52 protein-coding genes, 3 tRNA genes and 1 pseudogene (1 of these 56 cut by a window edge) are annotated in these 55798 nt (G+C 75.0%); 33 read left to right on the top strand and 23 right to left on the bottom strand.

What is annotated here, in order from left to right:
• The 3 genes from Sya03_RS05700 to Sya03_RS05690 form a co-directional block, all read left to right on the top strand.
• Nucleotides 1–1430, top strand: the 3' portion of a protein-coding gene (locus tag Sya03_RS05700) for a S8 family serine peptidase (RefSeq protein WP_203937109.1). Its footprint begins 82 nt before the window's first position; the window shows 1430 of its 1512 coding nt (coding positions 83–1512); the start codon falls outside the window, past its left edge; its stop codon occupies nt 1428–1430.
• A gap of 37 nt (nt 1431–1467) precedes the next feature.
• Nucleotides 1468–2328 carry an SDR family NAD(P)-dependent oxidoreductase gene (locus Sya03_RS05695; protein WP_203937108.1) on the top strand — a complete coding sequence of 287 codons (861 nt, stop codon included), beginning with the start codon at nt 1468–1470 and terminating at the stop codon, nt 2326–2328.
• A gap of 215 nt (nt 2329–2543) precedes the next feature.
• Nucleotides 2544–4547, top strand: coding sequence for a GGDEF domain-containing protein (locus Sya03_RS05690; RefSeq protein ID WP_203937107.1), 2004 nt, complete (start codon nt 2544–2546; stop codon nt 4545–4547).
• A gap of 9 nt (nt 4548–4556) precedes the next feature.
• Here Sya03_RS05690 and Sya03_RS05685 read toward each other — a convergent pair whose 3' ends face one another.
• The 3 genes from Sya03_RS05685 to Sya03_RS05675 all read right to left on the bottom strand — a co-directional run bounded on the left by Sya03_RS05685 (nt 4557) and on the right by Sya03_RS05675 (nt 7997).
• Entirely contained in the window at nt 4557–6347 is a 1791-nt protein-coding gene (locus Sya03_RS05685) for a serine/threonine-protein kinase (RefSeq protein ID WP_239107138.1), read from the bottom strand.
• A 97-nt stretch (nt 6348–6444) separates the two neighbouring features.
• Nucleotides 6445–7677, bottom strand: a complete 1233-nt coding sequence (locus Sya03_RS05680; RefSeq protein ID WP_203937106.1) for an RNA polymerase sigma factor — start codon at nt 7675–7677, stop codon at nt 6445–6447.
• Nucleotides 7674–7997, bottom strand: a complete 324-nt coding sequence (locus Sya03_RS05675) for a YciI family protein (RefSeq protein ID WP_203937105.1) — start codon at nt 7995–7997, stop codon at nt 7674–7676. Before Sya03_RS05675 ends, Sya03_RS05680 begins: the two co-directional genes overlap by 4 nt.
• Before the next feature lie 171 nt (nt 7998–8168).
• Between Sya03_RS05675 and Sya03_RS05670 the strand changes: the two genes are divergently transcribed.
• Nucleotides 8169–9248: a M15 family metallopeptidase gene (locus tag Sya03_RS05670; RefSeq protein ID WP_203937104.1), complete on the top strand. Its 1080-nt coding sequence runs from the start codon at nt 8169–8171 to the stop codon at nt 9246–9248.
• 4 nt (nt 9249–9252) lie between these two features.
• On the opposite strand, the gene tsaA is transcribed toward Sya03_RS05670, so the two are convergent.
• Together tsaA and Sya03_RS05660 are read right to left on the bottom strand one after the other, a co-directional pair.
• Nucleotides 9253–9663, bottom strand: coding sequence for a tRNA (N6-threonylcarbamoyladenosine(37)-N6)-methyltransferase TrmO (gene tsaA / locus Sya03_RS05665; RefSeq protein WP_203937103.1), 411 nt, complete (start codon nt 9661–9663; stop codon nt 9253–9255).
• A 15-nt stretch (nt 9664–9678) separates the two neighbouring features.
• On the bottom strand, nt 9679–10473 hold the full coding sequence (locus tag Sya03_RS05660) for an alpha/beta hydrolase (RefSeq protein ID WP_203937102.1): 795 nt from the start codon (nt 10471–10473) through the stop codon (nt 9679–9681).
• A gap of 101 nt (nt 10474–10574) precedes the next feature.
• On the opposite strand from Sya03_RS05660, the gene Sya03_RS05655 reads away from it, so the two are divergent.
• Genes Sya03_RS05655 through Sya03_RS05640 form a run of 4 tightly spaced genes read left to right on the top strand, consistent with a single transcriptional unit; the run spans nt 10575 to nt 14770 of the window.
• Entirely contained in the window at nt 10575–11597 is a 1023-nt protein-coding gene (locus tag Sya03_RS05655) for a GlxA family transcriptional regulator (RefSeq protein ID WP_203937101.1), read from the top strand.
• A 26-nt stretch (nt 11598–11623) separates the two neighbouring features.
• Nucleotides 11624–12649 (top strand): tripartite tricarboxylate transporter substrate binding protein, encoded by a 1026-nt coding sequence (locus Sya03_RS05650; protein ID WP_203937100.1) that lies wholly within the window; start codon nt 11624–11626, stop codon nt 12647–12649.
• Nucleotides 12646–13254: a tripartite tricarboxylate transporter TctB family protein gene (locus Sya03_RS05645; RefSeq protein ID WP_203937099.1), complete on the top strand. Its 609-nt coding sequence runs from the start codon at nt 12646–12648 to the stop codon at nt 13252–13254. Before Sya03_RS05650 ends, Sya03_RS05645 begins: the two co-directional genes overlap by 4 nt.
• A gap of 1 nt (nt 13255) precedes the next feature.
• Nucleotides 13256–14770, top strand: a complete 1515-nt coding sequence (locus tag Sya03_RS05640) for a tripartite tricarboxylate transporter permease (protein WP_203937098.1) — start codon at nt 13256–13258, stop codon at nt 14768–14770.
• On the opposite strand, the gene Sya03_RS05635 is transcribed toward Sya03_RS05640, so the two are convergent.
• Together Sya03_RS05635 and Sya03_RS05630 are read right to left on the bottom strand one after the other, a co-directional pair.
• A complete protein-coding gene (locus Sya03_RS05635; RefSeq protein WP_203937097.1) occupies nt 14767–15240 on the bottom strand; it encodes a hypothetical protein in 474 nt (157 codons plus the stop codon). The genes Sya03_RS05640 and Sya03_RS05635 overlap by 4 nt on opposite strands.
• Nucleotides 15241–15320: 80 nt before the next feature.
• The gene (locus tag Sya03_RS05630; RefSeq protein WP_203937096.1) at nt 15321–15968 is read right to left on the bottom strand and encodes a GntR family transcriptional regulator; all 648 of its coding nucleotides are present in this window, start codon (nt 15966–15968) and stop codon (nt 15321–15323) included.
• A 76-nt stretch (nt 15969–16044) separates the two neighbouring features.
• Here Sya03_RS05630 and Sya03_RS05625 point away from each other — a divergent pair, with 76 nt between their 5' ends.
• Nucleotides 16045–17325, top strand: a complete 1281-nt coding sequence (locus Sya03_RS05625) for an MFS transporter (protein WP_203937095.1) — start codon at nt 16045–16047, stop codon at nt 17323–17325.
• A gap of 130 nt (nt 17326–17455) precedes the next feature.
• Nucleotides 17456–17869, top strand: coding sequence for a cupin domain-containing protein (locus Sya03_RS30780; RefSeq protein WP_308442130.1), 414 nt, complete (start codon nt 17456–17458; stop codon nt 17867–17869).
• Here Sya03_RS30780 and Sya03_RS05615 read toward each other — a convergent pair.
• Nucleotides 17866–18828, bottom strand: coding sequence for an alpha/beta hydrolase family protein (locus Sya03_RS05615; RefSeq protein WP_370872181.1), 963 nt, complete (start codon nt 18826–18828; stop codon nt 17866–17868). The genes Sya03_RS30780 and Sya03_RS05615 overlap by 4 nt on opposite strands.
• A gap of 105 nt (nt 18829–18933) precedes the next feature.
• Here Sya03_RS05615 and Sya03_RS05610 point away from each other — a divergent pair, with 105 nt between their 5' ends.
• Complete coding sequence (locus tag Sya03_RS05610) at nt 18934–19503, top strand: TetR/AcrR family transcriptional regulator (protein WP_203937093.1); 570 nt, start codon at nt 18934–18936, stop codon at nt 19501–19503.
• Between the two features lie 10 nt (nt 19504–19513).
• Here the strand turns inward: Sya03_RS05610 and Sya03_RS05605 are convergent, their stop codons facing one another.
• Entirely contained in the window at nt 19514–20431 is a 918-nt protein-coding gene (locus Sya03_RS05605) for an SDR family NAD(P)-dependent oxidoreductase (protein WP_203937092.1), read from the bottom strand.
• Between the two features lie 99 nt (nt 20432–20530).
• Between Sya03_RS05605 and Sya03_RS05600 the strand changes: the two genes are divergently transcribed.
• Nucleotides 20531–21202, top strand: a complete 672-nt coding sequence (locus Sya03_RS05600; RefSeq protein ID WP_239107137.1) for a TetR/AcrR family transcriptional regulator — start codon at nt 20531–20533, stop codon at nt 21200–21202.
• A gap of 7 nt (nt 21203–21209) precedes the next feature.
• Here the strand turns inward: Sya03_RS05600 and Sya03_RS05595 are convergent, their stop codons facing one another.
• Nucleotides 21210–21383, bottom strand: a complete 174-nt coding sequence (locus Sya03_RS05595) for a hypothetical protein (RefSeq protein ID WP_203937091.1) — start codon at nt 21381–21383, stop codon at nt 21210–21212.
• 82 nt (nt 21384–21465) lie between these two features.
• Complete coding sequence (locus Sya03_RS05590) at nt 21466–22839, bottom strand: hypothetical protein (protein ID WP_203937090.1); 1374 nt, start codon at nt 22837–22839, stop codon at nt 21466–21468.
• A 120-nt stretch (nt 22840–22959) separates the two neighbouring features.
• Between Sya03_RS05590 and Sya03_RS05585 the strand changes: the two genes are divergently transcribed.
• Together Sya03_RS05585 and Sya03_RS05580 are read left to right on the top strand one after the other, a co-directional pair.
• A complete protein-coding gene (locus Sya03_RS05585; RefSeq protein WP_203937089.1) occupies nt 22960–23607 on the top strand; it encodes a sensor histidine kinase in 648 nt (215 codons plus the stop codon).
• On the top strand, nt 23562–23933 hold the full coding sequence (locus Sya03_RS05580; RefSeq protein WP_203937220.1) for a sensor histidine kinase: 372 nt from the start codon (nt 23562–23564) through the stop codon (nt 23931–23933). Before Sya03_RS05585 ends, Sya03_RS05580 begins: the two co-directional genes overlap by 46 nt.
• A 25-nt stretch (nt 23934–23958) precedes the next feature.
• Here the strand turns inward: Sya03_RS05580 and Sya03_RS05575 are convergent, their stop codons facing one another.
• The gene (locus tag Sya03_RS05575) at nt 23959–25050 is read right to left on the bottom strand and encodes a DUF6461 domain-containing protein (protein WP_203937088.1); all 1092 of its coding nucleotides are present in this window, start codon (nt 25048–25050) and stop codon (nt 23959–23961) included.
• A 236-nt stretch (nt 25051–25286) separates the two neighbouring features.
• Here Sya03_RS05575 and Sya03_RS05570 point away from each other — a divergent pair, with 236 nt between their 5' ends.
• The 3 genes from Sya03_RS05570 to Sya03_RS05560 all read left to right on the top strand — a co-directional run bounded on the left by Sya03_RS05570 (nt 25287) and on the right by Sya03_RS05560 (nt 28946).
• Nucleotides 25287–25979, top strand: coding sequence for a response regulator (locus Sya03_RS05570; protein WP_203937087.1), 693 nt, complete (start codon nt 25287–25289; stop codon nt 25977–25979).
• Entirely contained in the window at nt 25976–27709 is a 1734-nt protein-coding gene (locus Sya03_RS05565; RefSeq protein WP_239107136.1) for a sensor histidine kinase, read from the top strand. Before Sya03_RS05570 ends, Sya03_RS05565 begins: the two co-directional genes overlap by 4 nt.
• 88 nt (nt 27710–27797) lie before the next feature.
• Nucleotides 27798–28946: an acyltransferase family protein gene (locus tag Sya03_RS05560; RefSeq protein ID WP_203937086.1), complete on the top strand. Its 1149-nt coding sequence runs from the start codon at nt 27798–27800 to the stop codon at nt 28944–28946.
• 109 nt (nt 28947–29055) lie between these two features.
• Here the strand turns inward: Sya03_RS05560 and Sya03_RS05555 are convergent.
• The 3 genes from Sya03_RS05555 to Sya03_RS05545 all read right to left on the bottom strand — a co-directional run bounded on the left by Sya03_RS05555 (nt 29056) and on the right by Sya03_RS05545 (nt 29324).
• Nucleotides 29056–29130, bottom strand: a tRNA-Val gene (locus Sya03_RS05555).
• Nucleotides 29131–29144: 14 nt separating this feature from the next.
• Nucleotides 29145–29215 (bottom strand) — tRNA-Cys (locus Sya03_RS05550).
• A 36-nt stretch (nt 29216–29251) separates the two neighbouring features.
• Nucleotides 29252–29324: transfer RNA gene (locus Sya03_RS05545), tRNA-Gly, on the bottom strand.
• 114 nt (nt 29325–29438) lie between these two features.
• Here Sya03_RS05545 and Sya03_RS05540 point away from each other — a divergent pair.
• Nucleotides 29439–30599, top strand: coding sequence for a GNAT family N-acetyltransferase (locus Sya03_RS05540; RefSeq protein ID WP_203937085.1), 1161 nt, complete (start codon nt 29439–29441; stop codon nt 30597–30599).
• Here the strand turns inward: Sya03_RS05540 and Sya03_RS05535 are convergent.
• The gene (locus Sya03_RS05535) at nt 30596–33685 is read right to left on the bottom strand and encodes an EAL domain-containing protein (RefSeq protein WP_203937084.1); all 3090 of its coding nucleotides are present in this window, start codon (nt 33683–33685) and stop codon (nt 30596–30598) included. The genes Sya03_RS05540 and Sya03_RS05535 overlap by 4 nt on opposite strands.
• Before the next feature lie 163 nt (nt 33686–33848).
• Between Sya03_RS05535 and Sya03_RS05530 the strand changes: the two genes are divergently transcribed.
• Together Sya03_RS05530 and Sya03_RS05525 are read left to right on the top strand one after the other, a co-directional pair.
• Nucleotides 33849–34472, top strand: a complete 624-nt coding sequence (locus tag Sya03_RS05530; RefSeq protein WP_203937083.1) for a class I SAM-dependent methyltransferase — start codon at nt 33849–33851, stop codon at nt 34470–34472.
• Nucleotides 34472–35620 (top strand): cytochrome P450, encoded by a 1149-nt coding sequence (locus tag Sya03_RS05525; protein ID WP_203937082.1) that lies wholly within the window; start codon nt 34472–34474, stop codon nt 35618–35620. Before Sya03_RS05530 ends, Sya03_RS05525 begins: the two co-directional genes overlap by 1 nt.
• On the opposite strand, the gene Sya03_RS05520 is transcribed toward Sya03_RS05525, so the two are convergent.
• The 3 genes from Sya03_RS05520 to Sya03_RS05510 form a co-directional block, all read right to left on the bottom strand.
• Nucleotides 35583–36332 carry an ROK family protein gene (locus Sya03_RS05520; protein ID WP_203937081.1) on the bottom strand — a complete coding sequence of 250 codons (750 nt, stop codon included), beginning with the start codon at nt 36330–36332 and terminating at the stop codon, nt 35583–35585. The two genes, Sya03_RS05525 and Sya03_RS05520, sit on opposite strands and share 38 nt — an antisense overlap.
• Before the next feature lie 19 nt (nt 36333–36351).
• A complete protein-coding gene (gene bioD / locus Sya03_RS05515) occupies nt 36352–37059 on the bottom strand; it encodes a dethiobiotin synthase (RefSeq protein ID WP_239107153.1) in 708 nt (235 codons plus the stop codon).
• A gap of 74 nt (nt 37060–37133) precedes the next feature.
• Nucleotides 37134–38318: an 8-amino-7-oxononanoate synthase gene (locus Sya03_RS05510; protein ID WP_203937079.1), complete on the bottom strand. Its 1185-nt coding sequence runs from the start codon at nt 38316–38318 to the stop codon at nt 37134–37136.
• On the opposite strand from Sya03_RS05510, the gene bioB reads away from it, so the two are divergent.
• A complete protein-coding gene (gene bioB / locus Sya03_RS05505) occupies nt 38317–39312 on the top strand; it encodes a biotin synthase BioB (RefSeq protein WP_203937078.1) in 996 nt (331 codons plus the stop codon). The two genes, Sya03_RS05510 and bioB, sit on opposite strands and share 2 nt — an antisense overlap.
• On the top strand, nt 39309–39506 hold the full coding sequence (gene bsaP, locus Sya03_RS05500) for a biotin synthase auxiliary protein BsaP (protein WP_306892188.1): 198 nt from the start codon (nt 39309–39311) through the stop codon (nt 39504–39506). Before bioB ends, bsaP begins: the two co-directional genes overlap by 4 nt.
• 49 nt (nt 39507–39555) lie before the next feature.
• Here the strand turns inward: bsaP and Sya03_RS05495 are convergent, their stop codons facing one another.
• Nucleotides 39556–39861: a hypothetical protein gene (locus tag Sya03_RS05495; protein ID WP_203937076.1), complete on the bottom strand. Its 306-nt coding sequence runs from the start codon at nt 39859–39861 to the stop codon at nt 39556–39558.
• Between the two features lie 203 nt (nt 39862–40064).
• Entirely contained in the window at nt 40065–40751 is a 687-nt protein-coding gene (locus tag Sya03_RS30775; RefSeq protein ID WP_239107134.1) for a hypothetical protein, read from the bottom strand.
• 75 nt (nt 40752–40826) lie between these two features.
• Between Sya03_RS30775 and Sya03_RS30770 the strand changes: the two genes are divergently transcribed.
• Nucleotides 40827–41336 (top strand): GNAT family N-acetyltransferase, encoded by a 510-nt coding sequence (locus tag Sya03_RS30770; RefSeq protein ID WP_239107152.1) that lies wholly within the window; start codon nt 40827–40829, stop codon nt 41334–41336.
• Here Sya03_RS30770 and Sya03_RS05485 read toward each other — a convergent pair.
• On the bottom strand, nt 41329–42378 hold the full coding sequence (locus tag Sya03_RS05485) for a GNAT family N-acetyltransferase (protein WP_203937074.1): 1050 nt from the start codon (nt 42376–42378) through the stop codon (nt 41329–41331). The two genes, Sya03_RS30770 and Sya03_RS05485, sit on opposite strands and share 8 nt — an antisense overlap.
• 81 nt (nt 42379–42459) lie before the next feature.
• Nucleotides 42460–43212, bottom strand: a complete 753-nt coding sequence (locus Sya03_RS05480; protein WP_203937073.1) for an ACT domain-containing protein — start codon at nt 43210–43212, stop codon at nt 42460–42462.
• 341 nt (nt 43213–43553) lie between these two features.
• Here Sya03_RS05480 and Sya03_RS05475 point away from each other — a divergent pair, with 341 nt between their 5' ends.
• The 10 genes and pseudogenes from Sya03_RS05475 to Sya03_RS05430 all read left to right on the top strand — a co-directional run.
• Nucleotides 43554–44285 (top strand): pyrimidine reductase family protein, encoded by a 732-nt coding sequence (locus Sya03_RS05475; RefSeq protein ID WP_203937072.1) that lies wholly within the window; start codon nt 43554–43556, stop codon nt 44283–44285.
• Nucleotides 44286–44385: 100 nt separating this feature from the next.
• Nucleotides 44386–46140, top strand: coding sequence for an ATP-binding protein (locus tag Sya03_RS05470; RefSeq protein WP_203937218.1), 1755 nt, complete (start codon nt 44386–44388; stop codon nt 46138–46140).
• Between the two features lie 9 nt (nt 46141–46149).
• Nucleotides 46150–47304 (top strand): exonuclease SbcCD subunit D, encoded by a 1155-nt coding sequence (locus Sya03_RS05465; RefSeq protein WP_203937071.1) that lies wholly within the window; start codon nt 46150–46152, stop codon nt 47302–47304.
• On the top strand, nt 47301–49787 hold the full coding sequence (locus Sya03_RS05460; protein ID WP_203937070.1) for an AAA family ATPase: 2487 nt from the start codon (nt 47301–47303) through the stop codon (nt 49785–49787). Before Sya03_RS05465 ends, Sya03_RS05460 begins: the two co-directional genes overlap by 4 nt.
• Complete coding sequence (locus Sya03_RS05455; protein ID WP_203937069.1) at nt 49784–50746, top strand: hypothetical protein; 963 nt, start codon at nt 49784–49786, stop codon at nt 50744–50746. Before Sya03_RS05460 ends, Sya03_RS05455 begins: the two co-directional genes overlap by 4 nt.
• Nucleotides 50747–51804: 1058 nt before the next feature.
• On the top strand, nt 51805–52437 hold the full coding sequence (locus Sya03_RS05450) for a sigma-70 family RNA polymerase sigma factor (RefSeq protein ID WP_239107133.1): 633 nt from the start codon (nt 51805–51807) through the stop codon (nt 52435–52437).
• Nucleotides 52434–53204 (top strand): anti-sigma factor family protein, encoded by a 771-nt coding sequence (locus Sya03_RS05445; RefSeq protein ID WP_203937067.1) that lies wholly within the window; start codon nt 52434–52436, stop codon nt 53202–53204. The genes Sya03_RS05450 and Sya03_RS05445 overlap by 4 nt, the downstream gene beginning before the upstream one ends.
• Before the next feature lie 260 nt (nt 53205–53464).
• On the top strand, nt 53465–54148 hold the full coding sequence (locus tag Sya03_RS05440; RefSeq protein WP_203937066.1) for a COG4315 family predicted lipoprotein: 684 nt from the start codon (nt 53465–53467) through the stop codon (nt 54146–54148).
• 286 nt (nt 54149–54434) lie between these two features.
• Complete coding sequence (locus Sya03_RS05435; RefSeq protein WP_203937065.1) at nt 54435–55205, top strand: DUF4142 domain-containing protein; 771 nt, start codon at nt 54435–54437, stop codon at nt 55203–55205.
• A 74-nt stretch (nt 55206–55279) separates the two neighbouring features.
• Nucleotides 55280–55798: pseudogene (locus Sya03_RS05430) on the top strand (Pecanex-like protein 1); the annotation flags it as partial.

Genomic DNA, 55798 nt, shown 5'->3' with positions numbered 1-55798 from the left:
CCGTCGCGGGCGCCACGGCGGCCGGCCCGGCGGCCGCGCCGGCCCGGACCCCGATGTCGCCGTTCTCGTCGGCGCAGTGGGCGTCCGGCACCGGAAACACCCTCGCCGACGTCGCCGCCACGATCGGCAGCAACCGCGCCGCCGCGGCCGGGCTGACCGGCAAGGGCGTCGGCATCGCCCTCATCGACACCGGCGTGGTGCCGGTGCCGGGCCTGCCCGCCGAGCAGGTCGTCAACGGGCCCGACCTGTCCATCGACTCGCAGGCCGACAGCCAGCGCTACCTCGACGCCTACGGCCACGGCACGCACCTGGCCGGCATCGTGGCCGGGCTCGCCCCCGGCGCCAAGCTCACCTCGATCAAGGTCGGCACCGCGAACGGCGCCGCCGACGTCTCCCAGGTCATCGCCGCCCTCGACTGGCTCGCCCAGCACCGCAACGACGACCCCGCCAACCCCATCAGGATCGTCTGCCTGGCGTACGGCACCGACGCGAACGCCAGCTGGGCCGACGACCCGCTGTTCCTGGCCGTCGAGAACGCCACGAAGGCCGGCATGCTCGTGATGGTCGCGGGCGGCAACAACGGCGCGGCGGCCGGCCGGCTGAACTCCCCCAGCCTCAACTACTCCGTGGTGACGGTCGGCTCGGCCGCCACCCACGGCACCGTCACCCAGGCCGACGACACCCTGTCCACCTTCACCTCCGTGGACCCCCTCGCCCCGCTCGACGTCGTCGCGCCCGGCGAGTCCATCGTGTCCCTGCGCAACCCGGGCTCCTACGTCGACACGACGAACCCGTCCGCCCGCGTCGGCGAGACGCACTTCCGCGGCAGCGGCAGCTCCCAGGCCACCGCCGTCGTCGCGGCCGGCGCCGCCCTGCTGCTGCAGAAGGCCCCGGCCACCACGCCGCGGTCGCTGAAGATCTGGCTGCAGAACTCCTCCACCCGCATGCGCGGCGACGCCGCCAAGTACACCGGCGGCGAGCTGAACATCGCGACGGCGCTGACGCTCAGCGTCCCGCGGGCCACCGCCGTCAAGCAGGCGTCCACCGGCCTCGGCTCCCTGCAGGCCGCCCGCGGCAGCATCCAGGTCCTCGACGACACCACCCCGCTGACCGGCGAACGCACCGTCTACGGCGCCCACGACGCCCGCGGCTGGGCCGCCGCCTCCAAGGCCGCCACGGCGTGGAAGGGCGGCCTGTGGATGGGCCACCGCGTCGCCGGCGACGGCTGGACGGGCACCTCGTGGGCGTCGAGGACGTGGGCCGGCGCCACCTGGCCGGGCACGAACTGGAGCAACCGCACCTGGGGCGACGGCGCCTGGTCGGGCCGCGCCTGGTCGGGCCGCGCCTGGTCCTCGACGACCTGGTCGAGCCGCTACTGGTCCTCGTCGACGTGGAAGGACAACGGCTGGTCCACCAGCGCCTGGCGCTGACCTCGGAGTGTCGTACCCCGCTGGCACGGTGGGCGCCATGACGCAGCAGCGGGTGGCAGTGGTGACCGGCGCGAGCCGGGGGGTCGGCAAGGGGATCGCCGTCGAGCTCGGCGCGGCCGGTCACGTGGTCTACGTGACCGGCCGGTCGACCGACGGGCGGGTGACGTACCCGAGCGTGGGCGGCACCGTCGAGGAGACGGCGCGGGCGGTCACGGCCGCCGGCGGGCGCGGCGTCGGCGTGGTGTGCGACCACACCGACGACGCGCAGGTGGCGGCGCTGTTCGACCGGGTGCGGCAGGAGAGCGGCGGGCTCGACGTGCTGGTGAACAACGTGTGGGGCGGCTACGCCGCGTACCACGAGGACCGCTACGCCGACATGTCCGGGCCGTTCTGGGAGCAGCCGCTGAGCGTGTGGGACGACATGTTCGCCGCGGGCGTGCGCGCCCACTACGCCGCCACCGTGCTGGCCGTGCCGCTGCTTCGCCCGGGGTCCCTCGTGGCCACCGTGTCGTTCTTCCCGGGGAGCTACCCCAGCGCCGACGACCAGGTGGCCTACAGCGTGGCGAAGGCGGCCGACGACCGGCTGGTCGCCGCCACCGCGGCGCAGCTGGAGCCGCGCGGCGTGACGGCGGTCGGGGTCTACCCGGGGCTGGTGCGCACCGAGGGCGTCATGCGCGCCGCCGACTACTTCGACCTGTCCAACTCGGAGTCGCCGCGGTTCGTGGGCCGGGCGGTGGCCGCGCTGGCCGCCGACCCGGACGTGGCCCGCCACCGCGGCCGGTGCCTCGTGGTGGCGGAGCTGGCGGAGCGGTACGGCTTCACCGACGTGGACGGCACCCGGGCGATGTCGGCCCGGGAGCACTTCGCGCAGCGGCCGCCGCTGCTGGACGGCGCCTGAGCCCGGGCGCGGCGGCATCGCCCGGACGGGAAGCGAAGCCTGCCCGGCCGTTCGGCGCTGCGGGGGCCCGTGGGGACGTACCGTGGCTGGTGAACGACTCCGCGATGACGTGCGAAACGCTCATGATCGCCCGTCTCAGGACGATTCTCCTCATCGGGAGACCGCCGGAGGGGTGACAGGTGATGGGCGTGTCGGGCGCGCAGGCGGTTCGGCCGGTGCCCCATGCCGCCGCCATCCGCACGGGCGGCCGGCAGGGGTTCGCCGGGCCGGGGCTGGCGATGGCCTACACGCTCGCCACCTGGGGCGGCCCGCACCGGCCGGCGATGCTGGCCGTGTCGGCGGCCGCCATGGCGGTCAGCGGGCTGCTGTGGTGGCGGGCGGACGCGGTGGCCCGGTCGCGCGCCCGCACCCCGCTGCGCTGGGCGGGCGCCCTGGCGAGCCTCGGCTGCCTGGCGGGCGTCACCCACCTCAGCGGCGGCGTCGCGGGCCCGCTCGGGGCGCTGCTGCCGGTCGCGCTCATCTTCTTCGCGCTGATCACCCCGCCCCGCGGTTTCCTCGTCATCGCGGCCACGGCGCTGGCCCTCTACTGGGCGGTCGCGCTGCTCGGCGAGCCGGTGTCGCTGGGCTACCCGCTGGTCTACACGCTGGCGTTCGGCGGCATGTCGTACCTGTGCCTCACGCACGCGGGCACCCTGGTGTCGCTGCGCCGCCGGCTCGCCACCATCTCCCGGGTCGACCCGCTCACCGGCTGCCTCAACCGGCGCGGCATCGAGGAGAGCCTCGGCGCCGGCCTCGACGAGGCGGCGCGGACGGGCCGGCCGCTGGCGGTGCTCGTCGCCGACCTAGACGGCTTCAAGGGCGTCAACGACACGTACGGCCACCAGGCCGGCGACGACCTGCTCGCCTGGACGGCCCGCACGGTGGCGGCCGTGGCGGGCGAGGGCGCCACGGTCGGCCGCACCGGCGGCGACGAGTTCGCCGTCGTCCTGCCGGACACCGACGGGCCGGCCGCCGCGGCCGTCGCCGGGCGGCTGCAGGAGGCGCTGGCGCCGGTGACGCCGGCCAGCGTCGGGTACGCCTGCCACCCGGCGGACGGCGCCGGCCTGGACGAGCTGATCCGGGCCGCCGACGCGCGCACGTACCACGACAAGGCCCGGCGGCGGTCCGTGCCGCCGACCGCGGAGGCCGTCGCCGTGGCGCGGGCGGCGGCGGGCCGGCGCCGCGCCGTGCGCGTGTCCCGCCACGAGCGCCGGCTGCGGTCGATCGCCGACATGGGCTGGATGGCCGCGACGAACTTCTCCATCGGGCTGCTGTACGTGGCGTTCTTCACCGCGGGCGCGCCGCACCGCGGGGCGCTCGCCGCGCTGAGCGCGCTGGGCTGCGCGTCCGGCCTCGCCCTGGTGGCGGCGGCGCCGCGGCTGAGCCGGTCGCGCGCCGCGCTGCGGGTGCTGATGGTCATCGCCGTCCTGCTGTTCCCGCTGGGCGCCGCGGTGGCCGTGCTGGACGGCGGCGCCGGCTCGCCGCTGGCGCTGGGCACCCTCACCCCGCTGCCGCTCATCGCCCTGGGCGCCCCCATCCGGGTGGCGGTGCCGGTCCTGACCGGCGTCGGCGGCCTCTACGTCGGCATCGCCGTCGTCGGCGGCGCCCCCAGCGGCTGGTACGTGGCGGCGAACCTGCTCGGCATGGCCGGCGCCGCGGCGGTCTGCGCCGCCCAGGGCCGGGCGGCGGCCCGGCAGCGCCGCCTGCTCACCCAGCTGTCCCGCACGGACGCCCTGACCGGCGCGGTCAACCGGCGCGGCTTCGAGGAGCGCTTCGAGGCCGAGCTGCGCGGCGGCGGCGCCGTCGCCCTGCTGCTGCTCGACCTCGACGGCTTCAAGCGGCTCAACGACAGCCTGGGCCACGCCGCGGGCGACGAGCTGCTGCGCTGGGTCGCCGCCACGCTCGCGGCGAACGTGCGCGGCTCCGACCTGGTCGGGCGTCTCGGCGGCGACGAGTTCGTCGTGCTGCTCACCGGCCACGCCGACCCCGCCGCGGCGGCGCACCGGCTGCGCGCCGCGCTGGCCGCCCGGACCGCCGTCAGCGTCGGCACCGCCGTCCGCGGCCTGCACGGTGCGGACTTCGACGCGCTGTACGCGCACGCCGACGCGGAGCTGTACGCGCAGAAGCCGGGCCGCACGGCGCCCCGGGAGGCCTCGGCCCCGTCGCTGACCCGCCCCTAGAGCGGCCCCTCACGGGGTGAGGGTGCGGACCTCGATGTCGTTGAACGTGGCGCCGTACGGCGGGGTGTCGTCGCCGGGCGCGCTGACCAGGCCGATCATGGGGCGGCCGCGGTCGATGTCGGCCTCGGGCAGCGGCGCCTCGGCGACCTGGACGTCGTCGTGGCCGAAGCGCACGACACCGTCGCGGACGACGACCTGCAGCCGCACGTCCTGGCCGACGGGCAGGGTGGCGGCGAGCGGCACGTCGCGCAGCACGTACGACACGGCGCCGTCGCGGTCGACGGCGATCCGGAAGGCGTCCTCGCAGGCGGTGAGCTGGTAGCTGCGCTCCTGGCTCCAGTACAGCCAGACGCCGAGGCAGGTGCCGGGCTGCTCGATGCGCGCCGTGACGGCGATGGTGTGGTCGCCGCTGAGCTGCTTCTCCGGCCCGGCGCAGGTGAAGAACCCGGGGGCGACCCGGTTGACCCGCAGGGCGCCGTCGGTGACGTCGCAGTTCGAGCCCTCCTCCCCGACGACGAAGGTGCCGGTCCACTGGCCGCGGGTGGTGAGCGCGTCGACGATGAACGGCTCGCCCGGGGGCAGGCTCATCCGCGGCGCGGGCGCCGCCGACGGCCCGGCCGTGGCGGACGGCCCGGGCGAGGCGGCGCTGCCGTCGAACACGCCCGCCGCGCGGACGCCGAGGAAGCCGGCGCCCAGCGCGGTCAGCACGCCGAGGACGGCCAGGACCGCGACCAGCGCGCGGCGGCCGCGCCCGGCCCGCCGCTGTGCGTGCCGCTGGACGTGCCGGCCGGGCACGGCGACGACGTGCGGCGTGATCTCGGTGTCCGCCGCGTCGTCGCCGGCGGGCAGGTGCGCCATGTGCTGGTGCACGCCGCTGGTGGCGGCCCCCTGCATCTGGGTGGCGGCCCGGCGCAGCGCCGGCTGCTGCTCGAGCGCCTCGACGAGCTGCGCGGAGCGCTGCGCGCCGCTGCCGATGAGCAGGTCGAGCAGGTCGCGGGCGGTGGGCCGCTCGGCGGGGTCGGTGACCAGCGACAGTTCGACGAGGTGCCGCAGCGGCCCGTCGAGGCCGCGCAGGTCGGGGGCCTGGGTGAGGATGCGGGCCGCGGTCGCGGCGGGCGAGTCGCCCTGGAACGGGGTGCGGCCGGTGCCGGCGAACGCGACGACGCAGCCCCAGGCGAAGATGTCGGCGGCCGGGGTGAGCGGGGTGCCCGGCTCGGTGGCGAACCGCTCGGGCGCCATGTACGCGACCGTGCCGACGAGCTGGCCGGTGCGGGTGTTCTGGCTGGTCGCCTCCAGGGCGCGGGCGATGCCGAAGTCGATCACCTTCGGGCTGCCGGGCGCGAGCAGCACGTTGCGGGGCTTGAGGTCGCGGTGGACGATGCCGGCGCCGTGGATCGCGGTCAGCGCCGTGGCCACCCCGATCGCGACCGCGTGCAGGTTCGCCACGGTCAGCGGGCCCTGCTCGTCGACCGCCTGCGCCAGCGACGGCCCGTCGACGTACTCGACGACGAGGTACGGCCGCGGCGCGTCCGTGTCGGCGTCGATCAGCTCGGCGGTGCAGAACGGCGGCACCTGCCGGGCCCGCTCGACCTCGGAGCGGAACCGGCGCCGGAACTCGTCGTCGCCGGCCAGGTCGGCGTGCACGACCTTCACGGCGACGCGCCGGCCGGCCTCGTCGCGGGCGAGGAACACCACGCCCATGCCGCCGGACCCCAGCCGCCCGAGCAGTTCGTAGCGGCCCAGGCGCGCCGGGTCGCCCTGCCGCAGCGGACCGCTGCGCGGGGTGGCGGGCTGAGACACCACTGCGCTCCCTTGCTGCCGGTACACCGCTCCCGATCAACGTACCCGCACGCGGCAGGCCGGCGGCCCGACTGTGCCCGGGCGTACCCCGGCCCGGCTACCCCAGCTGGTCGCGGCGGCGGGTCAGGTGGGCGATCTCGGCGGCGTTGCCCGCCAGCTCGACGGCCCGGTCGTACGCCGCGCGGGAGAGGTCGCTGCGCCCCAGTCGGCGCAGCAGGTCGGCGCGGGTCGCGTGGAAGGCGTGGTAACCGGACAGCGCGCCCGCCAGCCGGTCGACGGCGGCCAGGGCCACCTCGGGCCCGTCGAGCTCGGCGACGGCGACGGCCCGGTTCAGGGCGACGACGGGCGAGCGGTCCACGCGAACGAGCTGGTCGTACAGCGCCACGATCTGCGACCAGTCGGTGTCGCGGACGTCGCGGGCGGAGGTGTGCACGGCGTTGATCGCGGCGAGGATCTGGTAGCGGCCCGGCGGCACCCCGGTGGCCAGCCGCTCGCGCACCAGCCGGTGGCCCTCGGCGATCAGCGCCGCGTCCCAGGCGCCGCGGTCCTGCTGGTCGAGCGTGACCAGCTCGCCGGAGGCCGAGACCCGGGCGGCGCGGCGGGCCTCGGTGAGCAGCATCAGCGCCAGCAGCCCGGCCACCTCGCCGTCGTCCGGCAGCAGCGCCCGGACCAGCCGGGTGAGCCGGATCGCCTCGGCGGTCAGGTCGTGCCGGACGGGGTCGGCGCCGGGGCCGGTGGCCAGGTAGCCCTCGTTGAAGACGAGGAACAGGACCGCGAGCACGCCGGAGACGCGGGCCGGCAGGTCCGCCGCCGACGGCACCCGGTACGGGATGCCCGCCGTCCTGATCTTCGACTTGGCCCGGGTGATCCGCCGCCCCATGGCGGCCTCCTGCACGAGGAACGCCCGGGCGATCTCGGGCACGGTCAGCCCGCCGACCATGCGCAGCGTCAGCGCGACCCGGGCCTCCGGCGCGAGCGCCGGGTGGCAGCAGGTGAAGATCAGCCGGAGCCGCTCGTCGTCGATGACGCCGGGAGCCACGGGCGGGTCGTCGTCGTACACCAGCCGCGCCTCTCTGTGCTTGTCGTCGCGCCTGCTCTCGCGCCGGAGCCGGTCGATGGCCCGGCGGGTGGCGGTGGTGGTCAGCCAGCCGCCCGGGTTGGGCGGCACGCCGTCGGCCGGCCACCGTTCGACGGCGGTCGCGAACGCCTCGGCCGCAGCCTCCTCGGCGACGTCGAGGTCGCCGAAGCGGCGGGCCAGGGCGGCCACCACCCGCGCCCACTGTTCGCGGTGGGCGCGGATGATCGCCGCGCGGACGTCGTCGCCGGTCACCGGAACGGCCGCACCTCGACCTTGCGGTTGCACGCCCGGGAGCCGTCGGCGGCCAGGGCGAGCGCCACGTCCAGGTCGGCGGCCTCGACGATCCAGAAGCCCACGACGAACTCCTTCGTCTCGACGAACGGCCCGTCGGTGACCAGCGCGTCCGTCCCGCGGTTGTCGACGACGGTGGCCGAGTCGGGCCCGCCGAGCCCGCCGGCGAAGACCCAGTGGCCCTCGGCCTGCAGCCGGTCGTTGAACGCGTCGATGGCGGCCATCTCGTCCGCGGTGGCGAGGTCCGCGCTGTCGTTGACGACGGAGAACAGGTACTGCATCGCGGGTCATCTCCTGCCGGTCCGGAGGCGCCCTCGTGGCGGCCTCCCACCCTGCTACGAACGCCGGGGCCCCGATCCGACACCCCGCGCCGGAATCCTCTCAGGCCCGTCGCAACCAGGCTGCTCCCGGCAACGGCCTCCCCCGCACCCCGCGGCGTCGATTCTCGCCAGGTGACGAAGCGACAGGAACACCTGCCCGACCGCCATGTCCGTACCCTCGCCCGCCGCGCCGTCACCACGGCGCTCGTCGTCGCGGCGCTCGCGGTCACCGGAGCGACCGCCGGCGCGGCGCCCGCCCAGGCCGCCGTGCCGGTGGCCGCGCAGACCTGGTCCAGCTACATGTACCGCAGCCTGACCGTGGTCGCGACCGCCTACCAGCTGCGCCAGACCCTCGCCGTCCAGCAGACCAACCAGCGCACCCAGACCAACGCGCTGGCCGCGGCCCGGGCGGCGCAGGCCGCGGCCGAGCGGCAGCTGGCCGGCGCGACCGCCGCCTTCGACGCCGCCCGCCCGCCGCTGCTCGCCGCGCGGCAGAACCTGGCCGACGCCCGCCAGCGGCTCGCCGAGGTGCGGCCCCGCACGAAGGCCAACCTCACCCGCGCCCAGAACGCGGTGACCGCCGCCGAGAACCTGCACACCCTGCGGCAGACCCGGGCGGGGAAGGTGGCGACGGCCCTGACCGCCGCGCGGCGCGCCGCGGCCGCCGCCACCGCCGCGGCGAACACCGCCGCCACCACCGTCGGGGCCACGGCCGCCGCCGTGGTGGCGACGCAGCGGCGCATCGCGGCCCTGCAGACCCCCGCCCAGCTGGCCGCCCAGGCCGCCGCCGTCAGCCACTCCGTGGTGGCCTCGGTCCGGCCCGTCTTCACCACGGCCGACACCACCCTGGTGTACGGCACGACGGTGCACCGCAGCGTCGCGTACGCCTACAAGCGCATGGTCGACGACGCGGCCCGGGCCGGCATCCAGATCTCGGCGGGCGGCTTCCGCACCAAGCAGCGCCAGATCGAACTGCGCAGGATCAACGGCTGCCCCGACATCTGGACGGCCCCGGCCTCGTCGTGCCGCGTGCCGACCGCGATCCCGGGCCGCTCGCTGCACGAGATCGCCCTGGCCGTCGACGTCACCTCCGGCGGCCGGAGCCTCACCTCGACGAGCCCGGCCTTCAAGTGGCTGAAGCTCTACGCCCACCGGTACGGCTTCGTCAACCTGCCGTCGGAGCCCTGGCACTGGTCCATCACGGGCGGCTGAGCCGTCAGCGCTCGCCGCTCGGGCCCAGCACCGGCTTGACGTCGAGCACCGGGGTGCCGTCCACCGCCTCCAGCCCGTCCACCCGCACCCGACAGCCGTCGACGGCGAGCACGGTGACGCGGTGCAGGCCGATCGGGTTCGGCCGGTCCGGCGACCGGGTGCTGAACACGCCGGTCAGCGGCCGGGCCGGGTCGTCCCGCGGGCGCACCCGCAGGACGCCCCGGTCGGCCCGGTGCAGCCACGTGAGCACGAGGATCTCCGCGCCGGGCCGGAGATCGCCCAGCGCGTCGGCGTACCGGCCGTCGAAGACCAGCCACGCCGGCGGCGCACCCTCGTCGGCCTGCCGCGGCGCCGCGGCCGGGTCGTCCAGCGGGGACTCGACCCGGCCGACGACGGTGAGCTCGACATCCGGCATGCCGACGACGGTACGTCAGCGCGCGTGCGCGAGGGCCCAGTCGAGGGCCCGGTCCGCGACCTGCTCCCAGCCGGGCTCCGCGCAGGTCCAGTGCGACCGGCCGGGCAGCTCGACGTACTCGGTGACGGTGTTCTCCCCCTTGTAGTGCGCGGCGTTCGACCGGTTCACCGACGGCGGCATGATGTGGTCGGCGCCGCCGGCGATGAACAGCAGCGGCGCCCGGCCGGCGTTGCGGAAGTCGACCCAGGTCTCCTGCCTGCCGGGCGTGACGTTGGCCAGCAGGCCGTACGCCCACACCCAGCTCCCGGGCGCCGGGATGGCGTAGCGGTCGTACGCGGCGCGCGAGTCCTCCTCGGACAGCGTGTTCGTGAACGCGTAGTGCCACTGCTCGGGGGTGAACCCGGCGGCCCGGTGCCGCTTGGCCGGGTTGTTGAGGATCGGGAACAGCGACCTGATCTGCGAGGGCGGGTTGACCCGGATGCCCTCCGGCGGCGCGGAGTTGATGACGACGCCCGCCGCGCCGTGCCCGCGGTCGAGCAGCAGCTGGGTGAGCGTGCCGCCGAAGGAGTGGCCCATGATGATCGGCTTCTCCGGCAGCGCGGTGATGATCTTCTCGAGGTGGGCGACGGTCTCCGGCACGGTGACGGCCGCGATGGGCGACGGGTCGGCCCGCAGGGCCTCCACCTCGACCTCGAAGCCGGGATAGGCCGGGGTGATCACGGTGTGCCCGCGGGCCTCGTAGTACGGGACCCAGTGCTCCCAGCTGCGCGGGGTCACCCAGAGGCCGTGGACGAGAACGACGGTGCTCATGCGCGGTCCGTTTCCATGGCTCGAGCATCGACGCACACCGGTGCGGCGGCACTACGCTGAACGCCATACTTCCCACGAATCGGGTCACGGAGGTGGCGACGGTGCGGCGCCATCGGGTGGCGATGATCGTCCTGGGCGGGACCTTCGTGCTCGACCTGGCCGTGGCCGTGCAGGCGTTCGGCCGCCGGCCCTCCGTGTTCTCCAAGATCCGGCACGAGCCCGAGGCGCCGTACGAGGTGGGCGTCTGCGGCGACGCGCCCACGCCCACGTCGCTCGGCTTCACGATCGCCGACCTCAAGCCGATCGACTGGGCCGCCGGCGCCGACACCGTCGTCGTGCCGGGCCTCGAGGCGCCCTGGGCGCCGCAGAACCCGGCGGTGCTGGCCGCCGTCGCGCGGGCCGCCCAGGACGGCGCCCGGCTGGTGTCGCTGTGCGCCGGGGCGTTCGTGCTCGGCCAGGCCGGGGTGCTCGACGGCCGGCGGGTCACCACGCACTGGGCGCTCGCCGACGAGTTCCGCGCCGCGTTCCCGCGCGCGCACCTGCTGGAGCACGCCCTGTACGTCGACGACGGCCAGATCCTGTCGTCCGGCGGCATGCTGGCCTCCGCCGACCTGTGCCTGCACGTCCTGCGCCACGACCACGGCCAGTCCTACGCCAACGACGTGTCGCGGGTGCTCATCAGCCCGCCGCACCGCACCGGCGGCCAGGGCCAGTACGCCAAGGCGGCGCCCCGGCCGGCGTCGGGCCCGCTGGCGCCGGTGCTGGACTGGCTCACCGAGCACCTCGCCGAACCGCTCACCCTGCAGCGGGCGGCGGCGCAGGCGCACATGAGCCCGCGGACGCTGGAGCGGCGGTTCCGCGCCGAGACCGGCGACAGCCTGGCCGGCTGGATCGCCCGCCGCCGGGTGGAACGGGCCCGCGTCCTGCTGGAGGACTCGGAGCTGACCGTCACCCAGGTGGCCCACGCCGCCGGGTTCGGCTCGACCGAGGCGCTGCGCCGGCACTTCCTCACCCACACCGGCACGACCCCGCGGGCGTACCGCGACACGTTCCGCGGTGTTGCGGGGCCCACCGCCGACCGGAACACTGAACACGCCGAAAGGTCGCGCCGCATGCCCTGGTGACACTGTCGTTCAAGGGGTGGTCGTCTATGCAGCACCCGTCAGCTGTCCTGCGGCGCCGCCTCGGCCGCGCCGGACCGTTCGTCGCCGCGGCCCTGGTGACCGTCGTCCTCGTCGTCACGACGCTGACGTCCGCCGAGCCGCCGGGAGCCGCGAGCGCCCGGGAGTTGCTCAACGGGCGGCAGTTGCGGATCATGGCGCCGGCGTCGCCGGGCGGCGGCTGGGACCAGACGGCGCGGGAGATGCAGACCGCGCTGCGGGACCTGGTCGGGCGCACCGAGGTGTACAACGTGGGCGGCGCGGGCGGCACCGTGGGCCTGAGCCAGTACACGCGGCTGGCCGGCCAGCCCACCGAGCTGATGGTGATGGGCCTGGTCATGGTGGGCGCCATCGAGAGCAACGACTCCCCGGTGACGCTGACCGCGACCACCCCGCTCGCCCGGCTGACGACGGACTACGAGGTCATCGTCGTCGCGAAGGACTCGCCGGTGGCCACGATGGAGGACCTGGCCGCGCAGATGCGCCGCGACCTCGGCTCGGTGTCGATCGCGGGCGGCTCGGCGGGCGGCGTGGAGACCATCCTGGCCGGGCTGGTGGCGCGCGCGGTGGGCGGCGACCCGGCGAAGACGAACTACATCGCCCACTCCGGCGGCGGCGAGGCGCTCAGCACGGTGCTGTCCGGGCGGGCGACGGCGGCGGTGTCCGGGGTGTCGGAGCTGGCGCCGCAGATCCGGGCGGGCAACATCCGGGCGCTGGCGGTGTCCAGCCCGCAGCGGCTGCCCGCGCTGCCCGACGTGCCCACCCTGCGTGAGTCCGGGGTGGACGTGGAGCTGGAGAACTGGCGGGCGGTGGTGGCCCCGGCGGGCATCAGCGAGCAGGAGCGGCGCACGCTGCAGGACCTTGTCGTCCAGATGACCCGGTCGCAGGCGTGGGCGGAGACGCTGCAGCGCCGCGGCTGGCTGGACGCGACGCTGGCCGGCCCGGAGTTCGACGCGTTCGTGGCGGCCGAGCAGCGCCGCATCGCGCAGGTGCTGAATGAGATGGGGATCGGATGAGCGCTCGGGACGACGCTCCCGCTGACCCGCCGGCCGGCTCCGGCCTGCTGGAGCCCAACCCGCTCGCCCCGTCGATCCCGATGGTGGCCCACGCGACGCTGTCGCCGGAGGACGAGCACGCCCTGCCGGCGCACGGCGAGCACGACCGCAGCACGCTGCTGGCGTCGGCGGCGCTCGGCGCGGTGATGCTGGTCGGGGCGGTCGTCGTCCTCGTCGACGCCGCCTCGCTGCGGCCCAGCGACGAGGTCGTCGGTCCCGCCGCGGCCCCGACCGCCGCCGGGATCCTGCTGGGCGTGCTCGGGGCGCTGCTCGTCCTCCAGGCCGTCACCCGGCTGCGCTCGGCGACCGCCCGGCAGGCGCTGCCGCACCGGCGGCTGCTGCGGCTGGCCGCGATGGTCGCGCTGCTCGTCGCGTTCGCCCTGCTGCTGCCGTTCGCCGGGTACGTCGTCTCCTCCGCCCTGCTGTTCACCGGCGCCGCCCTGCTGCTCGGCGCGCCGCACCCGGTACGCACCGCCGCCTACGGCTGGACGCTGGCCGGCGTGGTGTTCCTCGTGTTCGACCGGCTCATCGGGCTGGCCCTGCCGGCCGGGCCGTGGGGGTTCTGACATGGAGCAGCTGCAGTCCCTGCTGCAGGGCTTCGGCGACGCGCTGACGCCCGCGAACCTGGTGTGGGCGTTCATCGGGGTCACCATCGGCACGGCGGTCGGGGTGCTGCCCGGCATCGGCCCCGCCCTGACCGTGGCGATGCTGCTGCCCACCACGTTCCGGCTGGAACCCGCCAGCGCGCTGATCATGTTCGCCGGCATCTACTACGGCGGCATGTACGGCGGCTCCACCACGTCCATCCTGCTCAACACGCCCGGCGAGACCGCGTCGATGATGTCGGCGCTGGAGGGCAACAAGATGGCCCGGTCCGGCCGGGCCGCGGCGGCGCTGGCCACGGCGGCGATCGGCAGCTTCGTCGCCGGGACGATCGGCACCCTCGGGCTGACGTTCGTCGCGCCGTTCGTGGCGGACTTCGCCCTCAACTTCGGCCCGCCGGAGTACGTGGCGCTCATGGCGGTCGCGTTCGTCACCGTCGCCGCCCTGCTCGGGCCGAACCTGGTCAAGGGCTTCGCCAGCCTCGCCATCGGGCTGACCGTGGGCCTGGTCGGCATCGACGCGCAGACCGGCCAGCCGCGGCTGTCGTTCGGGGTCCCCGCCATGCTCGACGGCATCGAGGTCGTCATCCTCGTCGTGGCGCTGTTCGCGCTCGGCGAGACGTTCGGCCACCTGCTGGCCGGCACCGGCCGCGCCACCGTGGAGCCCGTCCGCGGCCGGGCGGTGCTGTCGCGCGCCGACCTGCGCCGCTCGTGGCCGGCGTGGCTGCGCGGCACCGCGCTCGGGTTCCCGATCGGCAGCCTGCCGGCCGGCGGCGCCGACGTGCCCACGTTCCTCAGCTACAGCGTCGAACGCCGGCTGTCCAAGCACAAGGACGAGTTCGGCAAGGGGGCGATCGAGGGGCTCGCCGGGCCGGAGGCGGCGAACAACGCCGCCGCGGCGGGCGTGCTGGTGCCGCTGCTCACGATCGGCCTGCCCACCTCGGCCACGGCCGCGGTGATCCTCACCGCCTTCCAGTCGTACGGCCTGCAGCCCGGCCCGCAGCTGTTCAGCGAGTCGGGGCCGCTGGTCTGGACGCTGCTGGCCAGCCTGTACATCGGCAACCTCATGCTGCTGGTGCTGAACCTGCCGCTGGTGAAGATGTGGGCGCGGATGCTGACCATCCCCGCGTACAGCATCTACGCGGGCGTGCTGGTGTTCGCCACGCTCGGCACGTTCGCGGCCGGCGGCACGACCACCGACCTGCTGCTGCTCTACCTGCTCGGGCTGCTGGGCCTGCTCATGCGGCTGGCCGACGTCCCGGTCGCCCCGGCGGTCATCGCGATGATCCTCGGGCCGCTGGCCGAGCAGCAGCTGCGCCGCGCGCTGTCCATCTCGGAGGGCGACCCGTCGATCCTGCTCAGCGGCCCGATCAACATCGTGCTGTGGTCGGTCGTGGTGCTGGCCCTGTTCCTGCCGCCCACGCTGGCCGTGCTGCGCCGGCGCCGCCGCAGCGCCGCGCCCGCCGGGGCGGGCCGCTAGCGCGTCCGGCCGAGCCACCGCGGGGCGACGAGGGTGGCGAGCGGCCGGGCCAGCAGGGCGGCCCAGGCCACCGCCAGCAGCGCGGACCACAGCGGGTTGACCCACCCCGGCACCAGCTCGTGGGTGGTGCCGCCCGCCCACCGGCAGGTGCGGCGCAGCGGGAGGTGGCCGTAGTCGATGCCGGTCCACGAGCTGTCCGGCGGGCCGGGCCGCCCGGAGTAGAAGCCCGCCGCGGCGGCGCACATCTGGTCGGGGTCGAGGACGTAGAACCCGGAGAGGAACCCGATCGCGTACACGACGGCCGCGTAGCCGAGGGCGGTCAGGGCGACCCCGGCGAGCAGCCCCGGGCCCAGCAGCACGCCGGGCAGCGGCCTGCGGCGCCGGACCACCTGCCAGAGCACCCGCCCGGCGATCACCAGCGCCGGCGAGAGCAGGACGACGGCCGCGGCCGCGACGAGGGGGACATCCATGGCCGCCACGGTGGCGCATCCGGATCTCCGCGCTCAACGGTCTTCACCGCATCTGCACGATGCCTGCCCGGTTCCGCCTCCTACCAGGCCGTGGGCAGGCCGTGGCTGCGGGCCTGGTGGGCGTCGAGGGCCGCGGCGAAGGCCGCCCAGTCGCCCCGGGACGCGTGGTCGAGCAGCTCGCGGTGCTCGGCCGTGACGAGTTGCGGGTCGCCGGAGATGCGGCCGGCGCTGCGCAGGATGGACAGGAACTGCCGGTCCTGGAGGCGGTCGTAGATCGCCAGCATGGTGCCGTTGCCGGCCAGCTCGACGAAGGCGCGGTGGAACCGCATCGCCGCGACGGCGAACTCGTGCAGGTCGCCGCCCGCGAGCGCCGCATCCTGCCGGTCCAGGTTCTCGGCGAGCCGCGCGGCCAGCCCGGCGCGCTGGGCGGGGTCGGCGCGGCGGACGCCCGCGGACTCCAGGGCGTTGCGGGTCTCGGCCGACTCGCGCACCTCGTCCGCGGTCAGCTCGCGGACCAGCGCGCCCCGCTGCGCGTAGATGGTCACCCAGCCCTCGTCCTGCAGGCGGGTCAGCGCGGCCCGGACCGGGGTGCGGCTCATCGACAGGGTGGCGGCCAGCTCGTTCTCGCTGATCATGCTGCCGGTGGCGAGCTCGCCGCGCATGATGGCGGCCCGGATGCTGGCGTGGGCGCGCTCGGCGGCGCTCGCCGCGCGCTGGGTGTCGGTCACGCCGCCAATCCTACTGACATCCAACTGGGATACAACTAGGGTACGAGTGAGCGTCGCCGAGCAACCGGGAGTCGTCATGGCCGCCACCACCACACCCGCAGCGGAACAGCCCCTCACCGAGCAGGCCGTGCGCGCCCTGCACCGCCGCACGCTCACCGTGGTCGTCGTGTCCCAGGTCTTCGGCGGCGCGGGCCTGGCCGCCGGCGTCACCGTCGGCGCCCTGCTGGCGCAGGACATGCTCGGCGACGACAGCCTGGCCGGGCTGCCCGCCGCGCTGTTCACGCTCGGGTCGGCGCTGGCCGCGTTCGCCGTCGGCCGCCTCTCCCAGCGCGCCGGCCGCCGCGGCGGGCTCGCCGCCGGGTTCGCCGCCGGGGCCGCCGGCGCCGCCGGCATCGTCGTCGCCGCCGTCGCCGGCAGCCCGCTGCTGCTGTTCGTCTCGCTGGTCGTCTACGGGTCGGGCACCGCCACGAACCTCCAGGCCCGCTACGCCGGCACCGACCTGGCCCCGCCCGGCGGCCGCGCGACGGCCGTGTCGATCGCCATGGTCTCCACGACGGCCGGGGCGGTCGGCGGCCCGCTGTCCGTGGAACTGCTCGGCCGGTTCGCGACGGCCGCCGGCCTGCCCGCCCTCGCCGGCCCGTTCGCCCTGGCGGCCGTCGCGTACGGGCTCGCCGGCGCCGTCCTGTTCGCCTTCCTGCGCCCGGACCCGTACCTCGTCTCGCTGCGCCTGGCCCGGCAGGCCGCGCCGCCCGCGGACGCCCGCCCGGCCCCGGCCGTCCCCGCCGCGCGCCGCCGGACGCTGAACCCCGGCGTCGCCGTCGGCGCGACCGTCATGGTCCTCACCCAGGTCGCCATGGTGGCGATCATGACGATGACGCCGGTCCACATGCGCCACCACCAGCACAGCCTCGGCCAGGTCGGGCTGGTCATCAGCCTGCACATCGCCGCCATGTTCCTGCCCTCGCTGCTGACCGGGCGCCTGGTCGACCGCCTCGGCACCGCCCCGATGGCCGTCGCCGCCGCCGTCACCCTGCTGGCGGCCGGCGTGGTCGCCGCCGTGAGCCCCGGCGACTCGACGATCGGCCTGTCCCTCGCCCTGATCCTGCTCGGCCTCGGCTGGAACGTCGGCCTCATCAGCGGCACCGCCTACATCGTCGAGTCGACCGCCCCCGAGACCCGCGCCCGGACCCAGGGCAGCGTCGACGTGCTCATCGCGATCGCCGGCGCGGGCGGCGGCGCCGCGTCCGGCCTCATCGCAGACGCCGCCGGCTTCGCGACGCTGGCGCTGGGCGGCGGCATGCTGGCCCTGCTGCTGATCCCCGCCCTGGCCTGGCAGCGCACGACCCGGCCCGCGTGAATTCGGTGGCCCGCGGCCCGGGCGTGCGGTACCCACGTCGCATGACGACTTCGAACCGGGCGCGGCTGACCGTGGTGCAGCCGGGCGGCGGGCTCGCGGGTGAGCTCGGCGACATCGGCGTGCACTTCAACTGTGGGGCGAGGACACCGGCGGGGCGCTGGCCGTCGTCGAGCAGCCGTTCCCGGTCGGCGCGCTGGTCGCGCCCCACCGGCACACCCGGGAGGACGAGTACTCGATCGTCACCGAGGGTGAGGTCGGGTTCCGCTCGGACGACCGGGAGGTGGTGCTCGGCCCGGGCGGCTACATCGCCAAGCCGCGCGGCGAGCTGCACGCGATGTGGAACGCGGGCCCGACCCCCGCCCGGATCATCGAGATCATCAGCCCGGCCGGCTTCGAGCACTTCTTCCGCGAGGTGGCGGAGCTGATCGCGGCCGGCCCGGCGGCCGCCGGGGACGGCGGCGACCTGGTGGAGCGCTACGGGCTGGAGTTCGAGGAGCCGGACTGGCTGCCGGCGATCGTCGAACGGTACGGGCTGACCACCTAGGCCGGCCGCGGCTCCTTGCTCTCGATGCGCCCGAGCGGCTCCGGGCCGGCGCCCACGGTCGCGACCGCCGCCCGCCAGGACGCGTCGTCGCCGAGCAGCCGCGCCCGCAGGAAGGCGGCGGTGACGCGGCGGACCATGTCGGCCCGGCGCGGGTGCTCGTCGGTGGTCTCGCGCAGGTCGTAGCCGGCGATCCCGCCGAGGCCGTGCTCCGCCCCGAGGACGGTGAGCAGCGTCCCGGCCGGCGACAGCGTGTACGGGTCGACGGACCAGCCGGGCCCGGCCGTGGTCAGGTACGGGACGTCGTCGTTCTCGCCGGCCACCACGAGCGCCGGCGTCGTCATCGTCGAGAAGTCGGGCTCGCCGAGGAACGGGTGGTGCTCGGCCGCGTACGCGCTGAGGGCGTCGCCGCCGCGGCCCGGCGCGGCCATGACCACGCCGGCCGTGATGCGCGGGTCGCGCAGGTCGACGACCGAGCCGTCGGCGGGGTCGGTGAGCCGGGCGCCGAGCAGCAGGCAGGCGGTGTGGCCGCCCATCGAGTGCCCGACGACGGCGATCCTGTCCCGGTCGGCGCGCCCCGCCAGCAGCGGCACCGCGGCCTCGATCGCGTCGAGGTCGTCGATGATCTGCCGCATGTCGAGGGCGCGCCGGCGCCAGTACAGCGGCGCGTCCGGGTCGTCGGCGTCGCGCAGGCCCAGCATCGCGGAGTCCAGGAAGGTCGGCTGGACGACCACGAAGCCGTGCGCCGCGTAGTGGTCGGCGAGGGGCGCGTAGCCGTAGTACGACGACACGTAGTTCGACGGGCCGTGGCCGTGGGCGAGCAGGATGATCGGCAGCCGGTCGCCGGTGGCGGGCGCCGTCACGCGCACCGCCAGGTCGACCGCGCGGCCGGGGGACGGCAGCACCACGGGGACGAACGACAGCGTCGGCGGGGTGACCCCGGCCTCGTGCGGGGCGGGAATGGTCGCAGCGCTCACGACGGATCCTCTCGGGTGGTCTAGAGTCAAACGGAATGACGTTCCGAATATATGGAACGTTGTTCCGTTTAGCAACCCCGGGAGGACGCAGTGCCGACGCAGGGACCCGCCCGGCGCGCCGACGCGCAACGCAACCAGGACGCGGTGCTGGCGGCCGCCGCGGAGGTGTTCGCCACCACCGGCGTGAACGCACCGGTCCGCCAGATCGCCGACCGGGCCGGCCTGGGGGTCGGCACCCTCTACCGGCACTTCCCCACCCGGACCGACCTCGTGCTGGCCGTCTACCGGCACCAGGTCGAGGCGTGCGCCGACGCGGGCCCGGCCCTGCTGCGCGACCTCGGCTCCCCGGCCGCGGCGCTGCGCGAGTGGGTCGACCAGTTCGTCCGGTTCCTGGCGACCAAGCACGGCCTCGCCGACATGCTGCAGTCCGACGCGGCCGGCTACCACGCCCTGCACGCCTACTTCCTGGACCGGCTCGTCCCGGTGTGCGCGGACCTGCTCGCGGCCGCGGCGGCCGCCGGCGAGATCCGGCCGGCCGTCGAGGCGTACGAACTCATGCGGGGCATCGGCAATCTGTGTATCGGCGGCCGCGACGAGAACTACGACCCCGGCCGGCTGATCACCCTGCTCCTGGACGGACTCCGGCCACTCGCCCACTGACCGGCGCCCGCTACCGCGCGGCGGGCACCGCGACCGGGAACGTCACCCCGGTGAGGTCCTCGGAGACCGCCCACAGCCGCTGCTGGACGGCCACGTCGTACGACTCCGGACTGGAGGTCACCAGCCGGGGGTGGCCCATGATCTCGTTGCGCCCGCCGGGGCCGTAGTACTGCCCGCCGAGCACGCCGGGGTCGGTGGCGGCGCGCAGGGTCGGCAGCGCGCCCATCGCCGGCGTCTGGGTGATCACCGGGGCGAGCCAGGTGAGCGGGAGCCGGAGGGCGGCGGGGGTGTTGCGGGCCAGCTCGGTGCCGGACAGGCCGGGGTGCGCGGCCACCGCGACGGTGGTGCCGTGCGGGGCGAGCCGGCGCTGGAGCTCGTACGTGAACATCAGGTTGGCCAGCTTGGACTGGCCGTAGGCGGCGACCCGGCTGTACGACCGCTCCCCCTGCAGGTCGTCGAAGTGGATGGCGGCCCGGATGCGGTGGCCGGTGCTGCTGACCGTCACCACCCGCGAGCCGGGCACCGGCAGCATCAGGTCGAGCAGCAGCCCGGTGAGCGCGAAGTGGCCGAGGTGGTTGGTGCCGAACTGCATCTCGAAGCCGTCCCGGGTGGACAGTTTCGGGGTGTACATCACGCCGGCGTTGTTGACGAGCAGGTCGAGCCGGCCGAACCGCGACCGCAGCGCCGCCGCCGCGGCCCGGACCGAGTCCAGCGAGGACAGGTCCAGCGCTTGCACGGTGACGTCGCCGCCCATCCGGGCGGCGGCCCGCTCGCCCTTGGCGACGTCGCGCACGGCGAGCACCACGGTGGCGCCGCGCTCGGCGAGCGCCCTGGCCGTCTCGTACCCCAGCCCGGTGTTGGCGCCCGTCACCACGGCCACCCGGCCGCGCTGGCCGGGGATGTCCGCCGCCGTCCACTTCTCGCCCATGTCGGGCTCCCGTCTATCGTACCGAAGGCATCGTGTACCGACGACGTTAAGGTACTGCCGGTACGATGTCAACGTACCGTAGGTACGTAAGTTAGGGTGGTGACCGTGACCTTCCAGCGGGCCCGGACCGAGGAACAGCGCGAGATCCGCCGCCGGGCGATCCTCGACATGGCATCGGCGATGCTCGACGAGATGCCCGTCGCCGCGATCACCCTGAACGAGCTCAGCCGCCGCGTCGGCCTGGCGAAGCCCAACGTGCTGCGCTACTTCGAGTCCCGCGAGGCGGTGCTGCTCGACCTGCTCAACCGCTACCTGCACGACTGGCTGGCCGACCTGGCCGCCGACCTGGCCGCCGGCGTCGACGGGGCCCAGCCCATGGAGCGGCGGGCGACCGCGGTGGCCGACATCCTCAGCCGCTCACTGTCCGGCCGGCCGGTGCTGTGCGACCTGTTCGGCGCCCAGGGCGGCGTCCTGGAACACAACGTCTCCGTCGAGGTCGTCGCCCGCTACAAGCGCGCCTCCCTCGGCCACCTGACCACCATGACCACGCTGCTGCGGAAACACCTGCCGGAACTGGGCGACAACGCCACCCTGTTCAGCCTGCAGACGATGGTGATGGCGGGGGCGCTGTCGGCGTACAGCACACCGCCGCCCAGCCTGCGCGCGGCGTACGAGGCCGAGCCCGACCTGGCCCAGTTCCATCTGGAACTGCGGGACTACCTGCGCATGGCCGTGACCGCGACCCTGCTGGGCGTGCTCCCTCGCAGGTGACCCGCCCCTACCCGGACGGCTGGTCCGACGGCTCGCGCGGCGGCGCCGAGGGTGTCGCGCAGTGCCGCAGCGCCAGCCGCTGGTACGCGTCGTAGTCCGCGTCGCTGCGGTACTGGCAGCCGCCCGAGTGCGCCGCGAGGGACCCGGCGAGCGTGCCGAGCCAGGAGTCCGGCGCGGCCACGCCCGCGATCGACGCCGCGAACGGCTCGTCGACGATCCCATGCCGCCATCCTGCCCGCCACGCGTTCCCCGCAGGCGACGAATCAGCCGCGGCCGCCCGCGGTCGCGGTGGCCGTGTTGTCCGCCGGGCGCGGGTCGGGGTGGGCACTGGTGACGGTGAGCGTGCCGCGGACCGTACCCCCGTCGGCCGGCCGGACCCGCACCTCGACCGGCACGCTGCCGCCGGGTGGCACGCGGCCCAGGTCGCACCGGACACCGCCGCGCACGACGGAGCACCGCACGCCGGCCGGGGCCTGCACGCCGGTCACCTCGACCGCCGTCCCGGCGAAGGTGAGCGTCGCGCGGGCCTCCGCGGACAGGCGGGCGTCCGCGTTGCGCAGCCGCGCGGTCCAGGTGTACGCCGGGCCGACCGCCGACATCACGGCGAGCGCCGCCTGGAAGTCCACGTACGGCAGCTGCGGCACGTCGCCGACGGCGAAGCCCTGCGGCGCGGTGGAGAGGCCGGACAGCAGGGCGGTGGCGACGCCGGTGGCGGTGTCGAGGCGGTACACGGTGCTGCCGGCGCTGCCGGTGGCGCCCACGTACACCCGGCTCGCCCCGGCGCCGACCTGGAGGGAGTCCGGTGAGCCGGGCACGGCGCCGACGTGCTGGATGGCGGCGGTGTTGCGGTCCAGTGTGACGACCTGACCGTCGTCGTAGAGGTGGAAGAGCCGGTCGTCGCCGGGCAGCGCGGCCAGCCCGGTGCCGTACTCGGCGATGCCGCCCAGCACGAACCGGTCGTACTCGGCGAACGTGCGCGCGTCGACGGCGTACAGCGTGAGCTCGGTGTACTCGTAAACCCACATCCGGTTCGTGGCCGGGTCCACGACCAGGCCGGAGAGGGAGCCGTCGCCGTGCACCTGGTCGTGGACCACCTCGCCGGTGAGGAAGTTCAGCGAGGTCGCCTCGCCGGTGTGGCAGACCGCCGACGCCAGGCTGGGCGTCACGCCGATCCGGCAGGACCGGCCCTCGAGATCGATGCCGGTCTCCTGGACCGCCCCGGCCGGCAGGTTCACGAACGCCAGCCACTCGATGAACGACGCGGACGAGGCCGCCCGGTGACCGAACCAGAGCCGCTGACCGTCCGGCGACAGGGTGATGAACCCCGGGCTGCCCGGCAGCGGCACGCTGCCCACCACCTTGCCGACCACGGTGTCGATGACCGTGATCGACGGGGCGCTGCCACGGTGCGCGACGTAGGCCCGCAGCCCGTCCGGCGACAGCACGATCGCCCCGGCGCCGGGCGCCACGGGGATGATCTTCTCCGCGGAGTTCGGCTTCGCCGGGTCGAGGACGACCACGATGTTGCCGCCGATGCCGAGGGCGTACACCGTCTCCTGGGAGTAGGCCGCGGCCGGCCGGGCCCCGACGAAGACGGCGCCGGGAAGCACCACGACGAGGACGAGAAACGCACGCACCCACCGCACCATGTCACGCAGCGTATAGGTCAAGTGTTGCGAGAGTGAGTGGCGCTCCGTGGTCCCGTCAGGGCGCCGCGGTGACCGCTCAGCCGTCCGGCGGGCCCCTGGTCCGCCGCCGTGCACGAGTACCACCAGCGCGCCGCCGGACGACGCCCCGGCCCCACCGGCGACGAGCTGTTCGTCACCGTCCCCGCCACGTCCGGGCAGACCGTCCGTGGCGCGCTGCGGATCACCTACCCGGCGGAGGCGGTCAGCTCCCGGACCGGGCAGGTGTGGTGGCTGCTCGCCGGCGTCGGCCTGCTGGTCCTGCTCGCGGCCGCCGCGCTCGCCGTCGCGCTCGCCCGCTGGATGACGCGCCCGGTCCGGGAGCTGGAACAGGCCACCGCCCAGCTCGCCTCCGGCACGCTCGGCACCCTGCCGCCGGCCGACCTCGGCCCCCCGGAGCTGCGGCGGCTCGCGGCCACCTTCACCGCCACAGCGCAGCGGCTCCAGCACCTCATCGAGGCCCAGCGCGCCTTCGCCGCCGACGCGTCCCACCAGCTCAAGACGCCGCTCACCGCGCTGCGGCTGCGCCTGGAGAACCTGGAGCCGGACCTCGACCCGCGCGTCCACGCCAGCCTGGACGAGGCGGTGGCCGAGACCGACCGGCTCACCCGCATGGCCCGCCCGTCGGGCAGGTCCAGGCCGTACCGGGAGCGCTCGACCAGGTCCTCGACAACCTGCTCGCCAACGCCCTGCGGGTCGCCCCGGCCGGCAGCACCCTGACCATCGACCGCCGGACCACCCCCGACGGCGACGCCGTCGAGCTGCACGTCATCGACGAGGGCCCCGGCATGACCCCGGCGGACCGCCGCCGGGCCTTCGACCGCTTCTGGCGCGCCCCCGACGCCACCGACGACGGCTCCGGCCTCGGCCTCGCCATCGTCGCCCAGCTCGTCCGCGCGAGCGGCGGCACCGTCGCCCTCGACGCCGCTCCGGGAACGGGCATCGACGCCGCCGTCCGGCTGCGAAGCGCCACCCGGGACCGCCGGGCCGGCTGGGACCGCTCGCCGGCACGGCACCGTCACCCACAGACGGCGGCACGCGTCTAGGTCGCGGCAGCCGAGCGCGTCAGGACTACGGGCTGCTCCGCAGGGCGTTGATGGTGGCTCGGCGCAGCTCGGGCCCTCCGTAGATGTCGGCGCCGAGGGGATGCAGTGCGGCCAGGACGGCCCTGCCGGGGTCGGGATCGAGGACTCCGCCGAGTGCGTGGACGAACCACCCGTATGCGTTGGCCAGGTTCCGTTCCTCGTCCGTCAGTGCATCTTGGTTCGGGGTGTCGTTGAGCGACATGCCGGCGCGCTGCGCTGCCGTCAGCCAGGCGCGGATGTGGGTCCCGAGTGGTGAGTCGGCGGTGATGGTCACGCCAATGCCCCGACCGGCAGCGTCCAGGACGTCGGGCAGTCCAGGTGTGCCGTCGATGCCGAGGGCCGCCGCCATGCGGCGGATCTCCGCGACGGCAACGGTCCGCTGCGTCCCGGCATCGGCGGATCTGGCCGCCTCCGCCAACTCAACGCTTTCCGGTACGTACTCGTCACCGAGGAGCGGTTCCCCGTGGGGCCGGGCGAACCAGGGCTCGAACTGGGCGGACAGCCGTGGCTGCTCCAGGAGCCCCGCCTGCAGCCGTACGCCGGTGAGCCGCTGGGCGAGCAGGATGGCTCTCGCCGCGGAGGTCGTGTGGTCGTCCTGACCCTCGTCCCCGGACTGCTCCGGATCCCGGAAGCCGAACTCTCGCAGCAGCGGGAGCACGGCGTCGACCTCGGCGCCGTCCATGAGGTCGACGTCGGGGTAGCCCGGATCGAACGACAGCCGCGTGACGCCGTCGACGGCGTGGGTCACGCGGGGAGAGGCGTAGTCGTGCCGCAGCACGGCCAGCACTTCCGTGCCGGTGGAGATGTGCCGCACCAGCTGGTCGTCGGCGGCCTCGAAGCCGTTCGGCTGGACGAGCACCGTCCAGTCGCCGATGCGCACTGCCGCCGCCATCGTGGGGTAGCCGGCGTCGAAGTCGTCGATCAGCTCACGCAGGTCATCGCCTGTGCGCGGGGCGACGGTGTCGGGATAGGCGCCGATCAGGCCGAGAGCCTCGACCTCGTCGACACCCCTGACGAAGATCAGCGTGCAGATCTCGTCGAGTTCGTTGACGAGAGAGGTCGCGCCGGCGAGATCCACGTGCCGACCGTATCGACGCGGCGTCGGTGTTGTCCCTCGATTCCCGGACGGTGTTGCCGAGCCTTCGCCGGACGGGGCGCGACACCACCCGGGTACCGAACGCCGTCCTGTCAACTCTGGTACCGGCGCGACGGCACCCGCGTGACCCTGACCCCTGCCGACCTGGGCGTGGGCCGGTTGTATCGGCAATGTCATGATCGGCGGCCGCCGGGTTCCGGCTGCCTATAGTCGCTGCTGTGCGTGCTCATGTGCTGGTCGCTGAGGATGACGCCCGGCAGGCCGAGGTGGTCCGGCGGTACCTGGAGGTGAGCGGGTATCGCGCCTCGGTCGTGCACGGCGGCCGGGATGCGATCGAGCAGGTTCGGCTGACCCGGCCGGACCTGCTCATCCTGGACGTGATGATGCCGCAGCTGAACGGCGTCGAGGTCTGCCGGGTGCTGCGCCGGGAGAGCAACGTGCCGGTGCTGATGCTGACCGCCCGGCGCGACGAGGACGACCTGCTGCGCGGGCTGGACGTGGGGGCGGACGACTACCTGATCAAGCCCTACAACCCGCGGGTGCTGATGGCGCGGGTCCGCACGATGCTGCGCCGCACCCGGTGGGCGCCGGCCGAGCCGGATGCGGCGCTGCGGGTCGGCGAGATCGTGGTGGACGTGCGGGGCCGGCACGTGAGCAGCGGTGGGCGCCGGGTGGACTGTACGCCCGGTGAGTTCGAGGTCCTGGCCGCGATGGCCGCCGCGCCGGACCGGGTGTTCACCCGCGCGCAGTTGCTGGAGCGGACCCGTGGCTTCGAGGCCGCGGCCACCGACCGTACCGTCGACATGCACGTCATGCGGCTGCGCCGGAAGATCGAGCCGGATCCCCGGCGCCCCGCCTACCTGCTGACCGTCTACGGCGTCGGCTACCGGCTCACGGACGGGTCGCGGTGACGCGCGTCCCGCTGCACCGCAGCCTGGTCGCGCGGCTGCTGGCCCTCTCGCTGGTGGTCATGCTGTGCGCCGTGACGGCCACCGCGTGGCTCGCGGCGCAGAGCACCACGCGCGCGATCGTGCAGGCGCAGAACCACGGGAGCTCCTCCGGCGAGGAGATGATCTACGACGAGGTGATCGCCTACGCCGCGACGCACACCGACTGGTCCGGGGTGCGGCCGCTGCTCGCCGACCTCGCCGCGCGGACCAGCCGGCCGGTCTCGCTGTCCGATCCGGGGGGCGGCTTCCTGGCCGGCTCGGAGACGTCGACGGCGCGGCCGGCCCGGCGGTCGGCGCTGGTCGACCCGCTCCACCTCGAGGGCTACCTCTCCCCCGAACCGGCCGGGCGCGGCATCGACTGGCGCGCGGTCGGTCCGTACCGGCTCACCGAGGCCGAACTGGCGACCGTCTCCGAGCGCGTCCTGGCGGCGGAGTCGTGCCTGCTCGACAAGGGCCTCGACGCGTGGGTCTCCCGTGAGACCGGCGGCCGGCCGACGCTGAACTCGGACGGCGCGTCGGACGCTCAGCTGGCCGGCTGCGCGCGCGAGTCCGGCGCCGACGTCCCCACCGCCACCGAGCAGCGGGCGCTGGCCGAGCTGACCGCCCTCACCAACGCCTGCCTGGGGGACGGCGCGGTCACCGTGCGGCTCGGCTTCACGTGGACCGGACGGGCCCCGGCGGGGTCGGACACGCGGGCCTGCATCGACGATGCCCTCCGGATGCAGCTCCGGCCGTACGTGGCCCCGCGCGCGATCCTCTACATCCACGACGCGGCAGCGGTGACCGGCCCGGTCTTCGACCTCTCCCGGGCCAGCACGATGCGGATCGCCGGCGTCTCGGCGCTGGTGCTGGCGGTCGCCGTCGCGATCACACTGGTGGTCGGCGTGCGGATGTCCCGGCCGCTGCGCGCGCTCACCCGCGCCGCGGAGCAGGGTGCGGCCCGCCTGCCGATCCGGGGCCGGGACGAGATCGGCCGGCTCACCGCCGCGTTCAACGACCTGACCGAACGCCGGGAGGCCGGGGAACGGCAACGGCAGGCGATGGTCAACGACATCGCGCACGAGCTCGGCACGCCGCTGACCAACATCCGCGCCTGGCTGCAGGCCGCCCGCGACGGTGTGGCGGACCCCGGCCCCGAGCTGCTGGATCTGCTCACCGACGAGGCCGACGTGCTCCAGCACATCATCGACGACCTGCGCGACCTCGCCGCGGCCGACGCCGGGCGGCTGCGCCTGCACCCGGAGCTGGTCTACGTCAACGAGCTGCTGGACCAGGTGGCCGCCGTGCACCGCAGCCGCACCGCCGACGTCACGATCGTGACCGAACCGGCCGGCGATCCCGAGGTGATGCTCGACCCGCTCCGGATGCGCCAGGCCGTCGGCAACCTGCTCTCCAACGCGGTCCGGCACTCCCCGCCGGGCGCCACCGTGACCGTCCGGTCCCGGCTCGACGGCGACGACCTAGTCATCGAGGTCGTCGACGCCGGCGACGGGATCAGCGAGGACGACCTGCCGCACGTCTTCACCCGCTTCTGGCGCGTGGACCGGTCACGCAGCCGGCACACCGGCGGCAGCGGCCTCGGCCTGGCCATCGTCCGCGACCTCGCCGGCGCGCACGGCGGCACCGTCACCGCGACCAGCCGCGCCGGCCACGGCAGCACCTTCGCCATCCGCCTGCCCGCCCGGGCCTGACCCACCGTTCTCCCCCTTCCGTACCGCCGGTGGCTGCGCCACCCGCGGCGATGGACCCTGCGCGAAACCGGACAGGAGGCGGCCGACCATGGCTGCGACGAAGGACCGCCTACTGGCCCTGGACGGGCTGCGGCTGCTGTGCGCGCTGGCGGTGGCCGCCCACCACCTCGGCATGGCCTGGTCGGTGGACGGCGTACGCCCGACCAGCACGCACCTGCCACAGGCGGTGAACTCGGTGCTGATCTACGGCTTCCTCGGCGTGGAGGTGTTCTTCATGATCAGCGGCTTCGTCATCTGCATGAGCGGCTGGGACCGGAGCCCGCGCGCCTTCCTCGCCTCCCGGGCCGGCCGGCTCTACCCGGCGTTCTGGGCGTGCGTGCTGCTCACCACGGCAGTGATGACCTGGCTCCCGCTCACCGAGGGCATCCCGCTCCCGCACGGCCTGACCGGCGCCGACGTGGCCGTCAACCTCACCATGCTCGCCGCGCCGCTGAACGTGCCCTACGTCGACACCGTCTACTGGACACTCTGGTACGAGGTGCGCTTCTACCTGCTCTTCACGGTCGTGATCGCGCTGGGCCTCACCCGTGGCCGCATCATCGCGCTGGGCGTCGGCTGGCTGGCCGCCTCCGTCGCCGTACCGTCGGGGGTGCCGCTCGCGGAGCTGGTCATGCCGCACTTCGCGCCGTATTTCGTGGCCGGCATGACGTTCTACCTGATCCGCCGCCACGGGCTGACCCTGCCGCTGGGGTTGCTGCTCGCCGCGTCGTGGCTGATCAGCCTGGTCCGCGTGCGGGAGCGGGTGCTGTCCGCGAACCCTGGCTTCCCGGTGCCGGTCGGGCCGGGCCTGCTGATCATCACGCTCGGGTTCGCGGTGCTGCTGGCGATCGCGCTCGGGCACACTGACCGCATTGGCTGGCGCTGGCTGGCCGCGGCCGGGGCCGTGTCGTACCCGCTCTATCTGCTGCACCCGCGGATCGGCTACACGATGATCCGGTACGCCTACGACCGCACCGGCCTCCCGGTGCCACTGCTCGTCGCCGCCGCCATCCTGGTGCTGCTCGTCGTCGCCTGGCTGGTCCACCGCCTGGTCGAACGCCCACTCGGCCCGGCGCTGCGCCACCTGATCGCCACCGGACCGGGGCGATTCCCGGCCGGCTCGCCGGGCCGGCGGATCGGCGGCAGGACTGCGGGGGTGCCGGACGGGCCCACACGTCACGGCCTGTCTAGCGGGTAAGGCCCGTGCGCGCGGCGATCCCGGAGAGCCCGTCAGGTGCGCGGCCCCAGAAACGAGAATCGGGCTCCGTCCCGGAGGGACGAAACCCGCTCTGACCTGCTGGTTCATCTGGTGGGCGATACTGGGTTTGAACCAGTGACCTCTTCCGTGTCAAGGAAGCGCGCTCCCACTGCGCCAATCGCCCTGGGCAATTCGCCGAGGTGGAGACGGGATTTGAACCCGTGTACACGGCTTTGCAGGCCGTTGCCTCGCCTCTCGGCCACTCCACCGTGGTGGCCCCGGACCTTACAGTCGCGGCCTCTCCGAGCGGACGACGGGATTCGAACCCGCGACCCTCACCTTGGCAAGGTGATGCGCTACCAGCTGCGCTACGTCCGCTTGTCTGCCTTGGTCCGTTTCCGTTCCCCGGCGACGACAGAACTTTAGCGGAACCCTCACGCCCACGCCAAACCGGGGTCCCCCGGCGTGCCGCGGGCGGGCAGGATCGGGGGCATGGAGATCCGTCGGGTGCCCGCCGCGGAGCGGGCCGCCACCATCGGGCCGCTGGCCACGTACGCGTTCCTGCCGTCACCGGAGCCGGCGAAGGAGCCGGCGAAGGAGCCGGACCCACGGGACGTGGAGTATCACCGCGAGACGGTCACGTTCGTGGCGCAGGAGGGTGGGGAGACGCTCGCCGGGGTGTCCGGGTTGCCGATGCGGCAGAACGTGCGGGGGGTCGTGCTCGGGATGGCCGGGGTGGCGTCGGTGACGAGCAGTCCGCTGGCGCGGCGGCGGGGGGTGGTGCGGGCGTTGCTGGGGCGGTTGTTCGAGGAGATGCGGGGGGCGCATCCGGTCAGCGTGTTGTATCCGTTCCGGCCCAGTTTCTACGAGCAGTTCGGGTTCGCCGGGTTGCCGGCGGCGCGCACGGTGGCGTTCGCGCCGGGTGGGCTGGGGCATCTGGTGCGGCGGGAGCTGCCCGGCAGTGTGCACTGGCGGCCGGTGGCCGAGGGGTACGACGAGCAGCGGGCGTTCGCGCTGGAGCTGCTCGGGCGGCGGCACGGGTTCGTGGCGTTCGCGGAGTCGCGGGCGGTGATGTTGCGGGACGCGCCGCGGTGGCTGGTGACCGCGCGCGACGGGAGCGGGCGCACGGTCGGGGCGGCGGCGTACCGGATCGAGCGGCAGGGCGGGGACCTGGTGGCGGACACGTTCTGGACGGAGGGGGTACTGGGGCGGTCGCTGCTGTTGCAGTTCTTCGCACGGCACGTCGACCAGGTGGGGCGGGTGGTGCTGCCGCTGGCGTCGGCCGGGGAGGCGCCGGAGTTGTGGGGCACCGACCTGACGGTGGAGGTGACGCAGCGGGTGGCGCATCCGACGGCGGTGGCGCCGATGGCGCGGGTGCTGGACCCGCTGGGGCTGGACGGGATGCGGGCCGGCGAGGGGCGGGCGGTGGTGGAGCTGCCGGAGGGGCGGTTCGAGCTGGCCGGGGACGGGGTGCTGCGGGTGCGGCGCACGGACCGCTCCCCCGACGCGACGCTGACCACGCAAGGGTTCAGCGCGCTGGTGTACGGGGTGCTCGACGTGGCGGAGGTCGAGGTGCGCGGCTTCGGTGCCGGGTCCGCGGAGCTGGACCGGATCTTTCCCCGCGAGCTGCCGTTCATCTCCGAGGCGTTCTAGGCCGCCAAGCGGGCGTGGGAGTTCAGCCAGGCGAACGCCTCGGCGGCGCTGACCGGGCGGGAGAACAGGTAGCCCTGGCCGAGCGGGCAGCCCATGCGCATGAGGGTGTCGCGGTGCTCGGGGCTCTCGATGCCCTCGGCGACGACCTTGAGGTTGAGGGTGCGGGCCAGGCCGACGATGGACTGCACCAGGGCGTGCTGCTGCGGGCTGTCGACCATGTCGTCGATGAACGTCTTGTCGATCTTGAGCACGTCGATGGGGCGCTGGCGCAGGTAGCCCAGCGACGAGTAGCCGGTGCCGAAGTCGTCGATGGCGATGCGGACGCCGAGGTCGCGCAGCTTCTGCAGGTCCTGCCAGGTCTGCTCGTCGTCGCGCATGAGCAGCGTCTCGGTGATCTCCAGCATGAGCATGCGGGGGTCGACGCCGTAGGTGTCGAGCAGGCCGCGCACCTCGTCGATGAAGCCGGGGGTGCGGAACTGGCGCACGGAGACGTTGACGCTGATGTAGTGCAGCCGGCCGGGCGGCAGGATGCGCTGCCACTGGCTGACGGTGTGCAGCGCCTGTTCGAGCACCCAGCGGCCGATCTGCACGATGAGGCCGCTCTCCTCGGCGACCTCGATGAACTGGTCGGGCGGGATGGTGCCGCGCTGCGGGTGGTGCCAGCGGACGAGCGCCTCGAAGGCGACGGCCTCGTCGGTGTGCAGGTCGACGATGGGCTGGTAGTGCAGCAGGAAGTGGCCCTCGTTGACGGCGTGGTCGAGGGCGGTGCGCAGCTCCAGCCGCTGCACCATGGCGCTGTGCAGGTCGGACTCGTACCGGCGCCACTGGCTCTTGCCGGCGCCCTTGGCGACGTACAGGGCGAGGTCGGCCTGGCGCAGCAGCTCGTCGGCGTTGTCGGCCTCGGGGGTCTGGGTGACGCCGATGCTGGCGACGGCGGACAGCATCTCGCCGTTGAGGTTGAACGGCTGGGACAGGGCGCCGAGGATGCGCTCGGCGGTCTCCTCGACGACGCCGGGCTCCCACACGTTCTCGATGAGCGCGGCGAACTCGTCGCCGCCGAGGCGGGCGGCGGTGTCGTCGGCGCGCAGGGCGCCGCTGATGCGCTCGGCGACGGCGACGAGCAGCTGGTCGCCGACGGCGTGGCCGAGGGTGTCGTTGACGATCTTGAAGTCGTCCAGGTCGATGAACAGCACGCCGACGGTGGAGCCGTCGCGGCGGGCGCGCGCGAGCGCGTGCTCCAGCCGGTCGGCGTAGAGCACGCGGTTGGCCAGCCCGGTCAGCGAGTCGTGGAACGCCTGGTGCGTGAGCTCGCGTTCCAGCTGGCGGCGTTCGGTGACGTCGCGCAGGGTCAGCACGACGCCGTTCACGGTGGGTTCCATCCGCAGGTCGCGGATCTGCATCTCGACCATGACGGCCTGCCGGCGGCGGCCCAGCGCGCGGAAGTCCAGGCTCTGCTGCGGGCCCGCCCCGTCGCGCACCTTCGTGAGCACCTCGGCGAGCCGGCCGCGGTCGACGGGGTGGATGACGTCGGCCACGGGCGTGCCGGTCAGCTCCTCCCGGCCGAGCACCGGGTCGGCGGACGGGCTGGCGTACCGGATGCAGTCCTGGTCGTCGAGGATGATGATGACGTCGCTGGTGCTCTGCACGAGGGTCCGGAAGTACGCCTCGGAGTTGCGCCGGTTGACCTCGCCGGACAGCTCGATGCGCTCCAGCGCCAGCGCCACCTGCGAGGCCAGCACCTCGGTGGCGTGCAGCAGGCCGCGCAGCGCCCAGGCGGGCGCGCCGATGTGCAGCACCCCGACGAGCGGGTCGCCGTTGGGCCGGTCCTGCAGCACCAGCGGGCAGCGCAGCACGGTGCTGAACTGGGTGAGCCGGATCGCGACCGCCCAGTCCAGCTCGCGGGTGGGCACGAGGCGGGCGATGGACCCGGCGGCGCGGTCCTCCTCGGCCCGGCTGGCCAGCACGCGGGCCTGCTCGCCGTCGTCCTCGCGCTCGGCGACGCTCATGGCGAGCACCACCCGGTGCTGCACGTCGCCGGGCAGCAGCTGGGCGACGGCGGCGCGCACGGCGGCGCCGATGTCGTCGGGGTCGGCGGCGGACACCAGCGCGGCGGACGCCTCGCGCAGGCCGCGCTCGCGGGCGATGGCCTGCCGGTGGGTGCCGACGATGCCGGACAGCCGGGTCAGGACCAGGATGAACGTGACGCTGCTGAGCACCGCGATGACGGTCAGGTCGACGCCGTCGCCGATGTCGCGGGCCTGCAGGAACAGCACGACGGGCGCGATCAGGGCGGCGCCGCCGAGCAGGACGATGCGGTAGGAGTTCAGCTCCTCGGCCGGGGCCTCGACGGTGACGGTCAGCTCGCGCATCGACGGCAGCAGGGCCGCGCAGCCGCAGATGCCGTAGAAGGCGATCTGGAGCAGCGGGGTGGCGGCCGGGGCGGCGACGTCGCCGTCGACGCGGGCGAGGCCGTACAGGACGTCGCCGGCGAGCAGCGCGGTCACGCCCGCGCCGAGCGCCACGAGCGCCGGGGTGCGCCGGGGCGCCGAGGTCAGCAGCCGCACCAGCATGGCGAGGCAGAGCACGTCGCCCACCGGGTACGCCACGGCGAACAGCAGGGCGGAGCCCGTCAGCGTGCCGTCGCGCACGTGCGGGGCGATGAGGAACATCCACGCCAGCAGGGCGGCGCCGGCGGTGAGCGTGAGCGCGTCGAGCAGCCCGCCGCGGTCGCGGCCGCCGGAGCGCAGCCGCACGAAGATCAGCAGCGCGACGGCGAGCAGCGGGTACACGACCACCAGCGGCAGCTCGCCCGGCCGCACCGCCGCCGGGAACCACCCCGGCAGCTGCGGGGTGAGCTGGTAGGTGAGGCTGCCGGCCAGCGACGCCACCAGGGCGGCCGTGAGCAGCCGCCACGGCAGCGGGTGGACCGGCTCGTGACGGCGCACCCCGGAGACCACGGCGGCGACGGCGCTGAGCCCGGCGAGGGCGTACGCGACGCCGCGGGGCAGCCCGTCGAGCATGACGACGGCGGTACCGAGCAGGACGATCCAGACACCGAACAGGGCGACGGAGAACCGTGCCGGCATCCCGTCCGCCCCCTTCCGTCCGCGCGCAAGCGATGGCCGGGCGGCACGCACAGCGCGGCACCCGATGCCTCCGACTATTCGGTATCGGGTCCGGTCTCATGAGCGAAACGGGCAACCGGGCACCGGAGGGCCCTGCTCGTGAGTCGACCGGCACAATCGGGGCGTGACCCGGTTCCTGCGGCAGTACACCCGACTCGCCCCCGTGCCGCTGGCGCCCGAGGTGCTGCTGCACCAGGCGGACGAGCCGATCGGGCTGTGGGAGGACACCGAGCGGGGCGCCGGGACGCAGCAGCCGCCGCCGTTCTGGGCGTTCGCGTGGGCGGGCGGCCAGGCCCTGGCCCGCTACGTGCTGGACCACCCGGAGCTGGTGGCGGGCCGCACGGTGCTCGACCTGGCCACCGGCTCCGGCCTGGTGGCGATCGCCGCCGCCCGGGCCGGCGGCACGGTCACCGCGAACGACATCGACCCGCTGTCGCTGGCCGCCACGGAGGCCAACGCCGCCGCGAACGGGGTGCGGGTGACCTGCGCCGGCGGCGACCTGCTGGACGGCCCGCCCGGCGCGGACGTGCTGCTGGCCGGGGACGTCTGCTACAGCCGGGAGATGACGGCCCGGGTGATGCCGTTCCTGCGCCGCGCCGCCGCCGGTGGCGCGCTGGTGCTGCTGGGCGACCCGGGCCGCGCGTACCTGCCGCGCGAGGGGCTGACCGCGCGGGCGGCGTACGACGTGCCGGTGACCGAGGCGCTGGAGAGCACAACCGTGCGGCACACGACGGTGTGGCAGGTCTGATGCTGTACCGCACGTGGGAGGCGGGGCCCGCCGCCGGCGGCGTCGTGCGCGTCGACGGTCACCTGCTCGTCACCCGGCACCACCTGGTGCGGCGGGTGCTGGCCGACCCGGTCACGTTCGCCCCGGACAACGCGCTGGACGCGGTCACCCCGATGCCGACCTCGGCGCTGCGCGTGCTGGTCCGGCACGGCTTCCGGCTGCCGCCGACCCTGGCGAACAACGGCGGCGCCTCGCACCCCGCCATCCGGGCGGCGGTGGCGGACGTGCTGCACCCGCACCGCGTCGCCGGGCAGCGCCCGTGGCTGACCGCGCTGGTGCGCGACCGCGCCGCCGGCCTCGCCGCCCGGCTGGCGGCCGGCGAGGACGTCGACCTGTACGCGGACCTGGCCGCGGACCTGCCGCTGCTGGTGCTGGCCCGGATGGTGGACCTGCCGGACGCCGGGGCGGCGGCGGTGAAGGAGTTCGCCCGGGCGGCGCTGGAGCTGTTCTGGGCGCCGGTCGACCCCGGCCGCCAGCAGGACCTGGCCGCGGCAGTCGGGGCGTTCCACGCGGTGCTGCGCGACTTCGCGGCCACCGGCGGCGGGCTGGCCGCCACCCTGCGCCGGCTCACCGCCGACCCGGACGTGGTCGTCGGGGCGCTGTTCTTCCTGCTGGTCGCCGGCCAGGAGACCACGTCGCAGTTCCTGACCCTGCTGCTGCACCGGCTGGCGGTCACCCCCGGCTGGCGGTCGGCGCGCACCGCGGACCTGGTCGAGGAGGGGCTGCGCCTGGACCCGCCGATCGTCACCTGGCGGCGGGTGGCCGCCGCGGACACCGAGCTGGACGGGGTGGCCGTCCCCCGCGGCAGCAGCGTGGTGCTGTGGCTGGCCCGGGCCGGGCGCGACCCCGGGGTGGTGGCCGATCCGGACACGTTCCGCCCGGGTCAGCCGGGCTCGCGGCGGCACCTCGCCTTCGGCGCCGGCGCGCACCGGTGCGTCGGGGCGCAGCTGACCCGCATGGAGGCCGCCGTGGTGGTGGACACCGCCGGCCACCTGGTGGACGGCGTGCGGGTGGTGCGCGAGCCGTGGTGCCCCGACAACCTGTCGTTCCGGATGCCCGACGCGCTGGTGGTCAGGAGCGGAACGTCCACGCCCGGGCGCCGCCGATGATGCCCGCGTCGTTCGGCACCACCACCACGTCGTCGCCCATCCGGGCCACCTGCGTCGCCGTGATCAGCCGGGCGTTGCCGCCGCCCAGGTAGAGCCGGTCCCACAGGACGACCGGCCGCAGCCCCTCGACGACGTTGCGGACCCGCCGCGACCAGAACGCGTCGCCCAGCCGGCGCCGCTCGTGCTCGCCGATGTAGGTGTCGTAGCTCATCCCCCACCGCACCGGCGCCTGCGACATCTCCAGGTGCTGCGCGAGGGTGCCGCCGTCGAACAGCGCCCAGCCCAGCCCGGTGCCCAGGGTCAGCATCAGCTCGCACCCGGTGCCCGCCACCACGCCCGCGCCGTGCACCTGCGCGTCGTTGAGCACCAGCGCGGGCAGCCCGAACGCCGACGAGATCGCCGACCGGGCGTCGAAGCCGTGCCAGGCCGTGACGAGGTCCGGGTCGACCTTGGTGCGCGGCCCCGACCGGGTCACGTAGTGCGGGGTGGCGATGACGACGCCGTGCCGGATCATGCCCGGCATGCCGACGGTGACCCGGTCGGCGACGGGCAGCCGCGAGCCCAGCTCCAGCAGCGTCTTGACGAACAGGTCCGGCGGCAGCGGGTACGGCGTCGGCACCCGCAGCGGCTGTGCGCGCATGTTGCCGCCCTCGTCCAGGACGGAGCCCTTGATGCCGCCTCCGCCGCAGTCGATCGTCAACGTGGTCGTCACGCCGTTCATCCTGCCTCCGTCAGGCCACCTCGTCGGCCCAGACCCGCCAGTCGTCGAGGTGCCCGTACAGCGCCGGGGTCAACCACCCCTGCACCGACCGGCGGAACACGCCCGGGTCCATCGCGCCGGCCCCGTCGGGCAGGGCGCCGACCAGGTGCGGCAGCAGCTCGCTCAGGTTGCCCCAGTGCACCAGCTCCGGCTCGGCGGGCCAGGCGCCGAGCACCACGCTGGCCGGCACGCCGCGGCGCTCCAGCGCCTCCAGCGTGAGCGCCGTGTGGTTGAGGGTGCCGAGCCCGGCCCGGGCCACCACGAGCGTGCGGGCGTCGAGCTGCACGGCCATGTCGGCGACCGTCCAGGCCGCGCCGGACGGGCGCACCCCCATCGGCACCAGCAGGCCGCCCGCGCCCTCGACCAGCACGAGGTCGTGCTCGGCCGCCTCGGCCCGCACCGCGTCGAGCACCTCGTACAGCTCCAGCGGCGGCAGGCCCGCGACCTTCGCCGCCGCGAGCGGGGCCAGCGGGTCCGGGTAGGAGGCCAGCACGCGGGTGGTCGGCCCGCCGGCCAGCCGCGCCACGGTCTCCGCGTCGCCGGGGGCGCCGTCCGCCGTGCCCGTCTGGCCGGGCTTGACCACCGCCACCCGCAGGCCCGCGGCCTGCGCCGCGGCCGCGACGGCCGCGGTCACGACCGTCTTGCCGACGTCCGTGTCGGTCCCGGTGACCACGACGATGCCGCGCCACTCCGCGGGTACGGGCTCAGCGGGTACGGGCTCAGCGGGTACGGGCTCAGCCGGTTCGTCACCACTCACGGTGCACACTCCACCACGACGGCCAGGGCGCGGTCGAACGCCTCGCGCGGCACGCCCACGTTCACGGTCAGCCGCAGCCGCGAGCTGCCGTCCGGGGTGGACGGCGGCCGGAAGCAGCCGACGGCGACGCCCCGGTCCGCGCAGTCGGCCGCCCACGCCACGGCCGCCTCCGGGCCGGGCGCGGTGACGGCGACGACGCCGCCGCGCGGCACGGTGACGTCCAGCCCGGCGCCGCCGCACACCCGGGCGATCGCGGCGGCCCGGTCGGCCAGCTCGGCACGCAGGTCGTCACCCGCCCGGGCGACGCCGAGCGCGGCCCGCACCCCGGCGGCCACGGCCGGCGGCAGCGCCGTGTCGTAGATGAACGTGCGCCCCGTGTCGACGAGGTGGCGCACCAGCGCCTCCGGGCCGGCGACCACGCCGCCCGCCCCGCCGAGCGCCTTCGACAGCGTCGCGGTCACCACCACGTCCGGCTCGCCCGCCAGGCCCGCCGCCGCCACGCCGCCCGCGCCGTGCGGGCCGAGCACGCCGACGCCGTGCGCGTCGTCGACGAGCAGCACCGCCCCGTGCGCGCGGGCCACCGCGTGCAGGTCGGCCAGCGGCGCCAGGTCGCCGTCGACGCTGAACACCGACTCGGTGACGACCACGGCCGGCCGCCCGGGCGCCGCCGCCAGCGCAGCGCCGACCGCCGCCGGGTCCGCGTGCGGGGTCACCACCGTCTCCGCGCCGGACGACCGGCAGCCGTCGATCAGCGAGGCGTGGTTGTGCGCGTCCGACACCAGCAGCGTGCGCGGCCCGGTCAGCGCCCGCACCGCACCGAGGTTCGCCAGGTAGCCCGAGGAGTAGACCAGCGCCCGCTGCGTGCCGAGCCAGCCCGCCAGGTCCGTCTCCAGCGCGGCGTGCACCTCGGTGGAGCCGCGCACCAGGCGCGAACCGGTCGCTCCCAGCCCGTACCCCCGCAGTGCCGAGGCCGCCGCGGCGACCACCGCGGGGTGGCGGCTCAGGCCGAGGTAGTCGTTGCCGGCCAGGTCGGCGACGCCGTCGGCGGCGGCCCGCGGCCGCAGGTGACGGGTCAGGCCCGCCTTCGCGCGCAGGCGCGCACGGCGCTCGAGATTGCCGAGCCAGCCCGCCGCGTCCCCCACGACCGGCGAACCTACCACCCGCTTGTAGGGTACGGGCATGGCGGAGATCCTCGACCGGGCGCGCGCCCAGGTGCTGGAAAACGGTGTCGGGCTGGACGAGGAGGGCATCCTCGAGATCCTGCGGCTGCCCGACGAGGAGTTGCCCGCCGCGCTGCAGCTCGCGCACGAGGTGCGGATGAAGTGGTGCGGCCCCGAGGTCGAGGTCGAGGGCATCGTCAGCCTCAAGACCGGCGGCTGCCCCGAGGACTGCCACTTCTGCTCCCAGTCCGGCCTGTTCACGTCGCCGGTGCGCGCCGTGTGGCTCGACATCCCGCAGCTCGTCGAGGCCGCCAAGCAGACCGCCGCCACCGGCGCGACCGAGTTCTGCATCGTCGCCGCCGTCCGCGGCCCCGACGCCCGGCTCATGCAGCAGATGCGCGAGGGCGTCGCCGCCATCAAGGCCGCCGTCGACATCCAGGTCGCCGCCAGCCTCGGCATGCTCAGCCAGGAGCAGGTCGACGAGCTGGTCGAGATGGGCGTGCACCGCTACAACCACAACCTGGAGACCTGCCGCTCCTACTTCCCGAACGTGGTCACCACGCACTCGTGGGAGGAGCGCTGGGAGACGCTGAAGATGGTCCGCGACTCCGGCATGGAGGTCTGCTGCGGCGGCATCCTCGGCCTGGGCGAGACCGTCGAGCAGCGCGCCGAGTTCGCCGCCCAGCTGGCCGCGCTCGACCCGCACGAGGTCCCGCTGAACTTCCTCAACCCCCGCCCCGGCACCCCGCTCGGCGACCGCCCGGTCGTGGAGGGCAAGGACGCGCTGCGCGCCATCGCCGCCTTCCGGCTCGCGATGCCGCGGACGATCCTGCGGTACGCGGGCGGCCGCGAGATCACCCTCGGCGACCTGGGCACCCGCGAGGGCCTGCTCGGCGGCATCAACGCCGTCATCGTCGGCAACTACCTCACCACGCTCGGCCGCCCCGCCACCGCCGACATCGACCTGCTCCAGGACCTGTCCATGCCGGTCAAGTCGCTGTCGGCCACCCTGTGACGGCCGTGGCACCCGTGACCGCCCCCTGGTGCGACCGCTGCGGCGAACCCGCCGGCGACCACCCGGCGTGCGCGGCGGCCCGCCGGCTGGAGCCGCCGCGCTACTGCCCGCAGTGCCGCCGCCGCATGAAGGTCCAGGTGCTGCCGGCCGGCTGGTCGGCCACCTGCGTGGAACACGGCACCGTCAGCAGCTGACGCGGCGGCGGCCCGCCCCGCACCGGGGCCGGGCCGCCTCCCGGCCCCGTCAGGGGCAGTCCTCCAGGTCGGCCGCCAGCGCGGCGACCGTGGCCTGCAGCTGCAGGATCCGCTTCACCAGCGCCGCCCTGTGGTGCGGCGGGGCCTGCTGCAGCCGCTCCTGCAAGGCCGCCACCTGGGCCTCCAGGCCCTCGATGCGCCGGCGCAGGTCGGCGCACTCCTGCGGCGTCGGCGCGGCGGCCGCGGCCATACGCGGCCCGGCGCCGGTGGCGGCCGAGGCCGCGGTGGCAGGCAGCGCGACCAGTCCGGCGACGGCCAGCGTCGCGATCCCGATGCGGGCGAACGTCTTCGTCATGGGGTTTCCTCTCCGGATCGTCCAGGATGGACGGTCCGGACCGTAGGACCGCGCGGCAACCCGCCCGGAGACCCTCTTTCCGCAGCTCACACCCCGTGCCCGGGTGGTCGGCGCGCCGTCCGGGCGGCCCGGCGCCGCCCCTTCGGCCACGCCTTCGGGCGGCAACCGGCGCCGATCGTGCAGGATCGCGGCCGCGCCCTTCCCTACAGCGCGTCGAAGACGTCGGCGAGGACGGGACCCGCCGTGCCCGCGTCCAGCACCGCCGCGCACAGCTCGTCGCTCCCCAGCCACGCCAGCACCGCCGCGGCCTGCGCGTCGCGCCCGTCCCAGAACGCGTTGCGCAGCCGCCGCCCGCCCGGGTCCCGAGCGCAGCCGTGCCACAGCAGGTCCCGCAGCTGCTCCGCCGCGGCCGGCCGACCCACCGCCGCCGTCCACCGGGCCAGGTACGGCGCCACGTCGTCCTCGGCGTTGCCGGCCGCGCACAGCACCGTGCCGGCGTCGAAGCCGTCGCCGGCCAGGGCCTCGTCCCACAGCGCCCCCAGCAGCCCGCGCACGGCGGCGCGCTCCGCCGCCGGCCAGTCCGCCCAGCCGGCGTGCCGCAGCCGCGCGGCCAGCGACTCCAGGCCGGGCCAGCCGAACCCGTCCGCGCACCCGATCTCCAGCACCCGCGGCGCGAAGTACCGCAGGTCGTTGCTTCCGCCGACGGTGAACGGCACGTTCGCGGCGTACGGCCGCACCGCCTCGACGGGCAGCTCCCGCAGCGGCACGGGCGCCAGCAGCGCCGCCACCTCCGCCTCGGTGACGCAGCACGGGCAGTGGGCGACGGCCGGCGGCCGCGGCACGGCGGCGAACGCGGCGTACAGCTCGTCGACGGCGGCGGACACGGTCACCCGCGCACCGTAGGGCCGGACCGCCCGGCGGGGCGACCCCGTTTCGCCCGCGGTGCCTACGCTGGCGCTGTGACGCTGCTGCACGGTGACCTGGTCCTGCTCCGCACCGCCGTCGAGGCCGACATCCCCGCCCTGGTCCGCATCCGGTCGACCGCGGCCGTGCTGGGCCGGTGGCCGTTGGCCGACGAGAGCCTGGAGGCGGAGCTGGCCGCCGACGTGGCGGGCCAGGACGGGGTGGAGTTCCTGGCCGTCGTGGTCGGCGGGGCGGTGGTCGGGGCGGTGCAGTGGGCGGCCGAGGACGACCCGATGTACCGGCACGCCGGCATCGACATCTACCTCGACCCGGCGGTGCACGGGCGGGGCATCGGCACGGACGCCGTCCGCACGCTGGCCCGGCACCTGGTGCGCGAGCTGGGCCATCATCGGCTGGTGATCGACCCGGCGGCGGACAACGAGCCGGCGATCCGGTGTTACGCCAAGGTGGGTTTCAAGCCGGTCGGGGTGATGCGCCAGTACGAGCGGGCCGAGGACGGCACGTGGCACGACGGCCTGCTGATGGACCTGCTGGCGGACGAGCTCACCTGACCGGCCCGCGGGCGACGGCGGGCGCGTCGTCGCGGCCGGGCAGCGGGAGCTCCACGCTGACGAGGCCGCCGTCGGGCAGCGACGCCCGGGCCTCGCCCAGCCGGCGCAGGGTGCGCAGCATCGCCGTGTTGGAGGCGGCGGTGTGGGCGGTGACGGCGCGCAGACCGCCCCGGGTGGCGTACGTGGCGAGCCGGCGCAGCAGCGCGGTGCCGATGCCGCGGCGCTGCCAGCCGTCCTCGACGAGCAGGCCGATCTCGCCCTCGTCGCCCTCGGCGACCAGGTTGGCGACGGCGACGACGCGGTCGTCGGCGGTGACGGCGACGAGCGCCACCCCGGCGGCGGGTTCGAGCAGGCGGCGCAGCCGGGCGTCGGTGGGTGCGGCCCCGCCGAGGTAGCGGCGGTGCAGGGTCTGCGGGGAGCTGCGCTCGTGCAGGCGGCGCACGGCGCGCAGGTCGTCATGGGTGGCGGGGCGCAGCAGCAGTTCGGCGCCGTCGGCCAGCAGCAGGGTGGCGTGCTCGGCGGCCTGGCGCAGCACCGCGCCGGCGACCTCGACCAGCGCCTGGGCGCGGGCGTACTCGGCGGGGGTGAACGCGGGCGCGCGGCGGGCGATCTCGTACATGCCGCCGCCCGGGTCGGCCAGGCGCATGACCTGGGCGTCGAAGCCGGCGGCGGCGCCCGCGACGGGGCGCCAGGTGACGGCGGACGCGTCGAGCAGCGCGGCGAGGGTGTCGCCGAGCTGGTCGGGGTCGTGCACGAGCCGGCCGGCGAGGGCGAGCGCCCGGGTCGGCTGGTCGGCGAGGCCCTGGGCCTCGGCGCGGGTGACGAAGGCGTCGCGCCCGCGGCCGCGTTCGACGGCGGCGAGCAGCTCGGCCTCGGTCATGGTGTCGGGGGCGTCGACGAGGAAGTCGTCGACGGCGCCCGCCTCGGTGGTGTGCACCTGGACGGCGAGGATGTTGACGGCCCGCAGGGCCAGGCTCGCGGTCAGCACGGAGAGGTAGCCGGGACGGTCGTCGACCGTCGCGCGGATCCGCCACAGCGCCATGCGGCACTCCTTTCGCCCGTTGTGCCTGCCCCTCCAGCGTGCCTGCGCGGTGTTAACCGCACATTGCTTGACCAGCACAAATCATGAGGGGTACGCCACAGGGGGCGCGGCGACGAGGTCGAGGCGGTCGCCGAGGATGACGGCGGCGGCGCGCACGAGCTGCGCGACGCGGTCGACCTCGGTGACGTGGAACCCGGCCGCCTGCATCTCGTCGTCGCCGGTGCGGGCGACGACGAGCACGAGCCCGGCGCGGCCGAACGGGGCGACGGCGTAGCGGGCGTCGCCGGGGCCGTTCATGGCCCGGGCGCGCAGCGGGGTGACCTCGGGCAGGCGCAGCGGGTCGGGCGCGCGCCAGCTGGTGCAGGCGACGGTGGCCTCGGCGCCGGGCGGGCCGGGCAGCACGGGGCCGCCGGTGAGGCCGGGGCGCGGGACGGCGCCGGTGCGGGCGGCCCAGTCGGCCGGCACGACGACGGCGGCGGCCCACTCGGCGGCGAGCAGGCCGGGCACGGCGTCGACGAGGGTGGCGAGCCCGTCGGCGGGGTTCGCGGCGACCTGGGCGAGCAGTTCGGCGTCGTGGCCGCCGGCGACGGGGGCGCCGATGGCGCGCCAGATGCCGTCGACCTGCACGCCGGGGATGGCGGCGAGGCCGGCGAGGAGCCGTTCGACGCGGGCGGCGCCGGGCCAGACGACGGTGAAGTCGTCGACGGCGCGGCCACCGAGGCGCTCGAGCACGACCACCTGGACGATGTCGGCCCCGGCGACGCCGAGGGTGCGCGCCACCTGCCCGAGAGCGCCGGGACGATCCGGCAGCGTCACCCGTACCCGCAGCAACATGAACTCCTCCCGTCTGCGCGGCGGCACGCAGCTGCCATCCGCGTGGCATCAGCGTCCGGCACCGGCGTTTCACGACCGTTGCGCCGCCGTGTCCGGCCGCGATCTGCCCGGACGGGTGACCCTGCGCCTCGGCCGAATACCCACGCTCGCGCCGGTGAAGCGTGCGGCGTGCGCACGGGTCATCCATTCTTGACCCTGTGGCCACCGCGACGCCTAGGGTTTGTCCATGATCTGCCGCGCGTGCCGGGAGAGACGGCACGACGACTGCCGGGGCGGTTCGTGGTGCGACTGCCAGCACCGCCCGCCCGCCGAGCCGACGCCGCCGGTGACGGGCCCGCCCGGTGAGTGAGCTGCTGCGGCTGTGGCCGGACCCGGCCGGGCCGCTGACCGACCGCGCCCTGGCCGCGCAGTACCCGCGCGCCGCCGGCCCGTGGCTGCGGGTCAACTTCGTGACCAGCCTCGACGGCGCGGTGACGCTGGACGGCTACTCCGAGGGGCTGTCGAGCCCGGGCGACAAGCGGGTGTTCCACGCGCTGCGCGGGCTGGCGGACGCGGTGCTGGTCGCCGCGGGCACGGTCCGGCACGAGGGGTACGGGCCGCTCGGCACCAGCCCGGCCCAGCAGGAGCTGCGCGCCGAGCTGGGGCTGCCCCCGTACCCGACGATGGTGGTGGTCTCGCGCTCGCTGGACCTGGACCCGCGGGCGTCGGTCTTCGCCGGCGCCCCCGTGCGCCCGGTGGTGCTGACCTGCGCGGCGGCGCCGGACCGGCCGGACCTGGCCGCGGCGGCCGATGTCGTCGCCTTCGGCGACCAGGAGGTCGACCTGCGGGCGGCGCTGGCGGCGCTGCACGCCCGCGGCCTGGCGCAGGTGCTGTGCGAGGGCGGCCCGGCGCTGCTCGGCGCGCTGACCGCCGCCGACCTGGTCGACGAGCTGTGCCTGACGGTCGCGCCGCTGCTCGCGGGGGCCGGCCCGGGCCGCATCACGGCGGGGCCGCCGAGCGCGCCGCGGCCGCTGCCGCTGCGCCACATCCTGGCCGCCGACGGCCAGCTGATGCTGCGGTACGCCCGCGACTGATCCAGAAGTTGTGGATGGGGCTGTGGAAAGCCCCAACATCTTGTGGAAACCCGTGCCATCCCCGGCGTGGCTCGCGGCGCTGTCGTACATGTGGTGCAACATGATCGGCGTGGATGACGAGGTTTCCGGCGAGCCGGTCGGCCGTGTGCTGGGCACGGCGGACGCGACCCCCCTGCAGTTCTGGACGGCGGTGACCCCCGGCAGCTACCTCCAGCTCGACGACGTGGTGGTCACCCGGCGCGAGCTGCCCGACCGGGAGCCGGTGACGATCGCGGGCGTGGTGACGCAGGTGCGGGCCCGGCACGAGGGCGCGCAGTTCGACTCCGACGTGTTCGCGATCGCCGACGGCACCCTGCCCGCGCTGGTGCAGGAGGCCGCCGAGATCACCACCACCCGGGTCGACCCCGAGCTGTACGTGCCGCCGGCGCCCGGGGCGCGGGTGCTGCGCGCGTCGGGCGAGGCCCGCGACGCGGCGCTGCACTTCGACCGCATGGAGCGCCGGGTGCCGATGGGCACCGGCCGCGACGGCGTGCCGGTGTTCCTCAACGCCGACTTCCTCGACGGCACCCGCGGCGCCCACGTGTCCATCTCCGGCATCTCGGGCGTGGCCACCAAGACCAGCTTCGCCACGTTCCTGCTCTACTCGGTGTTCCGGTCGGGGGCGCTGGGCGGCGACGCGGTCAACGCCAAGGCGCTGATCTTCAACGTCAAGGGCGAGGACCTGCTGTTCCTCGACCACCCCAACCTGAAGCTCGACGAGCGCACCACGGCGGCGTACGCGCACCTGGGGCTGCCGGCCACGGCGTTCCCCGACGTGCGGGTCTACGCGCCGCCGCGCCCCGGCGACTCCTCCGGCGCGCCCGACGTCAACAGCCGCCTGACCGGCGTCGACAGCTTCTACTGGACGCTCGAGGAGTTCTGCGCCGACCGGCTGCTGCCGTACGTGTTCGCCGACGCCGACGACGAGCGCCAGCAGTACACGATGGTGGTCCACTCGGTCACCGCCCACCTGGCCCGGCACGCCCTGCCGGCCGACGGCGGGGTCAGCGTCGACGGGGTGCGCCTGGGCAGCTACGGCGACCTGGTCGACCACGTCGTCGAGCAGCTCACCGACGACGCCACCCGCATGACGTGGGCGGGCAGCGCGGTCAACATGGGCACGGTCAACGCGTTCGCCCGGCGCCTCATCGGCAGCAAGAAGGACCTGGCCCGGCTCATCCGCGGCGACCTGGCCACCCGCCGCCCGCACGCCATCAACACGGCCGAGAGCGCCCAGGTCACCGTCGTCGACCTGCACAACCTGCCCGACCGGGCGCAGCGCTTCGTCGTCGGCGTCACCCTGAAGACGGAATTCGAGCGCAAGGAGAAGCAGGGCACGGCCAAGCCGCTGCTGTTCGTGGTCCTCGACGAGCTGAACAAGTACGCCCCGCGCGAGGGCTCGTCGCCGATCAAGGAGGTGCTGCTCGACATCGCCGAGCGCGGCCGCTCGCTCGGCGTCATCCTCATCGGCGCGCAGCAGACGGCCAGCGAGGTGGAGCGGCGCATCGTCACCAACTCGGCCATCCGGGTGGTGGGCCGGCTCGACCCGGCCGAGGCGTCCCGGCCGGAGTACGGTTTCCTGCCGCAGGTCATGCGCCAGCGGGCGCTGCTGGCCCGCCCCGGCACGATGTTCGTCAACCAGCCCGACATCCCCGTCCCGCTGTGCGTCGAGTTCCCCTTCCCCGCCTGGGCCACCCGGCACTCCGAGGCGGGGGCGCCGCCGTCGGCGTCGCTGCGCTCGATCGTGCAGGGCGCCGACCCCTTCGCGGTCGTCGGTGGCGGCGGCGGTTCGCCGGACGACGACATCCCGTTCTAAGGTTCGCCGATGCGCATTCTGCACACGTCCGACTGGCATGTCGGGAAGGTGCTCAAAGGACGGTCCCGGGTCGAGGAGCACATCGCCGTGCTGGCCCAGGTCGTCGAGATCGCCAGGGCGGAGCAGCCCGACCTGGTCATCGTCGCGGGCGACCTGTACGACACGGCCGCCCCGTCCGCCGACGCCACCCGCGTGGTGACCCGCGCGCTCACCGCCCTGCAGCGCACCGGCGCGCAGGTGGTGGCGATCGGCGGCAACCACGACAACGGCCCCGCGCTGGACGCGCTGCGCCCGTGGGCGGAGGCGGCCGGCGTGACGCTGCGCGGCGCCGTGCGCGACACCCCCGCCGAGCACGTGCTGACCGGCACGACCCGCGGCGGCGAGCGGTGGCGGCTGGTCGCGCTGCCGTTCCTGTCGCAGCGCTACGCGGTGCGCGCCACCGAGATGTACGACCTCACCGCCGCCGAGGCCACCCAGACCTACGCCGACCACATCGCCCGGCTCATCGCCAAGCTGAGCGAGGACTTCACCGAGCCGGGCGTCGTCAACCTGCTCACCGCGCACCTCACGGTCATCGGCGCCGCCGCCGGCGGCGGCGAGCGCGAGGCCCACACCGTCATGGGGTACGCGGTGCCGGCGTCGGTCTTCCCCGGTTCGGCGCACTACGTGGCGCTCGGGCACCTGCACCGGGCGCAGGCGGTCAACGGCCCCTGCCCGGTGCGCTACAGCGGCAGCCCGCTCGCCGTCGACTTCGGCGAGGAGGACAACCTGCCGTCGGTGACGATCGTCGACGTGACGGCCGAGCAGTCCGCCCGCATCCGCGAGGTCCGCATCGACCGGGCGGTCGGCCTGCGCACCGTGCGCGGCACCCTGGCGCAGCTCGCCGAGCTGGACCCGGGCGAGGCGCTGCTGCGGGTGTTCGTCCGCGAGGCGCCCCGGGCCGGCCTGCGCGAGGAGGTGCAGGAGCTGCTGCCGCACGCGCTGGAGGTGCGCATCGACCCGGACATGATCCCGGTGCCCGGCTCCGGCACGGCCACCGCCCAGCGGGCCGGGCGCTCGCCACGCGAGCTGTTCCGCGACTACCTCGACACCCGCGGCCACGCCGAGGACGGCGTCCGGGAACTCTTCGACGAGCTGTACGACGAGGTGAGCAGCGCGCAATGAGGCCCATCAGGCTCGATCTCGCCGGCTTCACGGTGTTCCGTGAGGAGACCACGCTCGACTTCACCGACGCCGACTTCTTCGCCCTCGTCGGGCCCACCGGCTCCGGCAAGTCCACCATCCTCGACGCGATCTGCTTCGCGCTGTACGGCACGGTGCCGCGCTGGGGCGGCACCCGCGGCATCGGCAACGCCCTCGCCCCGTCGGCCACCGAGGCCCGGGTGCGGCTGGTGTTCGAGTCGGCCCGCGAGCGCTACGTCGCCACCCGGGTGGTGCGCCGCGACGGCCGCGGCAACGTGAAGACCGCCGCGGCGGGCCTGCAGCTCATGGGCAGCGACTTCGACGTCACCCGCCTCGACACCGGCATGAGCCTCGACGACCTGGGCGAGGTGCTCGCCGGCACCCCCGCCGAGATGGACGCCGCGATCCTGGAGGCCGTCGGGCTGCCGTACGAGCAGTTCACCAGCTGCGTGGTGCTGCCGCAGGGCCAGTTCGCCGACTTCCTGCACGCCAAGCCGGCCGTCCGCCAGCAGATCCTGGTCAACCTGCTCGGCCTGCACGTGTACGAGTCGGTGCAGAAGCGCGCCGCCGACCGGGCCACCGCCGCGGCCGCCCACGTCACCGCCGCCGACCAGGTGCTCGGCGGGCTGGCCGACGCCTCCGACGAGGCCGTCGACTCCGCCGCCGCCCGGGCGGCCCGGCTGCACGAGCTGACCGCCGCCGTCGAGGAGGCGGTGCCGCGGCTGCGCGCCGCCGAACGCGACGCCGAGACCGCCCGCGACGCCCTCGCCGCCATCGACGCCGAACTGACCCTGCTCGCGGGCGTGCGTGCCCCCGGCGACGTCGCCGACGTGGCCGGGGCGGTGCTCGCCACCCGGGTCACCGCCGCCGACGCCGCCGCGGCCGTGCGCAGCGCCGAGGAGCGCGAGGAGAAGTTGCGCGGCGAGGTCGCCGCCGCCGCCGAGACCGCCCAGCTGCGGCTGCTGCTCGACCGGCACGCCGAGCACGCCGCCCTCACCGAGCAGGTGTCGTGGCTGGCCGGCGCCGTGGAGGCCGCCGAGGTGGAGCACACCGCCGCCGCGGCCGCCGTCGACCTGGCCCGCGCGCAGGAGGCCGCCGCCGGCGCCGACCTGGAGCGGGCCCGCGCCGCGTACACCGAGGCCGGCGCCGTCGACCGGGCCGCCGCGCTGCGCGCCCACCTGACCGCCGGCGAGCCCTGCCCGGTCTGCGAGCAGCCCGTCGCGGACGTCCCCGCCGTGCCGCACGGCTCGGCCGTGGCGGCGGCGAAGACCGCCGGCGAGGCCGCCAAGGCCGTCTGGGAGAAGGCGGTCACGGCGCTCAAGCAGCGCGAGGCCGTCGCCCGCGAGACCGAACGCGGCCTCGACCGCAAGCGCGCCCAGCACGACTCCGAGGCGGCCCGGCTTCGCGAGATCGCCGCCGTGCTGGCCGAGTCCCCCGGCGAGGCCGCCCTGCGCCGGCGGCTCGCCGAGGCGACGGCCCTGCAGGAGAAGCTGGACGCCGCCGGGTCCGCGGTGCGCACCGCCCGCGAGGCGCAGCGCCGGGCGCAGGCCACCGCCGAGCAGGCCGAGGCCCAGCTGCGCCGGGCGTGGAAGGCGTTCGACGCCGCCCGCGACCGCGTCGGCCGGCTCGGCCCACCACCCGCCGACCGCGACGACGTCGCCGGCGCGTGGCGCGTCCTGGTCGGCTGGGCCGACGACGAGCGCGAGGCCCGCCGCACCGGCCGCGCCGACGCCGAGGCCGCCGTGGCCGACGCCCGCGGCTCCACGGTGCGGGCCCGCGACACCATCCTCGCGCTGTTCGCCGGCGCCGAGGTCGAGCCGCCCCGCGCCGCCGACGCCGACCTCGTCCGGGCCGCCGCCGTCGCCGCCGAACGCGCCGACGCCCTGCACCGCCGCCTCGTCGAACGCCGCGAGCAGGCCGCCGAGCTGCGCGCCACCCGCGCCGCCCACGACCGCGACGGCCAGGTCGCCAAGTCCCTCGCCGGGCACCTGCGGGCCAACAACTTCGAACGGTGGCTGCTGGAGGAGGCCCTCGACCTGCTCGTCGACGGCGCCTCCCGCATCCTGCGCGAGCTGTCGTCCGGCCAGTACGACCTCGTCCACGACAAGGGCGAGTTCTTCGTCGTCGACCACCACGACGCCGGCCTGCGCCGCGGCGTGCGCACCCTGTCCGGCGGCGAGACGTTCCAGGCGTCGCTGGCCCTGGCGCTGGCCCTGTCCGAACAGCTCGCCGGCATGTCCACCACCGCCGCCAGCCTCGAGTCCATCGTCCTCGACGAGGGGTTCGGCACCCTCGACGCCGCCACCCTCGACACGGTCGCCGCGACCCTGGAGAACCTGGCCGCCCGCGGCGACCGGATGGTCGGCGTCGTCACCCACGTCCCGGCCCTCGCCGACCGGGTGCCGGTCCGCTACGTCGTCAGCAAGGACGCCCGCTCCGCGCGGGTGGAGAGGACGGGCCTGTGACCGCACGGCTGTTCGTCGACGCCTGGGACCCGGCGTACGGCGCCTCCCTGGAGGGCGGCAACGGCGCCGACGGGCCCGTCACCCCGAGCACCGCCCAGATCCAGCCCGACGTCGAACTGCCCGCCGCCCAGTGGCGCCCCCTCGACCCCGCCCCCGGCGTCACCTGCCCCGACGTCGTCCTGCTCGTCGACGGCGTCCGCCGCATCGACGCCGGCCTGTGGACCGCCGAGGACGACGGCTCCTCCTACGCCGGCCTCGCCGCCTCCTACGCCGCCGGCGTCGTCCGCTGCGACCTGCGCCGCGGCGCCGCCGAACTCGCCGGCGCCCGCGTCGAGCGCGGCCTGTTCACCGCCAGCCCCAGCGCCGAGGACGTCGTGGCCGGCACCATCCGGTACACCCTGCGCCGGGTCAGCGGCACCGGCGAGGCCAGCAAGCTCCCCGCCGCCGTCCAGGGCCCCCTGACCGCCCTCGAGGTCGAGGTCTCCGGCGCCGCCCGCGACGGCGCCGACCTGCTCGTCGTCGACGGCCCCCTGCGCAACCGGCGCCAGCTGCCGCGCACCATCGGCTACGTGAAAACCCAGCACAGCCAGTACCTGCCGCCCGCGCTGACCCAGGTCGTCACCTCCCTGACCGCCGGGCAGCGCACCCCCGTGTTCGGGCTGGGCACCGCGTGGGGCGGCTGGTCCTGGTACCTGCGGCTGCCGGGGCGGGCCGGGGCGCCGTGGGCGGGCATCGTGCGGGTGGAGTGCTCTCCCGACCTCGACGTGCCCGAGGCGGTTTCGCTGGCGCAGTTGTCGCAGGCCGCTCTGCCTCGGTTCGCTTCGTCGGCGTACAAGGACCCTCGGGCGCCGCAGAATCTCGTGCCGATCGCCGGGTTGGAGCGGCGGTTGCGGGGGTTGCTCGGGGATGCCCGGTTGTTGCATCGGGCTCTGACGGCTGCTACTTCCGCTGGGCGCTGATCCGGTTTTCCGTTCCGCTGGGTCGGGTTCGGGGCCGCTCACCCTGCGTCTGGGGTTGGGGGCCCGGGCGGGTCTGCGGGCACGCGGTCGGCCGGCGGGACTTCCACGCCGACGCGGTGGCCAGCGGTCCGCCGGTCGCGGCATCGGCCGGCGATTCACCTCACGAGCCACCTCATCGCGTGCTCCCGAGCCTTCCCACCGCCGCGTCTCGGCGGGATCGGGGCTGCCGGGACCCTCGGGGCGCACCACCGGCTCTCCTCGCTCCGGCACGGTCCCCCTCCGCCGCTCCGCTTGGCCTGGCCCTGCCCGGGGCCGGCCCTCTGCCGGGCGCGGTCGCACCGCCGGTCTCTCTTGCTCCGACACGGTCACCCCGTCCGCCTCTCCGCGGGGCCTGGCCCTGCCCGCAGCGGGCCTTCTGCCGGACGGTGGTCGCGGGCGCCGGGGTACCGGGCCGGGAAGGCCGGGCAGGCGGGCCCGGGTCGGGCGGGCCGGGTGGGCCGTGGGCCGGGCGGGCCGGGGGCCGGGCGGGCCGGCGGGCGGAAAGGGCGGAGATCAGGATGGACCGGCGGCCGGGTGGTGGGGGGTGTCGGCTGGACGGGTGAGGGTGACCGTCCGGCTCGGTCGTGTGGTGGGCCGGATTTCACGAGTAGTATTCACGAGTCCTGGTTGATCAATTTGTGACCTGCTATGGAGCGTGTACCGGATCCGTCCCCCCGACGCGTACCCCGGCCCGTCCGCCCCGTCTGTGGTCATGGGCCGCGAGCTGGGCTGATGGTCGCTTCAGTCCGCATTTCCAGCACGTACCGCCGCGCCGGCCCGCTGGGCCGCGCCGGTCCGCCGCGCGCGTTCCCCCGCCCGCGTGGCCATACTCCCCCGGAGGAAACCGTGACCGTGTGTGACGGCCAGAGCTGCGGCATCGGCGCCGCGGAAAATTCCCGCCACGCATCGATCCAATCCCGCGCCGGCGTCCGTACTTGGGAGGACGGAGGTGGCTCCGGCAGGAGGTTTCAATGCGGTCGATGGCCGTCGAACGGCTCACGCCGGACAGGGTGTGCGTGATGACCCAGCAGCGATCCGGTGGGCGATGGCAGGCTCTCGACGGGGGGCGCAGCAGTGGACAAGATGAGTCCGTGACGTCGCGACAGGTTCCCCGCCACGAGGCCGGGCCGTCCGCGCCGAGCCATGAGGACACCCTCGTCCGGATGCTCTACGAGGAGCACGCCGGACCGCTGCTGATGTTCGTCCTGCGCCTGACGGGCGGCGACCGGCAGCGCGCCGAGGACATCGTGCAGGAGACCCTGCTGCGTGCCTGGCGCAACGCGCACCGCCTCGGTGCGCAGGGCCAGCAGTCGCTGCGTCCCTGGCTCGTCACGGTCGCCCGCCGCATCGCCATCGATGACCACCGGTCCACCAGTGCCCGCCCGACGGAGACGTACGACCGCGAGCTGGAGAGCTTCCCCAGCACCGCGGACGACACCGACCGGGTGCTGCGGCTGATGACGGTCACCGACGCGCTGAAGACCCTGAGCCAGTCCCACCGGGAGATCCTGGTGGAGACCTACTTCCGCGGGCGGACGGTGCCCGAGGCGGCCGAGGTGCTGAACCTCCCGCTGGGCACCGCGAAGTCCCGTGTGTACTACGCTCTGCGCGCGCTGCGCACGGCACTGCAGCAGCGGGGGGTGACAGAGTGAACCAGGACCAGCAGCATTTCGACGTCGCCGCGTACGCGCTGGGCGTGCTGGACGAGCGTGACGCGGACCGTTTCGAGGCCCACCTCGTCGACTGCCCGTCGTGCGCGATGGAGCTGGAGTCGATGCTGCCGGTGGTCGACGTCCTCGCCGACATCGACGCCGACAGCCTGGTGGCGACCGAGCAGTCCCGGCGGGACGGCATCGTGCTCACCCGGATGATCGGCGCGGTCGCGCAGGATCGGCGGCGGGCGCAGAGCCGGAAGCTGTACTCGCTGGCCGCGGCGGTGGTCGCGTTCGCGGTCCTCGCGGTGGGCGCCACGTTCGCCGGGTCGCGCTGGTTCGCGCCGGCCGACAACACGGTGGCGCAGGCGCCGGGTGACACGGCGACGCTGCCGCCACTGGACGACCCGGACGGCGGCATCGGCGGTCCCGACCTGCCCACGGACCGGGTCGGCGGGTCCGACCCGCGCACCCGGGTGCGGGTCGACGCGGGCTTCGAGCCGCGGGACTTCGGCACCGAGGTCACGTTCGCCATCTCCAACATCCAGGGCCCGCTCACCTGCCGGCTCGTCGCGGTGCGCACCGACGGCGGCCAGGAGGTGCTGTCCACCTGGACGGTCGGCGAGAAGGGCTGGGGCACGGCGGAGCAGCCGCAGCCGCTGACCCTCACCGCGGTCACCGCGCTGAAGCGGGACCAGATCGCCCACGTGCAGGTGCAGAAGATCGGCGACAACGGCGCCGCCGAGACGCTCGTCCGGGTGCCCTGACCGAAAACGAACATCACGACGAGGAACGCCCGGCCGGTCGGTCGGGCGTTCTTCCGTTTCGGGGCACGGCCGGCGAATTGCGTACGGTGCGTGTCGGAGCCGTCGACGGCGCGTGGGGCTCCACAGGTTCATGAGATTTCTGTGAAATGGCCGCGCCGATTGTTCAACCGTCTGCCTGCATGCTCCGTACTACTGCCCGAACGGACGCCATTGAACAAGCAGCAGCAGGAGGGCACGTGGTTCCGGAGAAGCGAAAGTTGATGGTCGTCGGCGGTGCGATCGCCGCGGCGTTCATGCTGCCCGGCTGCGCGCCGGCCGGCTACAACGCCGCCGACTACAACGCCGGCGCTCCCGCCCAGGAGCCCGCCGCCAACGAGGTCGAGGCCGAGCCCAGCGCCGAGCCCGAGGCGGAGACCGAGGAGCAGGCCGAGCAGGAGGCGGCCGCCCCCGAGCTCGCCGCGGACGAGGTCACCACCGAGCTGGTCGGCAAGAGCATCCCCCGCATGGGCAAGGCCGTCGTCGACCAGGACGGCATGGTCCTGTACCGGTTCGACAAGGACACCGTGGACCCCGTCGCCAGCAACTGCGACGGCGACTGCGCCAAGATCTGGCCCCCCGCGCTGGTCAACGAGGGTGAGGAGCCCGAGCTCGAGGGCATCTCCTCCGACGACCTGGGCACGGTCCAGCGCAAGGACGGCACGACCCAGCTGACCCTGGGCGACTGGCCGCTGTACCGCTACGCCGGTGACAAGAAGGCCGGCCAGTGGCGGGGCCAGAACGTCGGCGGCACCTGGTTCGTCGTCTCCCCCGACGGCAAGAAGAACCTCACCTGCCTGCCGCCCGTCAGCAAGCCGATCCCGGTGCCGGGCGGCAGCGACTCCGACGAGAAGTCGGAGTCCGAGGAGTCCGGCAGCGGCGGGGCCGGCAGTGACTACCAGTACTGACAGACCACATTGACCACCGCCGGCCGGGCGGCGCCGCACCGGCGCCCCCGGCCTTCGGTGCGTTTCGTCACAACAGCATCTGGGGTACGGGCAACAATTTTCCGGCCGTTTTCCCACCCCTCGGCATCAACCGTTCGGACGATGTCGGCGGGTCGCCCCGGAGCCCACAAATCTTTGTTAAGTCGTACCTAAGAATGCCTCATTTATGGGGCGCGGGATTGCGTTGACGATCCCGGCAGGAATACCGTTTCCCTCGTTCCCACAATGTCGTCGGAGGTGACCGAAGATGATTGCCGCTCGCTTGCCGCGCCGGCCTCTTCGCTGGCTGGTCGGCACTACGGCAATGGTTTTCGTTGCCCTGCTCGCGCCGAGCTCCCCGGCTCAGGCCGCACCCACGGCCCCGCCCGTTCCGCCGGACACCGTGCTGTCCAACGGCAACGGGCAGGGCGCGCTGACACCCGCCGACAGGGACTTCGTCGTCAAGGTCCGGCTCGCCGGCCTGTGGGAGATCCCGGCGGGGAACATGACTGTCGGCCGGACCGAGAACGAGAAGGTCCTGCAGATCGGCAAGTCCATCGCCGAGCAGCACGTGCTGCTCGACAAGCTGACGATCGAGGCCGCGGCGAAGCTGGGCGTCCCCCTGCCCAACGAGCCGACGATCGAGCAGCAGGCCTGGCTGAACGAGATGAAGAACGCGGAGGGCCCGCAGTTCGACCAGATCTACACCGATCGACTGCGCTCCGCACACGGGAAGATCTTTCCCGCGATCGCGAACATCCGCGCCGGTACCCGTAACGACGTGGTGCGGCGGCTGGCCCAGCAGGCCAACCAGTTCGTGATGACCCACCTGACGCTGCTGGAGAGTTCCGGCCTGGTCGACTACGGCTCGCTACCCGCGCCGCCGCAGCCCGTTGCCCAGGGCGCCGCTCCGGCCATCGACGGAAACATGATCGCCGGAGCCCGCGGCGGCGTGAACACCACCGTCATCCTCATCGTGCTCGCCGCCGCGCTCGTCGCGGGCGTCGCCAGCACGATGCGCATCTTCCGAACGCGGTAGCCCGCGCCCGGCCCGGCCCGCCCCTCCAACGTGGGGCCTGAGAAACCCCACCGCACGCGAGAAAGGTTGTTCCCATGCGAAGGTCGTCATACCGGCGCGCACCGTCCTTCTTCAGTGGTCGACGGCGCCTGCTCGCCGTCCTCGCGACCCTGGTGACCTTCGGCGCCATCGTCACCGTCACCCAGGTCTCGGAGGCCGGCACGAAGCGCCGCGCCCTCCAGCGTGCTCTCGCCGCGTGCGAGAACGCCGCCGCCCCCGCCTCCGCCACCCGCAACTGGAGCACGGAGACCCGGCGCGGCACCTACACCACCAACCGCGGGCAGGTCACCCACCACGCGGACGACGGCGCGCAGAGCGTGCCGACGCGCTCGCAGATGCGCCAGCGCTGCCGCAACGCGGCCATGCAGAACGCGGGCCAGACCACCACCCGCGGCCGCGGCGGCCAGGGCGGCCAGCAGGGCGGCGCTCAGCAGGGCGGCGCTCAGCAGGGCGGCGCTCAGCAGGGCGGTCAGCAGGGCGGCCAGCAGGGTGGCGGCCAGCAGGGCGGTCAGCAGGGCGGTCAGCAGGGCGGTCAGCAGGGCGGTCAGCAGGGC

It is taken from the genome of Spirilliplanes yamanashiensis, assembly GCF_016863475.1.
Classification (GTDB): Bacteria; Actinomycetota; Actinomycetes; order Mycobacteriales; family Micromonosporaceae; genus Spirilliplanes; species Spirilliplanes yamanashiensis.
Note: the sequence above shows the minus strand (reverse complement) of the source record. Positions and strands in the feature narration are given on the sequence as shown.

What these genes read in the sequence shown, in the direction of transcription:
- Sya03_RS05695 (WP_203937108.1), top strand. Translation starts at nt 1,468, where the DNA reads ATGACGCAGCAGCGGGTGGCAGTGGTGACCGGCGCGAGCCGGGGGGTC.
- Sya03_RS05675 (WP_203937105.1), bottom strand. Translation starts at nt 7,997, where the DNA reads ATGCAGTACCTGTTCTCCGTCGTCAACGACAGCGCGGACCTCGCCACC.
- tsaA (WP_203937103.1), bottom strand. Translation starts at nt 9,663, where the DNA reads ATGCCGGATGTCGAGCTCACCGTCGTCGGCCGGGTCGAGTCCCCGCTG.
- Sya03_RS05660 (WP_203937102.1), bottom strand. Translation starts at nt 10,473, where the DNA reads ATGAGCACCGTCGTTCTCGTCCACGGCCTCTGGGTGACCCCGCGCAGC.
- Sya03_RS05650 (WP_203937100.1), top strand. Translation starts at nt 11,624, where the DNA reads ATGCAGCACCCGTCAGCTGTCCTGCGGCGCCGCCTCGGCCGCGCCGGA.
- Sya03_RS05645 (WP_203937099.1), top strand. Translation starts at nt 12,646, where the DNA reads ATGAGCGCTCGGGACGACGCTCCCGCTGACCCGCCGGCCGGCTCCGGC.
- Sya03_RS05640 (WP_203937098.1), top strand. Translation starts at nt 13,256, where the DNA reads ATGGAGCAGCTGCAGTCCCTGCTGCAGGGCTTCGGCGACGCGCTGACG.
- Sya03_RS05635 (WP_203937097.1), bottom strand. Translation starts at nt 15,240, where the DNA reads ATGGATGTCCCCCTCGTCGCGGCCGCGGCCGTCGTCCTGCTCTCGCCG.
- Sya03_RS05625 (WP_203937095.1), top strand. Translation starts at nt 16,045, where the DNA reads ATGGCCGCCACCACCACACCCGCAGCGGAACAGCCCCTCACCGAGCAG.
- Sya03_RS05605 (WP_203937092.1), bottom strand. Translation starts at nt 20,431, where the DNA reads ATGGGCGAGAAGTGGACGGCGGCGGACATCCCCGGCCAGCGCGGCCGG.
- Sya03_RS05560 (WP_203937086.1), top strand. Translation starts at nt 27,798, where the DNA reads ATGGCTGCGACGAAGGACCGCCTACTGGCCCTGGACGGGCTGCGGCTG.
- Sya03_RS05540 (WP_203937085.1), top strand. Translation starts at nt 29,439, where the DNA reads ATGGAGATCCGTCGGGTGCCCGCCGCGGAGCGGGCCGCCACCATCGGG.
- Sya03_RS05535 (WP_203937084.1), bottom strand. Translation starts at nt 33,685, where the DNA reads ATGCCGGCACGGTTCTCCGTCGCCCTGTTCGGTGTCTGGATCGTCCTG.
- Sya03_RS05525 (WP_203937082.1), top strand. Translation starts at nt 34,472, where the DNA reads ATGCTGTACCGCACGTGGGAGGCGGGGCCCGCCGCCGGCGGCGTCGTG.
- bioB (WP_203937078.1), top strand. Translation starts at nt 38,317, where the DNA reads ATGGCGGAGATCCTCGACCGGGCGCGCGCCCAGGTGCTGGAAAACGGT.
- Sya03_RS05510 (WP_203937079.1), bottom strand. Translation starts at nt 38,318, where the DNA reads ATGCCCGTACCCTACAAGCGGGTGGTAGGTTCGCCGGTCGTGGGGGAC.
- Sya03_RS05495 (WP_203937076.1), bottom strand. Translation starts at nt 39,861, where the DNA reads ATGACGAAGACGTTCGCCCGCATCGGGATCGCGACGCTGGCCGTCGCC.
- Sya03_RS05485 (WP_203937074.1), bottom strand. Translation starts at nt 42,378, where the DNA reads ATGGCGCTGTGGCGGATCCGCGCGACGGTCGACGACCGTCCCGGCTAC.
- Sya03_RS05480 (WP_203937073.1), bottom strand. Translation starts at nt 43,212, where the DNA reads ATGTTGCTGCGGGTACGGGTGACGCTGCCGGATCGTCCCGGCGCTCTC.
- Sya03_RS05470 (WP_203937218.1), top strand. Translation starts at nt 44,386, where the DNA reads ATGATCGGCGTGGATGACGAGGTTTCCGGCGAGCCGGTCGGCCGTGTG.
- Sya03_RS05465 (WP_203937071.1), top strand. Translation starts at nt 46,150, where the DNA reads ATGCGCATTCTGCACACGTCCGACTGGCATGTCGGGAAGGTGCTCAAA.
- Sya03_RS05460 (WP_203937070.1), top strand. Translation starts at nt 47,301, where the DNA reads ATGAGGCCCATCAGGCTCGATCTCGCCGGCTTCACGGTGTTCCGTGAG.
- Sya03_RS05450 (WP_239107133.1), top strand. Translation starts at nt 51,805, where the DNA reads ATGACCCAGCAGCGATCCGGTGGGCGATGGCAGGCTCTCGACGGGGGG.
- Sya03_RS05440 (WP_203937066.1), top strand. Translation starts at nt 53,465, where the DNA reads ATGGTCGTCGGCGGTGCGATCGCCGCGGCGTTCATGCTGCCCGGCTGC.
- Sya03_RS05435 (WP_203937065.1), top strand. Translation starts at nt 54,435, where the DNA reads ATGATTGCCGCTCGCTTGCCGCGCCGGCCTCTTCGCTGGCTGGTCGGC.